The 56911-nt window shown below is 65.9% G+C and carries 53 protein-coding genes and 2 pseudogenes (2 of these 55 running past the window's edge); 28 read left to right on the forward strand and 27 right to left on the reverse strand.

Going from position 1 to position 56911, the window contains the following annotated elements:
• Positions 1–854: the 5' portion of a glycoside hydrolase family 26 protein gene (locus ACX80J_RS06995; RefSeq protein ID WP_459347264.1), read on the reverse strand. It extends 322 nt beyond the left edge of the window; only the first 854 of its 1176 coding nucleotides appear in the window; its start codon is at positions 852–854; its stop codon lies beyond the left edge, outside the window.
• A 394-nt stretch (positions 855–1248) separates the two neighbouring features.
• Between ACX80J_RS06995 and ACX80J_RS07000 the strand changes: the two genes are divergently transcribed.
• The 5 genes from ACX80J_RS07000 (at position 1249) to ACX80J_RS07020 (ending at position 10365) form a co-directional block, all read left to right on the forward strand.
• Complete coding sequence (locus tag ACX80J_RS07000; RefSeq protein ID WP_459347265.1) at positions 1249–1944, forward strand: hypothetical protein; 696 nt, start codon at positions 1249–1251, stop codon at positions 1942–1944.
• 1663 nt (positions 1945–3607) lie between these two features.
• Positions 3608–4054, forward strand: a complete 447-nt coding sequence (locus tag ACX80J_RS07005; protein ID WP_459347266.1) for a hypothetical protein — start codon at positions 3608–3610, stop codon at positions 4052–4054.
• Positions 4055–4086: 32 nt separating this feature from the next.
• On the forward strand, positions 4087–7680 hold the full coding sequence (locus ACX80J_RS07010; RefSeq protein ID WP_459347267.1) for an RHS repeat domain-containing protein: 3594 nt from the start codon (positions 4087–4089) through the stop codon (positions 7678–7680).
• The gene (locus tag ACX80J_RS07015; RefSeq protein ID WP_459347268.1) at positions 7589–8539 is read left to right on the forward strand and encodes an RHS repeat-associated core domain-containing protein; all 951 of its coding nucleotides are present in this window, start codon (positions 7589–7591) and stop codon (positions 8537–8539) included. The genes ACX80J_RS07010 and ACX80J_RS07015 overlap by 92 nt, the downstream gene beginning before the upstream one ends.
• Before the next feature lie 989 nt (positions 8540–9528).
• Entirely contained in the window at positions 9529–10365 is an 837-nt protein-coding gene (locus ACX80J_RS07020; protein ID WP_459347269.1) for an AraC family transcriptional regulator, read from the forward strand.
• An 85-nt stretch (positions 10366–10450) separates the two neighbouring features.
• On the opposite strand, the gene ACX80J_RS07025 is transcribed toward ACX80J_RS07020, so the two are convergent.
• Positions 10451–10864, reverse strand: coding sequence for a VOC family protein (locus tag ACX80J_RS07025; RefSeq protein ID WP_459347270.1), 414 nt, complete (start codon positions 10862–10864; stop codon positions 10451–10453).
• A 125-nt stretch (positions 10865–10989) separates the two neighbouring features.
• Positions 10990–11199 carry a DUF4177 domain-containing protein gene (locus ACX80J_RS07030; protein ID WP_459347271.1) on the reverse strand — a complete coding sequence of 70 codons (210 nt, stop codon included), beginning with the start codon at positions 11197–11199 and terminating at the stop codon, positions 10990–10992.
• Positions 11200–11585: 386 nt separating this feature from the next.
• Between ACX80J_RS07030 and ACX80J_RS07035 the strand changes: the two genes are divergently transcribed.
• Positions 11586–12053, forward strand: a complete 468-nt coding sequence (locus ACX80J_RS07035; protein WP_459347272.1) for a hypothetical protein — start codon at positions 11586–11588, stop codon at positions 12051–12053.
• A 368-nt stretch (positions 12054–12421) separates the two neighbouring features.
• Here the strand turns inward: ACX80J_RS07035 and ACX80J_RS07040 are convergent, their stop codons facing one another.
• Positions 12422–12760 carry a hypothetical protein gene (locus tag ACX80J_RS07040; RefSeq protein WP_459347273.1) on the reverse strand — a complete coding sequence of 113 codons (339 nt, stop codon included), beginning with the start codon at positions 12758–12760 and terminating at the stop codon, positions 12422–12424.
• Positions 12761–13100: 340 nt separating this feature from the next.
• Positions 13101–13529, reverse strand: coding sequence for a rhodanese-like domain-containing protein (locus ACX80J_RS07045; RefSeq protein ID WP_459347274.1), 429 nt, complete (start codon positions 13527–13529; stop codon positions 13101–13103).
• A gap of 93 nt (positions 13530–13622) precedes the next feature.
• On the opposite strand from ACX80J_RS07045, the gene ACX80J_RS07050 reads away from it, so the two are divergent.
• The 3 genes from ACX80J_RS07050 (at position 13623) to ACX80J_RS07060 (ending at position 15766) form a co-directional block, all read left to right on the forward strand.
• A complete protein-coding gene (locus ACX80J_RS07050; protein ID WP_459347275.1) occupies positions 13623–14081 on the forward strand; it encodes an Lrp/AsnC family transcriptional regulator in 459 nt (152 codons plus the stop codon).
• Positions 14082–14267: 186 nt separating this feature from the next.
• Positions 14268–14888 carry a dihydrofolate reductase family protein gene (locus tag ACX80J_RS07055; protein ID WP_459347276.1) on the forward strand — a complete coding sequence of 207 codons (621 nt, stop codon included), beginning with the start codon at positions 14268–14270 and terminating at the stop codon, positions 14886–14888.
• Positions 14889–15055: 167 nt separating this feature from the next.
• Complete coding sequence (locus ACX80J_RS07060) at positions 15056–15766, forward strand: EAL domain-containing protein (RefSeq protein WP_459347277.1); 711 nt, start codon at positions 15056–15058, stop codon at positions 15764–15766.
• On the opposite strand, the gene ACX80J_RS07065 is transcribed toward ACX80J_RS07060, so the two are convergent.
• A complete protein-coding gene (locus ACX80J_RS07065; protein WP_459347278.1) occupies positions 15733–16335 on the reverse strand; it encodes a TetR/AcrR family transcriptional regulator in 603 nt (200 codons plus the stop codon). The two genes, ACX80J_RS07060 and ACX80J_RS07065, sit on opposite strands and share 34 nt — an antisense overlap.
• 220 nt (positions 16336–16555) lie before the next feature.
• On the opposite strand from ACX80J_RS07065, the gene ACX80J_RS07070 reads away from it, so the two are divergent.
• The 4 genes from ACX80J_RS07070 (at position 16556) to ACX80J_RS07085 (ending at position 19502) form a co-directional block, all read left to right on the forward strand.
• Positions 16556–16954, forward strand: a complete 399-nt coding sequence (locus ACX80J_RS07070) for a DUF7793 family protein (RefSeq protein ID WP_459346085.1) — start codon at positions 16556–16558, stop codon at positions 16952–16954.
• Positions 16955–17092: 138 nt separating this feature from the next.
• Positions 17093–17965, forward strand: coding sequence for a GAF domain-containing protein (locus ACX80J_RS07075; RefSeq protein WP_459346086.1), 873 nt, complete (start codon positions 17093–17095; stop codon positions 17963–17965).
• A gap of 218 nt (positions 17966–18183) precedes the next feature.
• On the forward strand, positions 18184–18906 hold the full coding sequence (locus ACX80J_RS07080; protein ID WP_459347279.1) for a dienelactone hydrolase family protein: 723 nt from the start codon (positions 18184–18186) through the stop codon (positions 18904–18906).
• 113 nt (positions 18907–19019) lie between these two features.
• Positions 19020–19502, forward strand: coding sequence for a peptidase (locus tag ACX80J_RS07085; protein WP_459346088.1), 483 nt, complete (start codon positions 19020–19022; stop codon positions 19500–19502).
• Between the two features lie 45 nt (positions 19503–19547).
• Here the strand turns inward: ACX80J_RS07085 and ACX80J_RS07090 are convergent, their stop codons facing one another.
• Genes ACX80J_RS07090 through ACX80J_RS07100 form a run of 3 tightly spaced genes read right to left on the reverse strand, consistent with a single transcriptional unit; the run spans position 19548 to position 21583 of the window.
• Positions 19548–20315: an SCO1664 family protein gene (locus ACX80J_RS07090; RefSeq protein ID WP_459346089.1), complete on the reverse strand. Its 768-nt coding sequence runs from the start codon at positions 20313–20315 to the stop codon at positions 19548–19550.
• Positions 20315–20866, reverse strand: coding sequence for a DUF3090 domain-containing protein (locus tag ACX80J_RS07095; protein WP_459346090.1), 552 nt, complete (start codon positions 20864–20866; stop codon positions 20315–20317). Before ACX80J_RS07095 ends, ACX80J_RS07090 begins: the two co-directional genes overlap by 1 nt.
• A gap of 9 nt (positions 20867–20875) precedes the next feature.
• Positions 20876–21583 carry a histidine phosphatase family protein gene (locus ACX80J_RS07100; RefSeq protein WP_459347280.1) on the reverse strand — a complete coding sequence of 236 codons (708 nt, stop codon included), beginning with the start codon at positions 21581–21583 and terminating at the stop codon, positions 20876–20878.
• Between the two features lie 289 nt (positions 21584–21872).
• Here ACX80J_RS07100 and ACX80J_RS07105 point away from each other — a divergent pair, with 289 nt between their 5' ends.
• On the forward strand, positions 21873–22946 hold the full coding sequence (locus ACX80J_RS07105; protein ID WP_459347281.1) for a TerC family protein: 1074 nt from the start codon (positions 21873–21875) through the stop codon (positions 22944–22946).
• A gap of 64 nt (positions 22947–23010) precedes the next feature.
• Here the strand turns inward: ACX80J_RS07105 and ACX80J_RS07110 are convergent, their stop codons facing one another.
• The 6 genes from ACX80J_RS07110 to ACX80J_RS07135 all read right to left on the reverse strand — a co-directional run bounded on the left by ACX80J_RS07110 (position 23011) and on the right by ACX80J_RS07135 (position 29255).
• Positions 23011–23985: a class I mannose-6-phosphate isomerase gene (locus ACX80J_RS07110; protein ID WP_459346093.1), complete on the reverse strand. Its 975-nt coding sequence runs from the start codon at positions 23983–23985 to the stop codon at positions 23011–23013.
• Positions 23982–25211 (reverse strand): ADP-dependent glucokinase/phosphofructokinase, encoded by a 1230-nt coding sequence (locus ACX80J_RS07115; protein WP_459346094.1) that lies wholly within the window; start codon positions 25209–25211, stop codon positions 23982–23984. Before ACX80J_RS07115 ends, ACX80J_RS07110 begins: the two co-directional genes overlap by 4 nt.
• A 6-nt stretch (positions 25212–25217) precedes the next feature.
• On the reverse strand, positions 25218–26081 hold the full coding sequence (locus tag ACX80J_RS07120) for a ketose-bisphosphate aldolase (protein WP_459346095.1): 864 nt from the start codon (positions 26079–26081) through the stop codon (positions 25218–25220).
• Between the two features lie 54 nt (positions 26082–26135).
• On the reverse strand, positions 26136–26981 hold the full coding sequence (locus tag ACX80J_RS07125; RefSeq protein WP_459346096.1) for a carbohydrate ABC transporter permease: 846 nt from the start codon (positions 26979–26981) through the stop codon (positions 26136–26138).
• A gap of 1 nt (position 26982) precedes the next feature.
• Positions 26983–27906, reverse strand: coding sequence for a carbohydrate ABC transporter permease (locus ACX80J_RS07130; protein WP_459347282.1), 924 nt, complete (start codon positions 27904–27906; stop codon positions 26983–26985).
• 71 nt (positions 27907–27977) lie between these two features.
• Positions 27978–29255, reverse strand: a complete 1278-nt coding sequence (locus ACX80J_RS07135; protein ID WP_459347283.1) for an ABC transporter substrate-binding protein — start codon at positions 29253–29255, stop codon at positions 27978–27980.
• A 239-nt stretch (positions 29256–29494) separates the two neighbouring features.
• On the opposite strand from ACX80J_RS07135, the gene ACX80J_RS07140 reads away from it, so the two are divergent.
• Complete coding sequence (locus ACX80J_RS07140) at positions 29495–30310, forward strand: DeoR/GlpR family DNA-binding transcription regulator (protein ID WP_459346099.1); 816 nt, start codon at positions 29495–29497, stop codon at positions 30308–30310.
• On the opposite strand, the gene ACX80J_RS07145 is transcribed toward ACX80J_RS07140, so the two are convergent.
• A complete protein-coding gene (locus ACX80J_RS07145; protein ID WP_459346100.1) occupies positions 30307–31338 on the reverse strand; it encodes a LacI family DNA-binding transcriptional regulator in 1032 nt (343 codons plus the stop codon). The genes ACX80J_RS07140 and ACX80J_RS07145 overlap by 4 nt on opposite strands.
• A 278-nt stretch (positions 31339–31616) precedes the next feature.
• Here ACX80J_RS07145 and ACX80J_RS07150 point away from each other — a divergent pair, with 278 nt between their 5' ends.
• From ACX80J_RS07150 to ACX80J_RS07180, 7 genes are read left to right on the forward strand one after another with little or no spacing between them, the layout of a single operon-like run.
• A complete protein-coding gene (locus ACX80J_RS07150; protein WP_459347284.1) occupies positions 31617–32936 on the forward strand; it encodes an extracellular solute-binding protein in 1320 nt (439 codons plus the stop codon).
• Positions 32937–32962: 26 nt separating this feature from the next.
• Positions 32963–33850 carry a carbohydrate ABC transporter permease gene (locus ACX80J_RS07155; RefSeq protein ID WP_459346168.1) on the forward strand — a complete coding sequence of 296 codons (888 nt, stop codon included), beginning with the start codon at positions 32963–32965 and terminating at the stop codon, positions 33848–33850.
• Positions 33851–33852: 2 nt separating this feature from the next.
• A complete protein-coding gene (locus tag ACX80J_RS07160; RefSeq protein WP_459347285.1) occupies positions 33853–34743 on the forward strand; it encodes a carbohydrate ABC transporter permease in 891 nt (296 codons plus the stop codon).
• 22 nt (positions 34744–34765) lie between these two features.
• Positions 34766–35947: a Gfo/Idh/MocA family protein gene (locus ACX80J_RS07165; RefSeq protein WP_459347286.1), complete on the forward strand. Its 1182-nt coding sequence runs from the start codon at positions 34766–34768 to the stop codon at positions 35945–35947.
• Positions 35940–36995, forward strand: a complete 1056-nt coding sequence (locus tag ACX80J_RS07170; protein WP_459347287.1) for a sugar phosphate isomerase/epimerase family protein — start codon at positions 35940–35942, stop codon at positions 36993–36995. The genes ACX80J_RS07165 and ACX80J_RS07170 overlap by 8 nt, the downstream gene beginning before the upstream one ends.
• Positions 36992–37687, forward strand: coding sequence for a ThuA domain-containing protein (locus ACX80J_RS07175; protein ID WP_459347288.1), 696 nt, complete (start codon positions 36992–36994; stop codon positions 37685–37687). The genes ACX80J_RS07170 and ACX80J_RS07175 overlap by 4 nt, the downstream gene beginning before the upstream one ends.
• Complete coding sequence (locus tag ACX80J_RS07180; RefSeq protein WP_459347289.1) at positions 37672–38802, forward strand: Gfo/Idh/MocA family protein; 1131 nt, start codon at positions 37672–37674, stop codon at positions 38800–38802. The genes ACX80J_RS07175 and ACX80J_RS07180 overlap by 16 nt, the downstream gene beginning before the upstream one ends.
• A gap of 82 nt (positions 38803–38884) precedes the next feature.
• Here the strand turns inward: ACX80J_RS07180 and ACX80J_RS07185 are convergent, their stop codons facing one another.
• From ACX80J_RS07185 to ACX80J_RS07230, 10 genes are all read right to left on the reverse strand, one after another.
• Positions 38885–40444, reverse strand: a complete 1560-nt coding sequence (locus tag ACX80J_RS07185) for an aldehyde dehydrogenase family protein (RefSeq protein ID WP_459347290.1) — start codon at positions 40442–40444, stop codon at positions 38885–38887.
• A 48-nt stretch (positions 40445–40492) separates the two neighbouring features.
• On the reverse strand, positions 40493–41608 hold the full coding sequence (locus ACX80J_RS07190) for a LacI family DNA-binding transcriptional regulator (RefSeq protein ID WP_459347291.1): 1116 nt from the start codon (positions 41606–41608) through the stop codon (positions 40493–40495).
• On the reverse strand, positions 41605–42825 hold the full coding sequence (locus ACX80J_RS07195) for a fumarylacetoacetate hydrolase family protein (protein WP_459347292.1): 1221 nt from the start codon (positions 42823–42825) through the stop codon (positions 41605–41607). The genes ACX80J_RS07190 and ACX80J_RS07195 overlap by 4 nt, the downstream gene beginning before the upstream one ends.
• Before the next feature lie 56 nt (positions 42826–42881).
• Entirely contained in the window at positions 42882–43673 is a 792-nt protein-coding gene (locus tag ACX80J_RS07200) for an enoyl-CoA hydratase/isomerase family protein (RefSeq protein ID WP_459347293.1), read from the reverse strand.
• A gap of 2 nt (positions 43674–43675) precedes the next feature.
• A complete protein-coding gene (locus tag ACX80J_RS07205; RefSeq protein ID WP_459347294.1) occupies positions 43676–44824 on the reverse strand; it encodes an extracellular solute-binding protein in 1149 nt (382 codons plus the stop codon).
• Positions 44821–46071: a CaiB/BaiF CoA transferase family protein gene (locus ACX80J_RS07210; RefSeq protein ID WP_459347295.1), complete on the reverse strand. Its 1251-nt coding sequence runs from the start codon at positions 46069–46071 to the stop codon at positions 44821–44823. The genes ACX80J_RS07205 and ACX80J_RS07210 overlap by 4 nt, the downstream gene beginning before the upstream one ends.
• Positions 46072–46158: 87 nt before the next feature.
• Positions 46159–47280: an aldose 1-epimerase family protein gene (locus ACX80J_RS07215; protein WP_459347296.1), complete on the reverse strand. Its 1122-nt coding sequence runs from the start codon at positions 47278–47280 to the stop codon at positions 46159–46161.
• A gap of 10 nt (positions 47281–47290) precedes the next feature.
• Complete coding sequence (locus ACX80J_RS07220) at positions 47291–48052, reverse strand: SDR family NAD(P)-dependent oxidoreductase (RefSeq protein ID WP_459347297.1); 762 nt, start codon at positions 48050–48052, stop codon at positions 47291–47293.
• Positions 48053–48054: 2 nt separating this feature from the next.
• A complete protein-coding gene (locus ACX80J_RS07225) occupies positions 48055–48969 on the reverse strand; it encodes a sugar phosphate isomerase/epimerase family protein (RefSeq protein ID WP_459347298.1) in 915 nt (304 codons plus the stop codon).
• Between the two features lie 144 nt (positions 48970–49113).
• Positions 49114–50220, reverse strand: coding sequence for a Gfo/Idh/MocA family protein (locus ACX80J_RS07230; RefSeq protein ID WP_459347299.1), 1107 nt, complete (start codon positions 50218–50220; stop codon positions 49114–49116).
• A gap of 225 nt (positions 50221–50445) precedes the next feature.
• Between ACX80J_RS07230 and ACX80J_RS07235 the strand changes: the two genes are divergently transcribed.
• From ACX80J_RS07235 to ACX80J_RS07255, 5 genes and pseudogenes are all read left to right on the forward strand, one after another.
• The gene (locus ACX80J_RS07235) at positions 50446–51525 is read left to right on the forward strand and encodes an ABC transporter substrate-binding protein (protein WP_459347300.1); all 1080 of its coding nucleotides are present in this window, start codon (positions 50446–50448) and stop codon (positions 51523–51525) included.
• 57 nt (positions 51526–51582) lie between these two features.
• Positions 51583–52098, forward strand: a pseudogene (locus ACX80J_RS07240) (ATP-binding cassette domain-containing protein); the annotation flags it as partial.
• Between the two features lie 324 nt (positions 52099–52422).
• A pseudogene (locus ACX80J_RS07245) lies at positions 52423–53100 on the forward strand (ATP-binding cassette domain-containing protein); the annotation flags it as partial.
• Positions 53097–54092 (forward strand): ABC transporter permease, encoded by a 996-nt coding sequence (locus ACX80J_RS07250; protein WP_459347301.1) that lies wholly within the window; start codon positions 53097–53099, stop codon positions 54090–54092. The pseudogene ACX80J_RS07245 and the gene ACX80J_RS07250, both read left to right, overlap by 4 nt.
• Positions 54089–55108 carry an ABC transporter permease gene (locus tag ACX80J_RS07255; RefSeq protein ID WP_459347302.1) on the forward strand — a complete coding sequence of 340 codons (1020 nt, stop codon included), beginning with the start codon at positions 54089–54091 and terminating at the stop codon, positions 55106–55108. Before ACX80J_RS07250 ends, ACX80J_RS07255 begins: the two co-directional genes overlap by 4 nt.
• Positions 55109–55146: 38 nt before the next feature.
• Here the strand turns inward: ACX80J_RS07255 and ACX80J_RS07260 are convergent, their stop codons facing one another.
• Positions 55147–56610, reverse strand: coding sequence for a protein adenylyltransferase SelO (locus ACX80J_RS07260; protein ID WP_459347303.1), 1464 nt, complete (start codon positions 56608–56610; stop codon positions 55147–55149).
• A 161-nt stretch (positions 56611–56771) separates the two neighbouring features.
• On the opposite strand from ACX80J_RS07260, the gene ACX80J_RS07265 reads away from it, so the two are divergent.
• Positions 56772–56911, forward strand: the start of a protein-coding gene (locus ACX80J_RS07265) for an HAD family hydrolase (RefSeq protein WP_459347304.1). 499 nt of this gene lie beyond the right edge of the window; only the first 140 of its 639 coding nucleotides appear in the window; it begins with the start codon at positions 56772–56774; its stop codon lies off the right edge, out of view.

The following is a 56911-nucleotide window of genomic DNA, read 5'->3' on the forward strand; positions in this document are numbered from 1 at the left end:
ACCGCGTACTCGGTGTAGAAGTCCGGGAGCATGGAGTCATCGCCGTTCTTCCCGTCGTAGGTGCCGGTGAGCTGGTCGGCGAACTTGCCCTCCTCGGGCATCTCGCTCTCACCCCAGGGGTAGGTGTTACCCCAGTGGTAGAGGGACATGCCCACCCAGTCGACGGCGTCGTCGCCGGGGTAGTAGGGGGCGTACGGGTCATCGAACGACGTCAGGGCCCCATCCCCGGTCGTGTCCAGGACAGGGAAGCCCGGCGTGCCGGGCAGGGATTCGTACTCACCGCCGGCGAAGGGGTACCCACCGGCGTAGTTGGGCGCCCACATCATCGCGGACCCCGGTGCATCCCGGTGCACGGCGTCGGCCACGCGTTGGAAGGCGGCAATGTACTCGGCGGGCTGCTGGCCCCACGGGTACCAGGATCCGTTCATCTCGTGGGCGAAGCGGACGATGACCGGCACGCCGTTGGCATTGAAGCGCGCGAGCATGCCAGCCAGCTCTACGGCGTGGTCCTCGGTGACCGCCTCGAGCCCGTCTATCGGCTCGAGCGTGAGCAGCAGGATCCCGCCGTTCTGGCGTACCTGCTCGGCGGCCGACGCGAGCAGGTCCGGGTCCTCCTCGTTGAACGGGAAGTCCGCGAAGGTCACAGCGACAGCGGGTCGTTCACCGAGCTTGTCCGAGTACTCGGCGAGGGTTTCCCGGCCCCACTCCAGGTTCACGCCCATCAGCGTCCCGTCCTCGGGTGCGAGGTTCCGGCCGTCGACGGGATCACAGGGAACAGCCCTGGGATTGATATTGCACGCAGTGAGGGACAGAAGCAGCAGCGCGGTGAGAATTCGCGCAAGGTTTGAGACCATACCCCCAATCTACGGGCGACCTCTTGTCCCCAGGACGAGGCCGAGCCGAACCTCACCCGCTCCTGCGCCCACCCTGACCAGGCACGAGCACCGCCGGCATCGGCTGACGCTGATTACTGGTGAGCGGGTCAAGTGTCCGACGACATCGTGGGAAAGGAAGCCGAGAAGGCAACCCGAACTCGGCAACACTCAGCTGGAAACTGAGCCCCTGACCACGGACACTGCCTGACCGGGAGTCGGCATACGAACTGTCTCGTCAACCGGCTTGTCCCTGGCACTTGCGAGACTCAAGGCCACATTTCAGCCAGGCGCCGTAGAGCCTTGCAGCTTCCTCTAGTCAATCGGATGAACGGGGTTCATCATGTCTCTCATCCCCTATGGTAGGAGCCCCAAAATGACAGTAGAAGCCGAGTACGAAACACTGGACCTGTCTTCCGTGACGCTGAACGCGGCCATCGATTTCTTAGACCGCCCACCACATGCGCCATGGTTGGAGACAGGTTCGAACGACCTGCCTGGCGTGAATCTCGTCAGCTACACCATCCACGACATCCGTGAACCTTTCTTTCAGACTGAGGCAGAGCCTTACCTGTTCGGCGTAGCAGTGGATAGCACGTTGAAGCCGGTACCTATCCCATGGGGTTTAGCTGATTTCGATCCGAACAAGTTTCAGCTGAAGAAAGTAGGACAGGGAGCGAAAGTTACATTCGGTGACAGTACGGGCGCGCCTCTGTACCTTCCGCCGGTTAAGGATTTCCTGGCGATCGTCTTAATGATCGCAGACAGCGACAACGCACAGGGAAGCATCGAAGTACTGAAAGGTGCTGCAGCGATTGCCAAAAACGACAAGGTGATTGGTGCCATCGGGGCGGCCAACCCGGCAGCAGGGGCGGCGCTCGTGGCGGCCGGTCTGACCTTGGATGCTGCTGCAGCAGGCCTCAAAGCCAATAGGGACGACATCATCGCGGATTTCCGAACCATGTACTTCACTTCTGCGACCCTGGTGCCCGGCCGCCGTCATAAATTGGTCGTTGAAGGAGCTGAGATGACACTTCGGGTAGGCGAAGACCCTAACCTTCAATCTCGATAGACAACCATCCAGCGAGCCTCCGAAGACGATAGAGCGCCCTGACCGCTGAGATGGTTGGGTACGCCTGCCGGGGGACGACAACAGGACACTGCCCCCGAAATTTGAGCCAACGACAACCCGCGAGATGAACTGTAAGCTCCGCCCTATGCAGTCTGATGCGCAGATTCCACTGTTAGTCGCACTGGTTGGCGTCATGAGCGCGCTTCTGGCTGCTCTCCTGACAGCCTTGCTCTCCCGGCGTCACCAACGGGAGCAGCAACAGCGTGAGCTGATGATGAAGCCATCCGAAGAATTCGCGCGTAAGACGCTGGAAGCGCTAGCGGCTCTGCGCTACGTGACTCCTCCGCCGTTACGCTTTCCTCCTCGACTGCCCCATCGGAACGAGCTTCTGCTTGCCGATGTCGAAGGAAGGTCAGCCAGACTTACCCGCTGTGCAACAGCTATCGACGCCGTGCGTCCGACGCGCGCGCACCTGCGACTCGTGTACCACCCTCAGTCGGCCGTTTCGGACTCTGCGCAGCGCGTATTGGCAGGATTGCGAGCCTGTGAATCTGCAGCGTCCGAGTATTACAAACGCGCTGATTTAGCTGGGAATTCACAACCTGAATGGCGGGAAGGAGAAGGGAAGGCGCTCCGAGAGGCCTACAAAGTACTTCGTGCTGAGCTTTACAGGGACCTGGACTTATTCTTCGAAGATGTTACGGCTCGGTTGCAGTTCCCACTGCGGAAATACTCACGGTTCGATCGACCTCAAAAGCCTTTGAGCGCAAATATCACGCAACAATTGTTAGAAAACGCTCATTAAGCCGCCAGAATATCGAGTGGTTCGTCCAACCGGGAGGATGACATTCAATGCCAGATCAAGCCGCGGCCTTGGTCTACCATCGTGCGCCGTAGTCTTCACCTCATACTGCCACCCGCGCACGCCAGCATCATGCGCGTGCGACTTCAATCAGGTCACGGTCGCCTTACCTATCGACTTCGGTCTAGAACCCATCGCGGCCCTCGGTCGGAGATCAGATCAGTAGACACGTCCCGCTCCTGCACGCCCGCCGCAACTAGTGCATTAAGTGACAACGGCGCGTCCTGACGCGACGCGCTGGCGCTGGTGTATCCGAGATAGCTCACACCCCGGCCCAATGACTCAAAAACCTCGATCATGAGCACTTTTGAGACGAGAAGCGTCGAGACGGATTGTTGAGACAGGTAGCGGCTCGTTATCCCGGAGAGGTGGTTGCGCTGTGTTCGACCTGGTTAAGGCGTCTTTTAAATCTTTAGTTTTACGAGACAATCCAAAACGTAGCCCTGGTCCGTTCCGGAGTTACGTATGTCGGACGTTCACCGGGGATTGAGTAGGACGGGTTCAACGAGAATGAGGGTTGCCCGACCCGAAAGGGCGAGACAACCAACTTGCGGTCGGTCATGGCCGTTCCAGTAGGAGACCGATGACAGGGCCGTAATCCGGGTTTGACTCTTGCAGAACATCGCGGGTGGGAGGAGCATTTGCCTAGTTGGTTCCCGTGTAGGGATGAAGACTTTTGGGGCAGTACCTGATGATACGGCTCAATCCGAAGGCTTCGTCTTTTGTGCGATCCATCAGACCTGATCACCATGCTCGGGTCAGGGATCCACAGTTCACGCACGACGGCGGAACGGCGGAACCATGCGTATTCTCTGGGACACGGCAGGGGGCGACTCAGCCGAGGCCGTTAAGCCAGCTACTGCACGAGGTACCACGCCTTATCTTGCCGCGTTGAAGCCTGCGGATGACTGGACTGATCTGGGGTCGCAGAAGGAGTCGCAGCGACTTGCCGGTCAGGTCGGCAGCAGTAACTTCACCTTCACCGCACCGGCCGCGCACTACCCCGGTCGCGGGGACCTCTCATTGCATCTCGATCTAGTCTTCAACTCCCGGGTATGGCAGCGCGTGGGATCAGCGACTTCCCCCAAAATGGTGTTCGATATTGACGACAACTGGCCGGCACCGGGCTGGTCGCTGCACATGGGGCAATTGGTCGGCTTGGGCGTGGGCGCTGCGATGATCGTGGAGCCCGACGGCACTCGACGTCCCTTCCGAATAGACGGTACGAATGACACCGGTCTTGAATAGACGGTACGAATGACACCGGTCTTGACTTGTATATGAGTGCGCACACGACCGATGGCAGCCACATCGAGTACCAGGCTCATTGGCGCTTTCAGGGTGTTGGACACAGGTCGCCGCGCCTTCAGTCGGGCTGGCTTGTCCGGTCGAATGGCACCAGGGTCGACTTCGACTTTAGGACTGGAGGCACGGTCCATGCCACTCGGCTCACCGACCGCAATGGCAACGTCATCGATGTGGGATATGACGCCACAATCCAGCGACTCAGCAAGATCATCGATACTTGCGGCCAGGTGATCTCGTTTGTCTACCGGGAGAACAAGTTTGGGGAGATGGTTCTGGCCAGAGTCCTGGGTCCGGCGCCTAACGCGGATTGGAGCGCTCCCGCAACGGACACCGACTTAGTCCGCCTCAATATGAGCAGCCGTGAATTGAGAACATCGTTTCAAGATCCGGTTCACGAGCCAGCTTCACGCGTGCCCATCATCAGCGGCATCTATTACCCGGCCACGGGAACCGGCTATTGGCTGCCGCCGTCGAGCTACTCCTCCTACGGAATGCTCAAGCTCGTACAGGCCTGCCGCGGGATGTCACTCGGCCCTACCACTAGCAATACGGACGGCCCCCCTATTGTGGCCGGACCGGTCACCTGGCAGCGGGAATACAACTACCCGGACTCCCCCGGGCTGGAGCAGAAGGACGCGCCCACCTACACAACGATGTCCGAAAGCTGGGACGGGGGTAGCGCGGTCACCACTGAATTTCTCGTGCAACGCACCGTAACGGGGGCGCGGACCGAAATAACGTGGCCGGACAACGCCAAAACGGTCCATGAAGTCGATTCGGCCGGGTTGCTTAAGGAATTGAGGGTCATGGACCCTTGGGGCCAGGTGTTGCAACGCACCCAGATGGACCATTGGCAGATCGCCCCGGACGGAACTCCGCAGATACTGGCCGTCGATGTCACCGACGACGCCGGTCACGTCGCGAAAACCACTTTCTTCTACGGCGGACCCTCGACCGAACCTACGATTGTGGATCAGTGGAACCATGCGCCCCACCGGGACGCGGCTGTCCGAGTGCTGCGCCGCACGGAAATCGATTACGTCACTGATGAGCGTTACCTCAGGCGCAACTTACGCAACCTACTCAAGGCGGTGCGGGTCTTCGGGCAGTTCGACCCCTACCTCACCAACGCCCGCCCGCTTGCTTCCCGGATCGAGTACGAGTACGACCAGACTCCTCTCGTTCCTGCACCCGGCATCGTCGGGTTCGACGCGAAGTTCGATCCCGCCAGTCCCGGCTACGCGCCCGAAACAACCTGGCGGGGCAATCCCACCACCACCCGGAGGTACACCAACGCCGCGACCGGATCATTTCCCGTCGCCGAGACAAGAACTTACGACCTTGCCGGCAACCTGTTCAGGAGCGAGATTGGGCCAGGCCGCGTTGAGTACAAGTACACGCCGGCTTTCCGATTCCTGATCCCCGCAACAATCCGGCTTACCGGCACGCAGGCTTCGGCGCCCACGATGGAATTGACGAACACTGTAACGGCGACGTGGGGTGGTTCTCCGGTCTACGTCACCGACGCCAACGGCCAGGCAACCATCCACGGGTACGACGCCGCGGGCCGGCTCACTTCCACAACCTCGGTGGCCACGGGGTCTGGAACGCAGGTGGTGATCGACGACACCGCTCGCACCCGAGCGACTACAACGACGAGTGGCGGGCCGGGAGGCCCACGTCTCGAGTACGCGACGACTGCCACGCTTAACGGGCGCGGGCGCACTACATCGACCCGCACTCAAGATGTCCAAGGCGACGTCACCGTCTCCTACCAGTACGACTTCCGAGAGCGTCTCCGGCTCGTCACTGCCCCTCACCGAGATGGTGACCCATACAAATTCTCGTCCGTCGACCTGGACCAGCTCGACCGACCCCTGGAACTTATCGATCTCAACCGAGGTGTTACTCGCTGGTATTACAACGAGAACGCTCGGCCCGACAATCGAGTGAGCAGCGACCAAGAACTTTTCGCGACTGTCCGTGTCGTCGGTGCGAACGGCACCGAGCAATGGAAGTCTTTCGACGCGCTGAACCGGCTCCGCGAGGCCGTCGACCCGGCGCCCGACGGGCCCGGCACCATCCTCCCCACAGGCGCCCTCTGCACCAGCTACTCCTATGACGGCTTAGACAACATCACCGCAATTGACCTCCACACCGCCGGTATGCCCGTACAACACCGCCGATTTCGACACGACTCCCTGGGCAGACTCGTACGCCAATACCTACCCGAACGGGGCACCGGGATCAGCGAAACAGTGGACGGTGCGACCCAGTACTGGAGTGATTCATTCACATACGACGAACGGTCAAACCTCATTCAGAAGGAAGACTCACGCGGCATCCTCACCAACTTCGAGTACGCCAATGACCCTTTCAACCGGCTCCAACAGGTATTTGGCAACCCCGGCCCCTTCCGGGACCACGGCCATCCAGTCCATGTGACCGGCCCTGTCTACTACGAGTATGAGACGAACGGTGACCTCCGGCGCGTCCATATTGAGAACTGTTCAGGCGTCTCCCAGCGAACCTACGATCACGACCCTGTCGTCGGTCTCACCTCCGTGACCACCACGATGAGCCTCGCCCCTGACCGCCCCTTCACGATCGACTACGACCATGACCGACTGGCTCGAGTCCGTGCCACCACCTTCCCCGCCCGATACGGCGACGACGCCGGAGCCGGCAACCAGCGACCCGTCCTGGAAGTTACGCGTCAATTCGGGGGCCTCGTCGACGAGCTCTCCGTCAACGGCGACACCCTCGTCCACGGCACCGCCTACACCGCAGCCGGCCAGATCTCCCACCTGCTGATCGGTCCTAACGACATCGATGAGTCCTACAAACGCGATCTGCCCAATCCACTCCTCCTCTCTGGGCAAAGCCTCAGCCACGCTAACGCGGCATTCTCGAATGTCGACTACAACTACCACCCAGCCGCCACCGCATCCAGGCAGCCGCCCCAGCTGCACGTCACCGAAGATCTGCTCGACCCCTCCAAAACCCGGGTAGCTACGTACGATCGGCTGGGCCGCCTCGACGATTACGATGGTGGCCCGCAACCGACGGGTATATGGGGCGAGAAGTACAGGTACGACCTACACGGAAATAGGCTTTCCGCCACTCCCCGCGGTGAGATAGTCCCGGGCACGCCGGCACCGTCGGATGGACTTCAAGAGCTGGCCTACGAGGACTCCACCAACCGCGTCCTCACCGCAGGGTTCAATAACGATGCGGCGGGAAATCTCACCTCGGCGCGCATCAACGGGATCGACTACAAGTATCAATATGACCTCGCTGGCCGACTGGCGTGGGTACACAACGGAGCCACGCAAGAAGTCACCGGGTACCTGTTCGGCGCCTGCAACCGCCGACGCGCCACAATACGGCTAGGCGCTACCACCTGGCCACCTACCCACCACCCTGGAGGCGTACCACCAACGGAGATCAAATCGGCCACGTTCTACATCTGGGATGAAGACACCGTCATCGCCACCTACGAAGCAAACGGGCCAGACATTCAAAACACTCTCGCCTGGAAAAGAACTATCCTTCAACCTCGGTGACCGGCTGCTCTCCACATGGGAGAGAGTCGACAGCACCCTCAAGCGTGTCCGCTACCACCATCCCGGCCTTACCGGCACGCGGTACGTCACCGAACCCGAAGCAGGCCCACTCTTAGGCGTCGCCCACGAAGCCCTTCCGTACGGTGGCGCACTCGTACACGACGCAGGAATCTCTAGTCCATTCACTAGCTATGACCGCGACACCAGCACAGGGCTCGACTACGCGGTCAACCGCTTCTACCACCCGGAACTCGGACGATTCCTCCAACCAGACCCGCTTGGCGCTGAAGGATTTACCTCAGACTCCTCCAGCATGAATCTCTATGCTTACTGCAACGATGACCCAATCAATCGTACGGATCCCCTTGGGCTGCTCTGGAGAGTTTCCTGCGTGCAGGCAGGGGACGGCCCAATGATCTGTACCGGTACTTGGACCCCAGACCGGGGCCCCATCCTCCCTGGCGGCCGGACCATCGGCGGCGGCGGGGCCGGTGAAGGCGGAGGCGAGCGTGGCAGTGGTGGTGGTGGCGGTGGCGGCGGCGAGAAGAGCGCACCGAAGTCGGAGCCAGATCAGGACGCACGCATTGAAGCTTTCTGGAAATGCGCAGAACCCAAGCTCGAAACCATGGGGATCATCGCTACGGTCGGCGGAGCCGCAATAGGTGCACTCGGAGGCGGGATCGTCGGTGGCATTGCTGGTGCTTCCCTCGGAACGCTTGCAGCTCCGGGGCCAGGGACGGTCGGAGGCGCCATCGTAGGCGTCGGAAAAGGCGTTTTTGAGGGAGCGGCAGCGGGGCTCGGGGTTGGAGCCCTGACTGGAGGGGCCTATGCCCTTACATCGTGCCCGTCGCCATTCTAAAGGTCGGTGACCGGGGCTGCCTGTGGCAAGTCATCGGAGAACTGGATGAGTGGCCGGCGACACTCTCATGGCTCGAACGCGGCAAGACTCGCAATAACGCCCTCCTGATCTGGTGTCGGACCTGGCTCCACAAACACAGCCCAACCCCCTCTGGTGCCAATTCCCTGAGGAATGAACTGGTCGCCTTACCCTCCGTGCTCAGCGACTGAAGGTTATAGGAGCGTCAGGTGGACGGCTTGAGCTTTACCCGCCCACCGGTGGATGACCAACTTGGCAGGCACTGCCGGCCCCGGTTTACTATCGCCCGCGCCACTATTAGTTCGATTGGTCCCATGAGGACTAGCTCATGTTGTGCGTCATCACGCCGATGAGGAGGCTGTGCACACCCACCGCTCGTTCGAGGTGAGCTATCTCGTGTCGGTGACGTGGTGGGTTTGTGCAGGTGGGCCCTCTGGTTCCTGCTGTCCAGGTGTGTGCGGGACAAGCAGCGGAGCGTGGAGAGCTTGTGCCGTGCACATATGGGCAGGAGGCGCGCCGGTCCATGAGCGTCAATCTGTCAGTTCCGACCGTATTAACAGCCAGTTCTTCTGCTGTCGTTTCTCGCAGTCGTCTGCACAGCGGGCCGCGCTGTTCCGGGCTTGTGCAGGCGAGTGTGAGCATCCGGCCTCTCGGACTCCTCCGCACAAACCTGCAGGTCTCCGGGATAGATGGCGGACGTGTAAGTGTCCGTATGTCTGGAGTGCCCGCAAGCCGATCCGCTCCCATGCAGGCGACTTTGTGTATTTGTGCAGGCGACCATGGGAACTGACAGTTAAGCCGATCAGCACCGGCCCTGTCACTGGCGTCACAGTGAGGGGCCGGCTTGCGGGCAGTACGTCACGGTGAGGTGATCGAATCGGGCCGCGATAGTGGGGTGCCGATCACGGGGATCCGGAAGGCTGGATGGTGAAGGGAGAGCCGTGATCACTGAACTGAACAAACTCGTTGAAATGGTTGAGGACAGTCTGACTGACGACCTGGACGTGTCCGTTGTTGCGATGGAACTCGGGACGACGGAGTACCACCTTCGGCGGATGTTCTCGTCGCTGGCCGGTATGCCGTTGTCGGAGTACGTTCGGCGCCGCCGCATGACACTTGCTGCAGCAGACATACTCGGTGACGGTGACCTGCTCAGCATCGCGGTGCGCTACGGCTACGGGTCGACCGAAGCCTTCGGTCGAGCTTTCCGCTCAGTCCACGGCGCAAGGCCAGGCGACGTACGCCGGGACGGCGGACCCCTTCGCACTCAACCGCAGCTCAGGTTCCGCCTGACCGTAGAAGGGAAAACCACCATGGACACCCGCATCACAGAACGCCCGGCCTTCCGCCTCGTCGGCCACGCAGCCCGGGTACCGCTCATCCACCAGGGCATCAATCCGCACATCCAGGCGCACATCGTGTCCCTACCAACCGACGAGCACGCCCGACTCAAGAGCCTGGGTAACACCGAGCCGGCCGGCCTGCTGCAGGTCAGCAATAACGTCGACCCCGACTACGCAGAAGGCAGCGAACTGACCTACCTGCACGGAGTTGCGATCACCGAGCCAACTCGCGCACCCGAGGATCTCGACACCATCGAGGTACCCGCCGGGACATGGGCAGTTTTTCGGACCGAGGGCCAGTACCCGGCTACCCTGCAGTCCGTCTGGGCGGCTACCGCCACGGACTGGTTCCCCTCCAACCCGTGGCGCCTGCGCCCGGGCCCATCGATCGTCGCGGTCCTCGACCGCGCGGACGACTTCAGCACAGCCACCTGCGAACTGTGGCTTCCTATAGAACACGCCTAATCGGACAGCCCGCCGGCAGTCTACAGCCAGCGGGCCCAGTCCCGCTGAGGGATCCCCGAGTGGACGAGCGGACGTCATGCTCGCTTCAGGCTACGAAGATGCAGAACGGATGACCGGCCGGATCGGCGTGGACGTATAACGGCTCGTTGGGGTCGTCCGTACGATCGACGCGGAGTTCTGCCCCCAATGCCAGCGCCTGGGAATGGTGATGCTCGAGTGTTTCCCGGTCGCGAACGGTCAGATCGAGGTGCATCTGCATCGGCACATCAGGCAGGGGCCATGTGGTCCGCTTCAGTTGATCGACCTGCTGAAAAGCGAGTTTACGATTGCCCTGTCCATCAGTGAGAACGAGCCAATCGGCATCATCCGGCGTGCCTTCCGCCGCGGGCTCGTCTCCTGGTCGGTACTGGAGGCCGAGCAGTTGGCGGTAGAACTCCGCCAGTCCTCGCACATCAGTAGTATCGAGCACCGTGTGGAGTATCTGAGGGTATCCGGTCATGGGCTGAGACTAACGATCATCGAGGTTCCCTAGCCAGCGTCTGCCGCACGGCCATGAGGCTAGCCGGAGTCATCGATAAATGATCCCTCAGCGGGGTTTCCCGCTGAGGGATCAGCTACAGCGCTCTATGCAAGGCTCTCGAACACCATCGTTGTTTGGATGCGGTCGCCGCCACCGATTCCTTTGCTCCCGCTGCTCGAGGTGGTGATGGTATGGAGTCGGTAGCCCTTCGCGGCTTGATCATTAATGGACTTCTCCAACGAGGTCAGGTTGCCCGAACCAGTTCCCAGCAGTTTTTCTTTGAGGATCACCTGTAAGACGACGTAGTGCGGCATTGAATAAAATCCTCCCGTTGCTGACCAATTGTGGCCATGCTACTCGGTACGGAGGCGCTTTCCTTGGCCGCAGTGATAACGCCACGAGAATTCAATCCGCCCGGAAGCCATTCCATCACCCCTCGGTTTACTCGGAAAGCCCAGCGCAGGCCGGCGCCGCTCCAGCCAACACACGTTGACTCGCGCAACAGACATGGGCGAAGAAGTGCCTCACGCGTGCGTCCCTACGCCAACGCGCGGGTTCGATATGAAATTTCTAAAACGAACGTTTCTGCTACATCTTCGTTCGGTTCTGTTCAACCGCTGCTTTCGGGTGGATTTCTGTAGCAATACTCAGTGCCTGAATCTATGTGCCACTCGCAGGCTCAAGCCTTGAGTTCCGCCACATGAAGGGCGCGGGACACATCCTGGGGTGCGCACGGGTGTCAACGGCTGGTCAGAGCATCGGGCGGGGGATACAGGACGACCTCGACCGAATCGCCGCGATAGTGGAACCGGAGGATGCTCCCATCCGGGAGGCCCTCCATGTAGTCGTTCCCCAGAAGGGGCCACGCGCCGATGTCTGCAAGAAGATCGACTTCGGGTGGTACGCAATTCGCGCCGTCGACCGAGGGGCCCGAGCGGTCGACGATCATCAAGCACTGCAGGCCCTGCTTGTTCACGGCGAACCACGGCTCGAATCCGCGATACCGTTCATACCCCCGAAGGCTGGAGCGGTCGACGTCGGCTCCCAGGACGTACAGCAACGAGAACACGACCTCGTCTGCTTCGCCGGGGAGTGGGTGGAGTGTGGCATCCGGACGCGGTCCGACGAACCATTCGATGCTGTAGCTGAGGGCGAGAAATACCACTAGCGCGCCGGTCACGGAGGAATTCCGGCGGGCACGCGTAGCGGTGACTCGATCCCACAGGTGGTGCCAACGCGAGCGCAGCGGGCCCTCGTTGTGCGCCACTACGGGTGCGGGTCCAGGAGCAGGGTCCTGCTCGTCAGCTCCGGGGTCAGTCTGCGCGGAATCGGCCGGTGGCGCACCAGTTCCGGCTGCACCAGACTCGAGCGCGGTATCGGCGCGCCCGGGTGCGGGTGCGCTGCGTGCCGCTTCCAGTCCCGTCAGCCGTGCCAGCGCAGCGGGATCAGTCTGGATATCGGGGTGCGGGCCGTATGCCCTCCTGCGCAGCGCATCCAGTTCGCGCTCTGCATCCGGTGGGAGCGGCGATGCGTTCATCAGTCAGCCCCTGGCACGAGGTGGACGTAGGCATCCACCTCGTCGTCACGAAGCAAGAAGCGAATGATGCCATCACCGGCGAGCCCGGGGAATCCTTCGAATCCGACACCGGACGACGAGACGTCCATGATCAGGTCCGCAGGAGGAGGAGCGCAGCGAGCTTCCGAGAGGTCGCCGCTTGCTCTGTGCACCGCTACCAGACAGGGCGAGTCGAACGCGTTCACTGCGGACCAGATTTCGAGGTTGGCATAGGACCCGTAGGCACGGAGGGTCGACGTGTCGATCTCGAACAGGGGCGCGTTCAGGGCCACCAGTCTGCGGAGCTGGTCGTCGGCCACAGCCCCAGTGGGACGTAGGGTGGCCTCGGGGCCCGGCTCTGATACGAGGAGGGCGGTCGCGGTGATCCCACCCGCGACGGCCAGTGCGCCCACCGTCCACGCGCGGCGACTCCACCGCACCGCCCGTTGCGCGGACGACCGCGATGAGCCCGTCCCGTTCACTGGCTGCGACGGCGCGACGGACCCGCTCGGAGGCGGTGCCACGGACTCACGGTCAGCGTCCGAAGGATGCGCGAAGCCCTCCACAGCTGAAAGGTACACCTCGCGCCGAGCCGGGTCCACGGCGCCCCCGCGTGCGCAGGTATCGGCCGCAACTGCCCATGTAGCCGGCCGGTCGCTCTCATGCCGCAGCAGGGGCAGGCGCAGTGAGAGGGTCCGGCGCGCGGCGTCCGCGACCGCCGTCGCTCACGGTTGCGAAGCCCTCGCGCGTCCAGTACTCGAAACCGCCGATGAGTTCGCGCACGTTCGTGTAGCCCAGCAACGCGAGAATCAGAGCGCCGCGGGTGCTGCCGTTGCAGCCCGGTCCCCAGCAGTAGACGACGATCTCGGCATCCATCCCAGGTGCGACGTCCGCTATGCGTGCTCCGAGGTCCGTGTTGGGGATGTGGGCGGCGCCGGGGATGCGGCCCTGGCTCCACGAGGCGGCCGAACGGGTGTCGATGATGATGGGGGCGCGACCGGAAGCCCGGTCTGCGGCCAGGTCTGCAGGGTCGGTTTCGTAGGCGAGCTTGGCAGCGAAGAAGTCAGCGGCGGAGAGGGAAGTAAGCATGTAGCAATCGAACCGGTTCCCATGTCCTGGTGGAATGCCCGATCAACGGTATGAGGGCGTGCTCGAACCCGTTCCCCCGGTAGATTCTTCAATATGCCCTCGAACCCACGGCTGGATCTGGACACCACCGATCACGCGATCATCGAGCATCTGCAACAGGACGGCCGGACGAGCGTCGCCCAGCTCGCGCGCGCCATCAACCTCTCGCCCAGCGCGACCGGTGATCGCGTGCGGCGGCTCACCGACGGCGGGGTCATCACGGGCTACTCCATCACCGTGGATCCCGAAGCCCTCGGGTACAACGTCACGGCATTCGTGCGGCTGGCCTACCCCACGGGCAACTACAAGCCCTTCCACGATCTGGTCGGCTCGCTGCCCGAAATCATCGAAGCACACCACGTCACAGGCGCCGACTGCTTCATCATCAAGGTCCTCGCCCGCTCCATGCGTGACCTCGAGCGGATCACCGGAAAACTTGCCACCCTGGGCGGCATCACCACCAGCGTCGTCTACTCGAGCCCCGTTCCCGCCCGGCACATCGTCCCGGCCTGACGAAGAACCTCTCCAGAGTGTCCTGGCGTCAGTCGTGTCGCGATGCTGGGGAGGCGTCCGGCGTCTCGGGGACTCGTGGTCCTTCCGGGGCGGCTCGGCTCTTCGGCGGTGTCTCGTCCGGATGCTCTTGAATGCCCGGTCTGCGGGGCATACCCTGCTGACGTCGATCAGATCGAGGTGGCGGCGATGGATGAGCAATCTGCAGGGACGTCATCAGCAGACCTGATGGTCGACCTGATCATCTCCCTGGACGGGTATGCCTCGGCCGAGGGGTGGCCCGGCTGGTGGGGGCTGGAGGGGCCGGAGTACCTGGCGTGGCTCGAACAGGAGGGGGAAGCGGGCTACACCTTCCTCATGGGGGCGAGGACGTATCGGCTGATGTCCGGCATGTCGGCGGCGGCGGCCGAAGGGTCGGGATTCTCCGAGGATGAAGGGGCCAGCCTGACAGGCCTCGCTGCCGTGCCCAAGGTCATCTTCTCTTCCACCCTTCAGGCGCCCCTGGCCTGGCCGAATTCGGAACTGGTCGCAGGAGACGCCGTGGAAGCCGTGACGGAGATGAAACGGACCGCGACCGGGCCCCTGAGCACGCTGGGCAGCCTCAGCCTGTGCCGATCATTGCTGACGGCGGGCCTCGTAGATCGCTTCCGGCTGGTTGTCTTCCCTGTGATCACGGGACGCACCGGGAAGGAGCGGATCTATGACGGCTACCCGGACGTCTCGCTCGAGATGGTGGACAGTAGGACTTTCGACGGCCGGCTCCAGTTGCTCGAGTACATCCCCACCGTGCTCCACCAGCCTCCGGGGTGATACTCGGAGCCGGAACTGCCTGGCGTGAAGGGGAGCACTTCTCTTCGCCCGGATCCATCAAGGCGGTGCGCCGCATGTGTGACTTAGGGTGGACGTAACCAGTGAGGGGGCTCCACATGGCATGCAACGGCTGCACGACGTCTTCGGAACTCGACTTCGATTTCAGCATGGCCTTCCAGCCGATCTATGACGCGGTGGACGATCGCGTGTGGGGGTATGAAGCGCTGGTAAGAGGCATGTCGGGCGAGGGCGCCCACGAGGTACTGTCCAAAATCTCGCCGCAGCAGAAGTACCGCTTCGACCAGGACTGTCGCGTCAAGGCGATCGAGTTGGCCGCGCACCTGTTTCCTGCGGGCGAGCATTTGAGATTGTCGATAAATTTCATGCCGAACGCGGTCTACGAACCGGCTGCCTGCCTTCGCGCGACGTTGCTCGCGGCCCGACGGTGCGACTTCCCGACGTCGTCGATCATGTTCGAGTTCACGGAGAATGAGGAGGTCACCGACACCGCCCACTTGACGAACATCATCACGGAGTACCGCAAGCACGGGTTCACCACCGCCATCGATGATTTCGGTGCCGGTCATGCGGGACTGGGGCTTCTGGTCGACTTCCAGCCCGATCTGATCAAGATCGACATGAAACTCGTCCGGGGAGTCGACACCAGCCCGGCTCGCCGGGCCGTCGTCGCCGGCATCGTGGGCATCGCCGAGGAACTCGGCATCACGGTGCTTGCAGAAGGCATCGAGACCGAGCCGGAGTTCCTGGTCCTAAAGGCGGCAGGAATCCGCCTGTTCCAGGGGTACTGGTTCGCGAAGCCGGCCTTCGAGGAACTTCCGCCGGTTCAGCTGACCGATCGGGCATCGGCAGGTGTGTGAAGGCCGATGAGGTGCTCGCCCAGCTTCTTGATTCTTGAACTGCTGCCCGGGTCGATGCCGACACCGGAGACGATGGCGCCCTGCATGAGGATCAGCCAACAGTAGGAGAAGTCCTCCGGGTTGGTCAGTCCCAGTGCCGTGGCGGCTTTCTCGACGCTCGAGCGGATGTCGTCCAGGTAGAGGAGAGCGGCAGCTCCGATGGTATGGCGCGGTCCGGTCTCCAGCAGGGCGCGGATGTAGGGGCAGCCTGCGAAGTCCGGCGCGTGGAACCATTCATCGAAGATGTCGAAGATGGCCAGCAACTGCCCCCGGGGAGTATCGGCCCGGCGCTCGCATTCAGCGGAGAGATAGCCGACAGTGAAGAGCTGCTGGCGGCGTTCGAAGAACGCCAGAACCAGATCGTCCTTCGACGGGAAGTGGTGATAGAAGGTCGCTTTGGCGACGCCGGCCGTGGCGATGATCTCGTTCACGCCGACGGCCCGGACGCCCTGCTGCAGGAAGAGGTCGTAGGACGTCGCGAGGATCCGCTCCCGTGCATCCGTGGGTGGCCGTACCGCTCCTGTAACCATGGCTTCCTCCGCTGCTGTCCTCTTCCCAATCCTAGGGGTAGACAGACTGGTCTGTCCTGCCGGTATGCTGGAACATCCCGCTGTTCCCCCAGCAGTCGGGGTTGGAGAGGCGTAATACCCGATCCCCGGTGCCGGTGGTTCAGAAATGTGCCGTCGGCACCGGCACCCCTCGAACGGGACACCTGAGTTGAATTCCGGACTGGTAAGTGAGGCACGGTTCATGGCTGCATCACGGATTGCCACTGCGAAGTTTCAGTTCGAGCGCACCGAGGAGAGCGTGCTGACGCTGCGATGGACGGAATGTGCTCGCGTAACCGTCGAGGACGTCTGGGCGCTGGTGGACTCCATGCAACTACTGGGCGCTCGTGATTGCTCTTTGCTGCTGGTCGATCTCAACAGCATGGTCACCCTGACCCGGCAGGCTCTTACCCTGCTCGCCGGGCTGAGGGACGTACCGGTCGTCGCAGCAGTTGGTCGTTCCCCAGTCGAGAGGGTGCTGATCACGCACTTCCAGGCAGTCCATTGCCCCTCATATCCCATCGAGTACTTCGAGGACCGAGCTGAGGCGCTCGCATGGTTGCACCGACAATCGACAACGCACCTGGCACTTCAAGCATGAAGACGCTACTGCCGGATGCGTCACGGATGAAAAGCCCTCCGGTCCGATACCCGGCAGCAACGGACACCATGCCGGCAACTCTCCGGCACCCGGGGAAATACCCAGGACAACACGGAAGAAGTCGGCGGAGGACGAGACGTGCTAGATGAACACGTGCAGCAGTGGACCGCGATCCAGACGATACGGGCGGCCCGTTTGAACCTCGAAGATGTCTTCATGACGTTCTTCGCTCTTGCTGGGAATGCTGACGAATTGGAGGTCGAGGGGTATCTTTCCGGCATCATGATGCTCCCGGCGCCGCAGCGCGACCTGATGGCGCAGGCCATCAATGAACTGCTCGACGGCACCGGATCCACTGCCGACGGTGCACATTACAGCGACCAGTACGCGGCGTCCCTTTCCGGGTACGGCGATTACCTTCGCCCCCTGAATCTCTCCCCGGACCATTACGACTTCAGCGCCCCACCCGCTGGGGACCATAGCACCGGCTCCGGAGCCGCTGCTTTTTGTGCCGCCCATGCCACGGATCCATCAGGGTGCGATCCTCTTCTGGATGATGTCGAGTTCTGGCGCCTGCACGCGTTGTACGAGTCGCGGTTGCTCGAGTCCGGGACGGAAGAGCGCTTCGACCGGATCACCCGGCACGCCCGGGAGCATTTCGGGGTCAGCTCGGCGTCGATCACATTGATCACGGAGGATCTGCAGGTCATCAAATCCGTCGTCGGACCCCTGGGCCAGGACCTTCCCCGGAGCCTCTCCCTGTGCGCGAGGACCATCGAGCAGGACCGTACCCTCGTCATCGCTGATGCCGGCACCGACCCTGAGTGGCGGGATCATCCCCTCGTCTCCGGTGGGCCCAGAGTCCGCTTCTACGCCGGGCACCCTGTCTGCACCGCGGAGGGCTGGCGCATCGGCACCCTCTGCCTCATGGATGATCGACCGCGGACCTTCACCGAGCATGACGCGCAGGCACTCCGGCGTTTGGCCTCGCTGGTGCAGATGCAGATGTAGGTTCACCGCGAGTCGGCACGACCAGCCACCGGATTGGACGTCCGAGATCTACCCGGGCCCAGCGCCGGGATTACTGCTACTCTCTCCGCAGGCTGTGCGAGAGAACGAGGAGGTGGTACCCGTGAACGATGGACCATGGGTGCTCCTCTCCGGGGTCACGGTCGGGCGGTAGGACGTCCGGGAGCGCCGTTCAGGAAGCACTCCCGAAAGGCACGACCATGCACTTCACTTCTGAGAACAGACTCGACGACGGCGTCCTCGAACGCGAGTTCACCCTCGGTGAGATTCCCGGCATCCTGTGGACGCCTGCATCCCCACCCGCCCCATTGATCCTGGTCGGCCACCCCGGCGGACTCCGCAGGATGTACCCACGGCTGGTGGCGCGAGCCCGGCGCTCCACGGTGGACGGCTTTGCCGCCGCCACCATCGAACTCCCCTGGAGCGGTGACCGGACTCCATCGGCTGACGCCGAGCAGGCTCGCGCCGATCTGCGCCGGGCATTGGCGGCAGGCGAACCGGTGGATGACATCGTCGACCGTCTGGTTCTCCCGCTGGTCGACGAAGCGGTCCCGGAGTGGCAGACGACCCTGGACGCACTCCTTTCCCTGCCCGAGATCAGCGGCCCGGTCGGGTACTCGGGCGGAGTGGTGGCCATCGGTATACGGCTGGCGCTGGTGGAGCCGCGCATCGCGGCCGCCGGTCTCTTCGCCGGGAGTTTCGTTCCCCGTGCCATGTTCGACGAGGCCCGTCGGATCACCATCCCGCTGCACGTCCTGCTGCAGTGGGATGACGAAGGAAACGATCGGCAGCACGCTCTGGATCTGTTCGACGCCTTCGGTTCCCAGGAGAAGACACTGCAGGCCAATCTGGGCGGGCACACCGGCGTCCCCCAGTTCGCGGGGGATGACGCGGCCAGGTTCTTCGCCCGGCATCTGGGATGATGCCGCGCCCTCTGACCAGCATGAGCGGACGGGGCTGTCCCCGATCCAGCCGCAAGGGGTGCCTAGACTGAGGCGACGAGGCAGCCAACGAGAACGGGTGGGAATGAATCACTGTGGACAGCATCTCTGCCGGGGAAGACATGCTGGCACGGATTCCCGGTCACGGAAGCTTCTTCGTGACGAGCGAGGCGGCTGCGATGGTCAGCATATTCGGCGGCCTGTTGCACTGTTACCAGGGAAACGGTGGCTGCCGGAAACAGGGCCTGTACTTCTCGCGCACGGAACCCAAGAAGGCCCTGCGCTGCATTCTCAGTGGCCCGGGCGAGGGAGGATCGCGTCGGGAGCGGCGGCCCCGCGGGCAGGATGATCTCGTGGGGGATGAAGGGATCGTCATCAGCGTCAGCCACGAATTGGCTGCGAAACTCGACGGGGCCACGCTGGACTTCGGCAGCTACAACAAGATGGAGCGCTTTGTCTGGTCGGCCCTGCCGACGGTCAAGGGACCCGCCTGCACCTGCCTCCGGTCCATCGGCCCTCCAGCGGGGAAACGATCGCCCTGCCTCGATGACCAGGGCCTCGGGCTGCGCGATCTCTGAACGCATGACATGCCGCTCCGGTCCAGTGCGTGGCGTTGCGCGTCCCTAGAACAGCGGCCAGGGCACCGCCGACATCTCACCGCTCGGAGCGGGAAACCGGCCGGCCGAGCGCAACCGGGCGCAGCGTGCGGCGAGCGCAGCGATCTCGTCCGCGGTGAGCAGGTCCGCCAGGGTTCGTCCCAGCTCACCGTTCAATTCGTCGCTGACACGATCGACGCCGTCGAGTTCCTCGGCGGTCAGCGGATCTCCCAGCCACCCCCACAGCACCGTACGCAGCTTGTGGTCACTGTGGAACGTGAGCCCATGGTCCACGCCGTGCCGGTGTCCGTCACCCATGGCAAGGATGTGGTCGCCCTTGCGGTCGGCGTTGTTGACGACGACGTCGAACACGGCCATGCGCCTCAGTGCGGGGGAGTCCTCGTGAATGAGGGCGATCATCCGTCCCGTGTCGTCCCGGCCCTCGAGGACCTGTTTCCAGCCGGTCTCCGGCACGTCATCGGTCGCGACCAGATCCACCGCGGTCTGGTCGGGGTCCGTCTCCTGCCAGAGCTGCACCATTCCCTCGCCGAACGGACCATCGCGCAACCAGGTCTGCGGCACGATGTTCCAGCCGAAGACCTCCGAGACGAGGTAGGCGGCCACTTCCCGTTCGGCGAGAGTGCCATCGGGGAAGTCCCACAGCGGTTTCTCGCCTGCTATCGGCTTGTAGACGACGGCCGCGCCGCCGATGCTGCCCAGGAACGTGGCGTTCGATGCCGTCGTGATGCGGCCGGTGAGCGTCAGCTCGGCGGTGACCAGGTCGGGCGCCGGCATCAGACCTCGGGAAGGGTGCAGATGTGCCCGTCGGCGTCGATGGGGTAGCCGCAGAGCGGGCAGATCGGACGCCCGGCGCCCACGACCTCGCGGGCGCGCTTGGCGAAGGCGCGGGCGGTGCCGACCGGCATGCGCACCCGCAGCATTTCGGCCGCGTCGGCGTCGTCGTGCAGCAATTCGTCGTCGTCTTCCTCATCGACCTCGGTGATCGGGTAGGCCTCGATGACGATCTGCGCCGTCGTCGGGTCCCACCCCAGGCTCATGACGCCGGTCCGGAACTGCTCCTGGACGGCCTCGAGCTGGTCGTTGTCGACGAGTTCGATGGGGGTGGTCCTGGGAACGCTGAAGGGGTTGCCGTCGAGGGTGATGAGCTGGTCCAGGATCTCGTCGATCTTCTCGGCGAGCTGGGCCGACTGCTGCTTCTCCATCGCGATACTCACGATCTGTTTCCCTGTGCGTACCTGCAGGTAGAACGTGCGCGCGCCCGGAACGCCGATGGTGCCGACGACGACCCGGTCAGGCCAGGCGAACTCGTGAACAGTTGTAGGCATGGGACTACTTTAGGCTCCCGAGGTCCCGCGCGCCTCGTGTCCTGCGCCACCGCCCACCGGGGCATCGTTCGAGGCGGCGCTGTTCGACAACCACGAGAGATCCCCCGCGTCGGTGTTGGTCGCGTAGACACTCGGCCGGCTCGTGCCGTAGCGCACGATCGATACGGAGGCCGGGCCCACGGTGATGCGCTGGAACAGGTCGAGGTGCATGCCGAGTGCGTCGGCGAGGATGGACTTGATGATGTCGCCGTGACTCACCGCCACCCACACAGCCCCTGGCCCGTGCTCGGCTTCGAAGGCAGCATCGTGGCGCCGGATCGCTGCCACCGACCGGGCCTGCATCCCGGCCATGGATTCACCACCGGGAAAAATGACGGCGGACGGTTGCGACTGCACCACCGGCCACAGATCCTCCGTTGCGAGCTCACTGAGCATGCGGCCCTGCCACTGGCCGTAATCGCACTCGGTGAGATCGGGATCGAGCGGCGCATACGGGGTACCGGCCTGGCGGTCGAGGATGAACCGGGCGGTCTGCCGACAGCGCTCGAGGGGGCTCGACACCACGCCGACGACGGGCACGGCCGCGAGCCGGTCACCGGTCGCGGCAGCCTGGTCGCGCCCGATCTCGTCGAGGCTGACGCCGTCGGCCCGTCCGGCCAGCAGTCCGGAGGCATTCGCTGTGGTGCGGCCGTGCCGCACGAGGATTACTGTCGCCATCCGCCCAGCCTAGTCATCCGCCCGACGGCGCATCCACCTCGGAGGCGGGCCAAAGCTCAGAGTCGGCCGATGCGTATGACGGCGCCGGCCACGTCGGGTCGAGCTGCATCACGGGAATCGATCCGGGCGCCCGTGCGTTAGGCTCTGTGTATCAAGGGGAGTACTCCCGTCTGTGATCGGCCCGTCAATACGGATGCACTGAAGCATTCCGGGCCATCGGTTCCGGTTCCGACCGGGCGGAGGAGACCTTGGCGTATCTGTCCGACGCCTACCCTTGGGAGCACCCCTCATGCAGGTCACACCTCTGATCTGGTTGATCACCATCGCCGTGACGATCCTCTTCTTCGTCTACGAGTTCTTCGCGCACGTGCGCACACCCCACGAACCGACCATCGCCGAATCGGCCCGCTGGTCCGCCTTCTACATCGGCCTCGCCCTGCTGTTCGGCGTCGGCATCGGAGTGATGTCGGGCTGGACGTTCGGCGGCGAGTACTTCGCCGGCTACCTCACCGAGAAGGCCCTGTCGATCGACAACCTCTTCGTGTTCCTCATCGTGATGACGGGCTTCGCCGTCCCCAAGAAGTACCAGCAGAAGGTGCTGATGATCGGCATCATCATCGCCCTGATCCTCCGCGGCGGATTCATCGCCATCGGAGCCGGCCTGATCGAGAACTTCTCCTGGGTCTTCTACATCTTCGGCGCCCTGCTGCTCGTCCTGGCCTACAAGCAGGCATTCGGCAGCCACGACGCCAACCCCGCTGACGGCCGATTCATGCAGCTCGTCCGCCGCGTCCTTCCCGTCACGGACGAGTACCACCGGGACAGGCTCACGGTGACCAAGGGCGGCAAGCGCTTCGTCACGCCGATGCTGCTCACCATCATCGCGATCGGCTTCGTGGACCTCATCTTCGCCGTCGACTCCATCCCGGCGATCTACGGCCTGACCAGTGAGGCGTACATCGTCTTCACGGCCAACGCGTTCGCGCTGATGGGCCTGCGCCAGCTGTTCTTCCTCATCGGCGGACTGCTCGAGCGCCTGGTGTACCTGGCCCAGGGGCTCGCCGTCATCCTCGCGTTCATCGGCGTGAAGCTCGTCTTCCACGCCCTGCACGTCAACGAGCTGTCCTTCATCAACGGCGGCGAGCCCCTGCTCTGGGTGCCCGAGATCCCCATCTGGTTCTCGCTGCTCTTCATCGCCGCGACGGTCGCCGTCGCCACCGTCGCAAGCCTGCTCAAGACCAGGGGCGACGACGACGACCGCGACCAGGTGCACGGCAGGCCGGTCGAGGTGGGCTCCAAGGACCGGACCGAGGATCCCCGGCTCGACGAGACCACTAGCTCGACGGCAGGGACCGCCGAGTAGCTGCCGCACCGACAACGGCTCCCGGTCACCGGCTCCTGGTGGCCGGGAGCCGGTCCGTTCCGGCTCAGGCGGCGGGAGGCCGTGCCACCAGGACTTCACCGCCGCCGTCGAGGACGATCGCACCGACGCCCGCGGGGATCAGCCAGGTACTGCCGCGGGGAGCGGACTGGCCGGCGAGGTGGATCGAGCCCTCGCTGACAACCAGTACCGCGAAGCCGGGCTCGAGGGACACGTGCCCCTCGACGGGTACGCGCTCGAGGCGGAAGAATGCGTCGGCGTCGGGCGGAAACACCGATCCGGTGGGCGGCGCCGTCCGCACGAGGTCCGGAAGCGCTTCGCGGGATACCGCCGTCCGCTGGACCGCTGTCAGGGCCACGTCGAAGCCGAGGCCCAGATGGCCGTCAGCAATGCCGTCGAGCGCGAAGTCCCGCCACTCGAGCAGGATCGAGAGGTCCTCGGGCTGCTGCAGTTCCAGCAGCAGCACGCCGGCGCCGATCGCGTGCAGCATGCCCGGCGGCACCCACACCACGTCGCCCGGTGAGACATCGACCTCGTGCAGCAGTCCGAGCAGCTCGTCGACGTCCTGCGCCTCGACGAGGGATGCCAGCTCGGCGTCACTCACGTCCCGTGTGAGGCCGAGGTGGACGGTGCCGCCCTGCAGGATGTACCAGGCCTCGGCCTTGCCGTGGCTGTGCCCGAGATGCCGGGCGGCGAAGGTGTCGTCGGGGTGGGCATGCACGGGAAGGCGCTGGCCGGCGTCGAGCAGTTTCACCAGCAGCCGGACGTCGCTGCCCCAGCGGGCCACATGCTCCGCGCCGAGCCAGTAACCGGGGTCCCGGGCCACGGCGTCGCGCAGGAGTGCGCCGTCCGCCAGCCGGGTGAGGCCGAGCTGCTCCTCATCGAAGATCGTGGTCGTCGAGCCGATCCAGTCCTCCGGCTCGAATTCGGCCGCGGCCGGCTCGTTGCGGAAGGCGGAGATGCGCGCCCCGCCACGGTAGAAGCGCTCCGGCGGCCGGTTCGAGGGCAGCCGTTCGATCATGGCTGCGGCTGCCGAATCGGCGCGTAGACAGCCAGGAAGCCGCCCACGAAGCTGTCGCCGAGCCCGATGGTGGTCGGCGACGCCGTCTCGATGCGAAAGGCCGGAACGCCCACCGCTCCCGGGATCAGCCGCTCGACGCCGTTGACCACGGCCTCGCCGCCCGTGTTGCGCGGCAGGTCCCGGGTGGCCTCGAAGTCCGCCGCCGTGAAGCCGTCACCGAGCCGGAAGCGGGTCGCTGCCATCTGCACGGCACTCTTCAGTGCCTCCCGGTGCCGCTCCGCCCCGGTCCCGAGCATGACGGCCCAGTGCTGCGTGTGCACGAGGAGCGCCGGCACCGGGATGAGCCGGTGGACCTCCCGGAGCGCGGCGGCGACGTCGGCGGGATCCAGCAGATCGACGGGCCGCGCCACGTACTCCTGCAGCTCGTCCTCATTCATGCCGTACACGTGGATGCGCGGCAGCAGGTGCGCCCAGATCCGCTCAGCGAACCTCCGCACGTAAAAGCCCGCATCCTCGTAGTACACGAGCGCGGCGGACGGGAGGTGGTCCATCGCCGCTTCGAGCTCGGTGAGGCGCCGCTCCAGGAGGCCCTCGTCCTGCATGGTGTTGAAGCCCGAGATCAGCAGTGCCGCGGCGTCGTCGAGCGCGTCACCCAGTTCCGGCGCGATCGCCATGCTGCGGTTCGGCGGATCGTTCGCGAAGATCAGTCGGTTCGACGACGGCGACACGATCTCGCCGTCGTCGAGCCGGATGGTCGTCCCGGCCGGGTACTGCACGATCAGGTGCGGATCGAGGGTGTCCTCGGTCGCAGAACTGACGTAGGACATCGATGCCGGCAGAAGCCGGCGCACGTTGTCGTCGATGCTCACGAGGTGCTGGACGCTCGGGATGCCGAGCCGGTCCAGGGCGATCCCCGCCCGCACGCCGGTCCCACCGAGGGTGATCCGAGTGGTGAAGCGGTCCGCGAACTGCTTGACCACCTCCGAGGACTCGACAAAGCGCTCGCCGCCGGCGCCGTCCCTGACGAAGTCGAGGATGGTCACCACCAGCGAGCGCTCGTCGACGATCGGTGTCCTGGTGGTGAGTTCCGCCCGCCGGATGCCGAACCGCAAGGCCAGCGATTCGACGACCGACGCGTCCCAGTGCACCTCGTAGTCGACGGTCCCGCCGAGCCCGAGCACGAGCGTGGTTCCCATGGCACCGATTCCCTTTCCCTCAGCCGTCACGTGTTCTCAGTACAGTTTGGCCTTCCCGTCCGCGCCGAACAGCTCGATCTTCTCCGCAGCAGTGACCTTCAGGGCGGCGATGGCCCCGGGCTGGATGGCGTTCGGCTCGCGCAGGCGTTCGTCGGTCCCGAGGATCTTCCGCATGGCGTTGTGGTAGGAGACCTTGATGTCACTCGAGATGTTGATCTTGTTGATGCCCAGGCTCACCGCGCGTGCCAGCTCGCTGTCGGGGTTCGCCGAGCCGCCGTGCAGCACGAGGGGGATGCGGACGGCGGCCTTGATCTCCTCGAGGAGGTCGTGGCGCAGCTCCGGGTTCTTCTCCGCCGGGTACAGGCCGTGCGAGGTGCCGATGGCGATCGCCAGGCTGTCCACGCCGGTCTCCTTGACGAAGCGGACGGCGTCGTCGGTGTTGGTGTAGATGATCTCCGCGGCACCGGACTCCCCGTAGCTGTCATTGGCGCCGATGGTGCCGAGCTCACCCTCCACCTGGATGCCGACGGCGTGCGCCGCCTCGACGACCTTGCGGGTCAGCGCGACGTTCTCGTCGAAGGGCAGCAGGGACGCGTCGATCATGACCGACGTGAAGCCGGCCTGGATGGCGGTGATCATCTGCTCGAACGTCCCACCGTGGTCCCAGTGGATGGCGACGGGGACGCTCGAGCGGTGGGCGCGGCTGCGCATCGCGGCGACCAGGTCGGTGGTGATGTGGGAGACCTCGTCCGGGTGGATGGCGATGATGACCGGAGCCTCCTTCTCCTCGCTGATGTCCATGACGCCGTTGAACATCGCCCAGTCGCTGATGTTGAAGGCGGGAATGGCGAAGTTGTGTTCGTTGGCGACGTCGAGGATGGACTTACCGGTGTACAGCACTGTGATTCTCCTTGATAGATGACGTACGAGAGGTGGATCGAGGGGGAGCGAGGGTCAGTTCTTGACGGAGCCGGCGGTGAGGCCGCTGATGAAGAAGCGCTGGAGGACCAGGAAGAGGATCAGCACGGGGATGGACCCGAGGATGCTCATCGCCATGATCTGGTTCCACTCGTACGAGTGCTGCCCCATGAGGAGCTGGATGCCGATCGGCACCGTGCGCATCTCGGTGGTCCTCGTCAGGGTCAAAGCGAAGAGGTACTCGTTCCAGGCGATCATGAAGGTGTAGATGCCCACGGACACGATGCCGGGGACCGAGATGGGCACGAGCACACGCCACAGCGCGGTGAGCGACCCGGCGCCGTCCACCCGCACGGCCTCGTCCAGTTCGCGGGGCAGGGTGTTCATGTAGCCGGTCATCATGATGATTGCGTAGGGCAGCGTGAAGACCATGTACGTGAGGATGAGCCCCGGGTAGGTGTTGTAGAGGCCGAGGCCTACCACCAGACCGAAGTACGGTATGAGCAGGGTGATGGGCGGGACAGCCTGGACGCTGATGATGACGACGTTCAGGACCCGCTTGCCGCGGAACTGGAACCGGCTGAACGCGTAGGCGGCGTGGATCGCGACCAGCAACGTCAGGATGGTGACCGCGCCTGCCACGAGGTAGCTGTTGAAGAAGAACCGCAGCGTCTCGGAGTTCGTCAGGATCGCGGCATAGGCGTCGAACGAGAACGAGTTCGTGATGAGCCTGGGCGGCAGTTCGAAGATCTCGGTGTTGGACTTGAACGAGCTGGACAGCATCCAGAGAACGGGTCCTGCGGCGAACACGGCCCCCAGGACCAGGCCCGCCAGGACGCCGGACTTCGCCAGGAGGGTGCGGCGTTGCGTGGTCATCGCCATGTCAATCCCTTGCTTTCTGGTGGCGGACGTAGAGGACAGCCAGCACCAGCGACATCAGCAGGATCAGTACCGCGGCGGTCGCGGCAAGGGAGAAGTCGTAGTTGGCGAAGGCGAGCTTGTAGGTGTAGGTGCTGAGCATCTCGGTGACGTCGATCGGCCCGCCGCCCGTGGTCAGCCAGATCAGCGCGAACTGCTGGGAGGTCCAGATGAGGTCGAGCAGCAGGAGGCTGATGATGATGGGTCGGAGTTGGGGGATGGTCACGTTCCAGAAGCGCTGCACCTGGCTGGCGCCGTCGATGCTCGCAGCCTCGTGGAGGTCCTGCGGGATACCCTGGAGGCCCGCCAGGAGGCTGACCATGAAGAACGGGTAGCCGGCCCAGATGTTGATGAAGGTCACCGTGCCGAGCGCGAGCTGCGGATCGGCGAGCCACTCCACGTCCGTGCTCAGCAGGAAGTTCACGATCCCGTTGGGTGAGAGGAGCATGCGCCACAGCACGGCGATGACGGCCGCGGTGAACAGCCATGGCAGGACGTACAGGGCGCGGAACACGGCCCGGGACGTCACGCTGATCAGCGGGCTGTTCAGCAGCATCGCGAAGGTGAGGCCGAGGACCAGGTGGACGGCGACGCTGACGGTGGAGAAGAAGACCGTGTTGCCGGTCGCCTTCCAGAACGCCGGATCCGTCAGCACGGTGACGTAGTTGGCCGTCCCGGTGAACTCGGAGGACTTCTTCAGGATCACGTTGTCCTGGAAGGAGTAGCCGATCACCATCACGATCGGCACGATCATGAGGACGAACAACAGGATCAGGGTGGGGGCGAGGAATCCGTAGGACTCGCCGGCGCGGCGCAGCTGGCGGCGCTTCCGGGGCGGTGCCCCCTGGAGGGTCTCGGGGTCGGGCGGGGTGAACGTGCGGAGGCTCATGGGGGTGACCTTTGTGGGGGATCGGGCACCGCGGGGGGACAGCGGTGCCCGATCCGGTGCGGGGGGAGGACCTAGAACTCGCCTTCCCACTCCGTCTGCGCCTTCTGGAGCGCTTCGGAGAGGGACTGCTGGCCGTCGAAGGCGGACTGCAGCTGGGCACCGAGCTGGCGCATCAGTTCCTCTGCGACGGGAAGGCCGACGAACTCGTTGGCCGGGTAGCCCGCCTGGTAGATGTCGAAGGCCTCCTTGAACAGGTCGTCGTCCTCGACGAAGGCGGGGACGGACTCGGTGTTACCGGGGAAGGCGTTGGCCATGGTCGAGAGCTCGGAGTTCGTCTCCTCACTCATCAGGAAGGAGACCAGCTTGGCGGCGGCGTCCTTGTTCTCGGAGTTCTCGGCGACGCCGATTCCCCAGGAGGCGTAGGGGATGCCGCGCTCGCCGGTGTAGCCATCCTCAGCGGGGACCGCGGAGATGGAGAACTTGAGGTCCGGGTTGGTCTCGCGGATCAGGTTGATGTGCGCGAGGGAGTCGATCATCATGCCGACGCGGCCGTTGGTGAACTCCTCCACCTTGTCCTGTTCCTTCATGGTGAAGCTGCCCGGGGCGATCACACCGTCATCCCACATGCCGCCGATGAACTCGACGGCGGAGGTGACGTCCTCGTTCGTGAGGTCCGGCTTGCCGTCCTTGAGCATGGTGCCGCCCGAGGCCCAGGCCCAGGACATGACATCGTTCTGCACACCGTTCGGCGCCTCGAGGGAGAGGGGGAGGACCCAGCCGGAGGCGTCGCCGTCGAGGTCGGAGACCTTCTTGGCGGCATCGGCGAACTCGCTGCGGGTCTCCGGGGGAGCGGTCACGCCGGCCTGCGACAGCAGGTCGTCATTCGTGAACATGGGATAGACGAAGTTCACGACCGGGACCATGTAGGTCTTGTCCTCGACCTTGACCTGGCTGACGAGCTGGCTGTCGTCGAAGCCGGCGCCCTCCAGCAGCGGACCGAGGTCGGCGATGACGCCCTGCTCGGCGAAGTCGCTCACCCAGGCGCCGTCGAGGCCAACGACGTCCGGCATGGTGCCCGACGCCGCACCGGCGAACAGCTGCTCCTTGGTGGAGGCGTAGGGCCCGCTGACGAGGTCCACGGTGATCCCGGGGTTCTCCTCTTCGAATGTATCGATCAGTGCGCGGAACTCGCCGTCGGGAAGTTCGGGCTCCCACCACTGTGCGAACTCGATGGTGACATCACCGCTGGCCTCCTCCGTACCAGACCCGCCCGAACCGCAGCCGGTGAGAGCGACGATCGAGACTGCGGTGGTTGCGATGCCGGTGAGCAGGGTTGCGCGGGAACGCATGCGCCGATGGGACATCAGGTCTCCTCGTTGAGATGGTGCGATATTTCGCTTGATTATGCGTTTTCTTGCTGCTTTCACCACGAGTGTGCGCCCTATCACGGCGTTGCGTCAAGGGTTTCCGGGGCAAAACCGCGTAAAGCGGCAACAGCATAGGTCAAAAGCGAGGCTAGACCGCAAGATTTTGCAGTTTCCTGCCGTTTCTGCGGCCCGCGCGAAGTCTGTGTGTTACAGATGAGGGCATGACATCGCAAGAACTGCAGCACGTCCGCCAGCTCCCCGCCGGGCGGAAGGCCGACCTTGCCGCCTATGTGGACGAGGTGGGGCGCGTGACGGTGGCCGACCTCGCCGCACACTTCAAGGTGTCGATCGACACGATCCGCCGCGACCTCGATCAGCTGGATCGCGAGAACATCCTCATCCGGACGCACGGGGGTGCAGTCAGCACCAGTGAGCGAGCCGGCCGGGACCGCGAGATCGACGTCCGGCTCAGCATGCAGACGGCGGAGAAGGAGGCGATCGCCCAACTCGCCGTGGGCCTGGTGACCGACGGCTCCGTCCTCATGATCAACGCGGGGACCACCAGCCTTGCCGTCGCGCGGGCGCTGCGGAACCACCGCAACCTGACGATCGCCACCAACAACCTCCGCATCCCGGCGGAGATCTCGCCGGTGGTGTTCCGTGACCTCTACATGTTCGGCGGGGCCGTGCGCACCCTCACCCAGGCGACGACGGGCCCCGTGACGCTCGGGATGAGCGGGAGCACACCCGAGGTGGACATTCGCTGCGACATGGCGCTCATCGCCGTCGGTGCCGTGGACGCATCAGGCTGTTCGACGTCGAACCTGGGCGATGCCGCCATGATGGCGGAAATGATCAGCCGGGCCGAGCGCACCGCCATCCTCGCCGACTCCACGAAGCTCGACCGGCGGCTGTTCGCGCAGATCGTTCCGCTGGAGGGCGCTGACTACCTGGTTACCGACAGGGCGCCGTCGACGGAGCTGGCCGCGGCGCTCGACGCCGCCGGAGTCACCGTGCTGGTACCCGAGGGGAACTAGGGAGCCGCCGGCGCCGTCGATGAGCGGACCACCAGCTGCGTGGCCAGTTCGACACGGGTGCCGTCCGGCTTCTCGCCGTCCATCTCGCGGAGCAGCGCCCGGACGGCCGTCCGGCCCATCTCCCGCAGGGGCTGCGCAACGGTGGTGAGCTGCGGTGAGGTCTGTTCACTGATGTAGGTCCCGTCGAAGCCCACCACGCTCAATTCCCCGGGCACCGAGATGCCCAGTGCGTGCGCCTCGGCGAGCACGCCCACGGCGATGCTGTCGGAGGCCGCGAAGATGGCCTGCGGCGGGTGGTCCAGGGTGAGGAGCTGGACCAGGCTGCGCCGCCCCGTCTCCGAGTCGAAGTTGCCCGCCAGGACGTAGTCCTCCGAGATCAGGATGCCGCGTTCGAGGAGGGCGGCGACATAGCCGTGCTCACGGTCCTGGCTGCATTCTGCGCTGGCAGGTCCACCGATGAATGCGATGCGGGTATGGCCGAGGCCCAGCAGATGCTCCGTCGCGGCTTTCCCTCCGGCCCAGTTCGTCGCACCCACGCTCGCCACACCCGGCCCGGGAGGATTGATGGGGTCGATGAGCACCACGGCGATGCCTCGCTTCTTCACTTCCTTGATCTCGCGTGGAGACCACCGGGACGTGACGAGGAGCAGGCCACGGCGGCCTGACGCCTGCATCTTCTCGGCCCGCTCACCGGCAGGAAGATGCGTGAGACCCGTCTTGGACAGGACGACCTCGGCGCCGTGCAACTCCGCGCACTCGAGGATCCCGTCCATCACCTCCGAGTAGTACGCGGTCGCCACGCTGTCCACGGCGACGTCGATCAGCGTGGACGCCGGAGGCGCAAGGGCGAGGCGCTGACCGGGCGGCTGATACTCGGACGTCCGGAGTGCTTCCAGGACACGCTTCCTGGTGGCCGGGGCAACATCCTCCCGACCGTTGATCACCTTCGACACCGTCGGAGTGGACACTCCGGCAAGAGCTGCGACGGACGCCAGCGTGGCCCTCGTTCGAACTTCAGTTTCCGACAATGTTTCGAAATCCTCTCCGGGATGGGCCTGCCCCCATCCTGCCCGAGCCCGGCGGAAGAGTCGAGGGGTGCGGAAGCAGGTCCGCGGAATTGCTGCCGGAGAGGGCATTGACCGATCGGTGTGACGCAGGTAACTTTACGCTTGTTAGTTTGTTGTTATCGAAAACATTTCGAATCTCTTCCGCAGCGTGGCGGTCAGCGACCGCATACCCGCGGAGTTGACCTGCCCATCTCAGCCGGCACTGGTGCCTCGAGCTGAGTCGACTTACGGAAGAACTGATGAAGATGCGAACAACCACCTCCCTGATCTCGGCGGCCTCCGCCATCACCCTGGCCCTCAGCCTCTCCGCCTGCGGCTCCAGCGGCCCCCAGGACCCTGCTGCAGACTCCGCGTCCCCGACGATGTGGGCACTGACCGGCAGCAGCGAGAAGATCTTTCGCTCGTCCGTCGAGACGTGGAACGAGGAGCACGCGGACGACAAGATCAACCAGGAATTCTTCGCGAACGATGCCTACAAGACCAAGGTCCGCACCGCCGTCGGAGCCGGTGAGGGACCCACGTTCATCTACGGCTGGGGCGGCGGCGTGCTGAAGTCCTACGTCGACGCCGGCCACGTCAGCGAACTGGACGAGTTCCTGGCCGAGAACCCCGAGGTGAAGGACCGCTACATCCCCTCGGTGCTCGAGAACGGTGTGATCGACGGCAAGACCTACGCCCTGCCCAACAACAACATGCAGCCGATCGTCCTGTACTACAACAAGGAGGTCTTCGAGAAGATCGGCGCCGAGCCTCCCAAGACGTGGGACGACCTGATGGCACTGGTCCCCAAGTTCAACGACGCGGGAATCGCACCCTTCTCCCTGGCCGGTCAGTCCAAGTGGCCGAACCTGATGTGGCTGGAATACCTCGTGGACCGCGTCGGCGGCCCCGAGGTCTTCCAGGCTATCCTGGACGGCAAGGAGAACGCCTGGTCCGACCCCGCCGTGATCGAGGCCCTCACGATGATCCAGGACCTGGTCGACGCCGGCGGATTCGTCAACGGCTTCTCCTCCATTGCCGCTGACGCCGGAGCGGACAGCGCCCTCCTGTACACCGACAAGGCAGCGATGATGCTCCACGGCGGCTGGGTCTACCAGAACCTGAAGAACGACGCCCCGGAGTTCGTCGAGTCGGGAGAGGTCGGCTTCACCACCTTCCCCTCGGTCGAAGGCGGGGAGGGCGATCCCGCCAACATCGTGGGCAACCCGGCGAACATGTGGTCCCTCTCCTCGACGGCGTCGGACGAGCAGAAGGAGTCCGCCCTGAACTACCTCAAGGACGGGCTGTTCAGCGAGGAGTACACGCAGGCCATGATCGATTCCGGCGCGGTCCCCGCGGTCAACGGCATCGAGGACCAGCTCGCAGCCTCCGATGACAAGGACTTCGTCCAGTTCGTCTACGGGCTGGCGCAGGATGCCCCCAGCTTCCAGCTCTCCTGGGACCAGGCACTGAGCCCCGCCCAGGGCGACGCCATGCTCGCGAACCTCGATCAGATCTTCATCGGCGAGATCACGCCGGAAGAGTTCGCCGAGAATATGAACGCAACCCTGGGCAAATGAGCACCCTGCTGAAGCCGAAACCCGCGATGAAGGTGCGGGGTGCGCGGGCCGAAGGGCCCTCGGCGTGGATGGTCGTCCCGGCGCTGGTCTTCTTCGTGACCTTCGCCGTCGTGCCCCTGCTCGGCGTGCTGTTCCTCAGCTTCACCCACTGGAACGGGCTGGGCGCGATCACCTGGGCTGGCCTGGAGAGCTGGCGCACCGCCCTCACGGACTCGGTGACGCTGAACGCCCTGATCGTCACGCTGAAGATCATGGTCTACTCGCTCGTGGTGCAGGTCCCGATCAGCCTCCTCCTGGGGGTGTTCACGGCGGGCAACCAGCGCTACCGGGCAGTGCTCGCCGTCCTGTACTTCGTCCCGCTCCTGCTCTCATCGGCGGCCGTGGCGATCGCGTTCAAGGCGCTGCTGGACCCCAACTTCGGGATGGGGCCGGGCCTGCACATCCCGGTCCTCGCCCAGAACTGGCTCGGCAGCGCCGACCTGGTGCTGTTCGTGGTCATCTTCGTCATCGCCTGGCAGTTCGTCCCCTTCCACACGCTCATCTACCAGGGCGGCGTGCGCCAGATCCCGGCCTCCTTCTACGAAGCGGCCCAGATCGACGGGGCCGGACGGATCCAGCAGTTCTTCCACATCACGCTGCCCCAGCTGAAATACACCATCATCACCTCGTCCACCCTCATGGTCCTGGGATCGCTGGCGTACTTCGACCTGATCTTCGTCCTCACGGCCGGCGGCCCGGGGTATGCGACCCGGCTCCTCCCGCTGCACATGTACCTCACGGGGTTCCGGGCCAATGACATGGGAGCAGCGAGCGCCCTCGGCGTGATCCTCGTGGTCATCGGCCTGGGTCTCGCCCTGGTGCTGCAGCGGCTCGGCGGCAACAGCCGCAGCGCAAGCCAACTGGAAGGAGCGTAGCCATGGCACTGGCAACCGACGCGGCGCGGGGCAATGAAACGCGAGTGAAGCAGCGCTCCCAGGGGAAGCGGTTGGGCAGGAGTACGCCCAACGTCCTGGGCGGGCTCGGCGGGTGGGTGTGGCTTGCCCTGATCATCCTGCCCGTCTACTACGTGGTCATCACGAGCCTGAAGAACCAGGCGGGGTTCTTCGGGTCGAACCCGCTGGCGCCGTCCACCTCACCCACCCTGGTCAACTACCGGACGGTCCTCGAGGCGAATTTCGTCCGCTACTTCCTGAACAGCGTGATCGTGACGCTGGGAAGCGTCATTCCCGCCGTCGTCGTGTCCTTCATGGCCGCGTATGCGGTGGTGAGGGGGAGCGGGCGCATCATCGGCTCCGCGCACACGCTGTTCCTGATGGGACTCGCCATCCCGCTGCAGGCGACGATCATCCCCATCTACTTCATGATCACGAAAGCGCACCTCTACGACACCCTGCTGGCGCTGATCCTGCCGTCGATCGCCTTCGCCATCCCCATCTCGGTGCTGATCCTGTCGAACTTCCTCCGGGACGTTCCGCGGGAGCTCTTCGAATCCATGAGGCTCGACGGCTGCTCGGAGTTCACGATGATGTGGCGCCTGGCCCTGCCGCTGGTCCGTCCTGCGGTCGTCACCATCGCCATCTACAACGCACTCCACGTCTGGAACGGCTTCCTCTTCCCGCTGATCCTGACCCAGAGCCCCGACAAGCGGGTCCTGCCCCTCTCGCTCTGGGCCTTCCAGGACGAGTTCACCGTGAACATCCCGGCGGTCCTCGCCGCCGTCGTGCTCTCCACACTCCCGCTGGTCGTCCTCTACGTGCTGGCCCGCCGCCAGCTCGTGAGCGGACTGACCGCCGGATTCAACAAGTAGACCGAAAGGAACCTGCAGCCTGATGACTTCCACGCAGCAGAACGCGCTGAGGGTCGGCATGGTCGGCTACGCCTTCATGGGCGCGATGCACTCCCACGCCTGGCGCACCGCGCCACGCTTCTTCGACCTCCCGCTCCAGCCCGAACTCGCGGTCCTCGCCGGCCGCGACCAGGCGGCCGTGAAGGCCGCGGCCGGAAAGCTGGGCTGGCGGGACACCGAGACGGACTGGCGGGCTCTGGTGGAGCGCGACGACGTCGACCTGATCGACATCTGCACCCCCGGGGACACGCACGCCGACATCGCCATCGCAGCCCTCGAAGCCGGCAAGCACGTGCTCTGCGAGAAACCGCTCGCCAATTCGGTCGAGGAGGCGGAACGCATGACGGCGGCCGCCCGGGCCGCCGAGGCGAACGGGGTCTTCGCGATGTGCGGGTTCTCCTACCGCCGCACGCCCGCCCTGACCCTCGCCCGCCGGCTCGTCGAGCAGGGGAGGCTGGGCACGATCCGGCACATCCGGGCGCAGTACCTCCAGGACTGGCTGACGGACGAGAACGCCCCGATGACCTGGCGCCTGGACAAGAGCAAGTCGGGATCGGGCGCCCTCGGGGACATCGGAGCGCACAGCATCGACGCAGCGCAGTACGTGACCGGGCTGCCGATCCAGGGAGTCTCCGGTCTCCTCACCACCTTCGTGCACGAACGTCCCCTCGGGGGAACCCGGGTGGGCCTCGGCGGCTCGGGCGCCAGCGACGGCGGGACCGGCACGGTCACGGTCGACGACGCCGCGATCTTCAGTGCGCGCTTCGAGGGAGGAGCGATCGGCGTCTTCGAAGCCACCCGCTTCGCGACCGGCAGGAAGAACAACATGCGCCTGGAGGTCAACGGCAGCCTCGGCTCGCTCGCCTTCGACTTCGAGAACATGAACTCCCTGGAGTTCTACGACGCCACGCAGCCTCCCGAGACCGCGGGATTCAGCACCATCAACGTCACCGATTCCGTGCACCCCTACACCGGCAATTGGTGGCCGGCCGGGCACGGCCTCGGGTACGAGCACGGCTTCACGCACCAGGTCGTCGACCTGGTCCAGGCGATCGCGGACGGCACCACGCCGTCGCCGTCCTTCGACGAGGCGCTGTGGGTCCAGAAGGTCCTGCACGCCATCGAGGAGTCCGCAGCGAGCGGATCGGGGTGGCAGCATGTCTGAGCCTTCAGCAGCCGGAGGTCCCACACCGCGGCCGGTGACCCTGTTCACCGGGCAGTGGGCCGATCTGCCGTTCGAGGACGTGGCGAGGATGGCCGGCGAGTGGGGCTTCGATGGCCTCGAGATCGCCTGCTGGGGAGACCACCTGGACCCGGTCCGGGCAGCGAACGACGACGACTACGTCCAGGACCGGCTCCGGATCCTCAAGGAGAACAACCTCTCCGTCTCTGCCATCGCGATCCACCTCACCGGACAGGCAGTGTGCGACGACCCGATCGACGAACGCCACCAGGACATCCTCACCCCCGAGGTCTGGGGGGACGGTGATCCCGAGGGAGTCCGCCGGCGGGCCGCCGACGTCGTCAAGGACACCGCCCGGGCAGCAGCCCGGCTCGGAGCGTCGGTCGTCACGGGATTCACCGGTTCGTCCGTCTGGAAGTACGTCGCGATGTTCCCTCCGGCGTCCGAGCAGATGATCACCCGCGGCTACGAGGACTTCGCGGCCCGGTGGAATCCCATCATGGACGTGTTCGACGCCGAGGGGGTCCGCTTCGCGCTCGAGGTGCATCCCTCCGAGGTCGCCTACGACTACTGGACCACGCAGCGCACCCTGGAGGTCATGAGGGACCGCCCCGGCTTCGGGATCAACTTCGACCCCTCGCACTTCATTTGGCAGGACCTGGATCCGGTGATGTTCCTGCAGGATTTCGCACCGCACATCTTCCACGTCCACGTGAAGGAATCCGTCCGGCAGCTGAACGGCCGCAACGGCCGTCTCGGGTCGCACCTGCCGTGGGGCGACCCGCGGCGGGGCTGGGACTTCGTCACGGCCGGCCACGGGGATGTCCCGTGGAAGCCGATCTTCCGCATGCTCAATTCGATCGGCTACCAGGGGCCCACCAGCATCGAATGGGAGGACGCCGGGATGGACCGGCTCGTCGGCGCCCCGCAGGCCCTGGCCCTCGTACGGGACCTGGCCACCATCGCGCCGTCCGCGGCGTCCTTCGACGCCGCCTTCTCCCGCCAATCCACCACGAAAGAGACATCATGACCAGCAAGGAAGCACTCGTCGTCCGCGGCGGATGGGACGGTCACCAGCCCGTCGAGGCCACGGACCGCTTCATCCCGTTCCTCCGGGACAACGGGTACAGCGTGCGGATCGAGGAGTCACCGAAGATCTATGCGGACGCCGACTATATGTCGACCGTCAACCTGATCGTCCAGTGCAACACGATGAACACCATCGAGAAGGACGAATTCGCCGGTCTCCGTGCAGCGATCGAGGCAGGGACCGGGTTGGCAGGCTGGCACGGCGGGATCGCCGACTCGTACCGCAACGAATCCGATTACCTCCACCTCATCGGCGGGCAGTTCGCATGCCATCCGGGCAAGCACCCGGACGAGAGGATCGGGGAACAGTCCGACAACTACGTGCCGTACCGGGTGAACATGCTCCCGGCTGCGGCGGATCACCCGATCACCCGCGGCATCGGGGACTTCGACCTCGTGACCGAACAGTACTGGGTGCTCGCGGACGACTACATCGACGTGCTCGCGACGACCACCCAGGCCGTCCGCGCCTGGGACCCGTGGAACCGTCCGGTGACGTCCCCCGCCATCTGGACCCGGCAGTGGGGCAAGGGCCGCATCTTCGTGGCGACCCCCGGCCACCACGTCGAGATCCTCGACGACCCGAATGTCAGAACCATCATCGAAAGGGGTTTGCTGTGGGCGAGCCGTTGAACGTCGGAATCATCGGCTGCGGAGCGATCGTAGCCCAGTACCTGAAAACCCTGCCGTCGCTGCCGTCCGTCAACCTCCGGGCGGTCGCCGACCTCGACTTCAGCCGCGCCGAGGCCGTCGCGGCATCCCAGGAGGGCGTGCGGGCCCTGACCGTCGATGAACTCCTGGCCGACCCCGAGATCGACACCGTCCTGAACCTCACCATCCCTGCTGCACACGCCGACGTGGCCACCCGTGCGATCGCCGCCGGGAAGCATGTCTACGGAGAGAAGCCCCTGGCCGCGAACACGAGCCAGGCCCGGAAGGTCCTCGCGCTCGCGGACGAAGCCGGAGTCCGCGTCGGGTGTGCCCCCGACACGGTGCTCGGCACCGGGATCCAAACGGCGCGCCACGCCATCGACAGCGGGATGATCGGCCGGCCCATCTCGGCCACCGCCACGATGGTCACGCCAGGGCATGAACGCTGGCACCCCAACCCGGACTTCTACTACGTGCCCGGCGGCGGACCCCTCCTGGACATGGGCCCGTACTACGTGACGGCGCTGGTCACCCTGCTGGGCCCCGTCACCTCCGTCATCGGTGCCGCGAGCCACACCCGGAAGGAGCGCACCATCGGCGGAGGCCCGAGGGCCGGCGAGACGATTCCCGTCTCCATCGACACCCACGTCACGGGCGTGCTCGTCCACGAATCAGGCGCGCTCTCCACACTGGTGATGAGCTTCGACGCCGTGCAGACCCGTTCCTTCAACATCGAGATCCACGGTGAGCAGGCGAGCCTCACGGTCCCCGACCCGAACTACTTCGACGGCGAGGTGTCGATCTGCACCCTGGCGAACAGGGAGAACGATAGGGAGGTCGGGTGGGAGGTCATCCCCACCAGCGCAGGCTACATCGGGGCGGGCAGGGGCTACGGGCTGGCGGACATGGCGCTCACCCCCGCCGGCGATCAGCACCGCGCCAGCGGGCAGCTCGCCTACCATGTGCTCGATGTCATGGAGTCGCTCCTGCGGTCAGCAGCGGACGGCAGCTCGGTACCGGTGCTCAGCACGGCGGAACGGCCGGCGGCAGTCGCCCTCACGTCGCTGTCGGAGCCGGTGTCGTCCCTCGCCACCTAGGCACCCGCGACTTCACCGACCGGCCGCGCCTCTGCGCGGCCGGTCGGCGCTCACGCAGCCCAGCCCTGAGCTTCCGCGGTGGTCAGCCTCCGACCTGCTGTACTACCGGCTGAGGAAGCACGAGCACGCCGTCGATGCGGCGCGGGATGGCTTCGTACCCGTCATGGAGTTCCGCGGGCAGCGCGGACTGCGGCGCATTCTGCCAGGCCAGGGGTCGAAGGAACCTTCGCACGGCCGTAACACCTACGGAGGTGTGCTGGGAGTTGGTGGAGGGCCACGGGCCGCCATGGTGCTGCGCCCAGGTCACCCGGACGCCTGTCGGGTACCCGTTGAAGACGATCCGGCCGGCACTCGCCTCCAGCGTCGGCGTGAGCTGGGCGATGATGGCCTCCTCGTCGTCCTCGGCGTGCAGGGTCGCGGTCAGGGACCTGGGGATCCGGCCGAATGCTTCGCGGACCTCGTCGAGGCCGGAATAGCGGGCGACGACGATCAGTGGGCCGAAGCACTCCTCGGTCAGCTGCTCCGTCAGGGCTGACGCCGTGGTCTCGAGGAGGGCGGGAGCGACGGCGAACCCCTGGGCCGGGAGCTCACCGGACGCGTCCTCGCCGTGCTCGGGCCCGGACCCGCCGGCGATCCGGACCGCACCGGCTTCGATCAGGCGCTCCGAGATCGAGTCGAAGGAGCTGCGAATGCGGTTGTTCAACAGCACCTGCGAGCCGGCTTTCGCGGTGAGCTCCTGAAGGGAGTCCACCAGCACCTGACCGGCCGCGCTGTCGGGGAGAAAGGCGATACCGGGCTTGGTGCAGAGCTGGCCGGCGGAGCCCGTGAACGAGCCGAAAAGACCGGAGGCGATGTCCGTCCCGCGGGCGCTCGCCGCTCCTTCGGTCACGATGAGGGGATTGACGCTCGAGAGCTCCCCGAAGAACGGGATGGGATCCGGTCTCGTGTTGATGGCGCGCTGCAGGGCCTCCGCGGCGAAGAGCGAACCCGTGAAACTGGCCGCCTTGATGTCCGGGTGGACGACCAGCCCGAGCCCCGCCTCCTGGCCGAAAACGGCATTGAACGTCCCGTCGGGGGCATCGACGGCGCGCGCGGCCTCCTGCAGCACCTCGAGTGAGAGCTGCGAGGTCAGCAGGTGGGACCCGTGCGCCTTGATCACCACGGCGGAACCGGCGGCGATGGCCGACGCGGTGTCTCCGCCCAGGACCGAGAACGCGAACGGGAAGTTGCTCGAGCCGAACACGGCGACCGGCCCTATCGACACGAGCATGCGCCGCACGTCCGGGGCCGGGCCCAGGGGCGTCTCGGCGGCGGAGTCGATCATCGCCTCGAGGTAGCTGCCCTCCCGTACGGCCTCGGCGAACAGCCGGAACTGGAACGCGGAACGGCTGACCTCGCCGTTGAGGCGGACGGCCCCGAGGCCGGTTTCGGAGTCGGCGACGGCGACGAGGCGCTCACGGGCGTTCTCCACGGAGACAGCCATCGCCTCGAGCAGGGTCGCCCGGAACTCGCGGCCGCGGAGCTGCAGCTCTGCCGCCGCTGCTGCGGCTCGGCGTGCCGCACCATCGACTCCTCCGGCCGGCGTCGGTTCGAGTGCGGTGGCAGCGCTGGCACCGGTGCAGGGGTTGGTGGTCATCAACATGGCAGGGTCCTTCGGGTCGGAAACGGCGCGGGAGTGGGCAGGCCGGCGTCAGGCGCTGTCGCGCGCGACGACCGAGAAACCGAGATCGATCCTCGAGGTGGCGACGGCCTGGTCCGTCATCCGGGCGAGCAGCAGTCTGCCCGCCGTGGTGCCGATCTCGCGGTTGGGCACGGAAACGGTCGTGAGGGTGGGCAGGAGGTGCCGGGCGATCTCGAAGTCCCCGAACCCCGTGACGGCGATGTCCCCGGGAACGTCGATGCCCCGCCGGGCACATTCGAGGAGCGCCCCGGCAGCGAAGACATCGCTCGCGAACATCAGCACGTCGGTCTCGGGGTGCGTCGACAGCGTCTCGTCGAGCAGCCGGCGTCCCGTGTCGAAGTCGACTTTCCCCGTGCCCGAATCGACGACCCGCACCGGCTCCCCCGGGTACAGGTCCCGCACCGCATCCTCGAAGCTCGCGCGCCGGGCGACGGCGCGGAAGTCACCGCTCTGGAACGATCCCGCGAAGGTGGGGTGCGAATAGCCCCGCTCGGCGGCGAACTCGACGACGGCCCGGAGGGCGTCGCTGTTCGAGAAACCGACGAGTCCGTCGATGGGATCGTCGGTGAGGTCCCACGCCTCGACGACGGGGACCTGCGCTTCGCGGAGGAGGGTCTCGGTCAGCTTCGAGTGATGGGTTCCGACGATGAAGATCCCGTCGGGACGGCGGCCCAGGAAGGCTCGAACGAGTTCCTCCTCATGGGCGGGCCGGTAATCGGTGGAGCCGATGAACAACTGGTAGCCGGCAGGGGCGAGGATCTCGTCGAGGCCGTGCAGCGCGTCCGCGAACACGGAGGCCGAGATGGCCGGGATGATGGCCGCGACGGTCATGCTCCGGTTGGACGCCAGGTTGCTCGCCGCGAGGTTGGGTACGTACCCCGTGGCCTCGATGGACCGCCGGACCCGCTCAAGCGTGAACTTCGACACCAGCTCCGGTGAGCGGATCGAGCGTGACACGGTCTGCGGCGACACCCCGGCGTGCTGCGCGACATCCGTCAGCGTCACCGTGTTGGTCGAGCGCCGCGTCTGCCGGGAACCAAGCAGCCCGGCGGTTCCGCCGTCGGCCTCGTCCTCCGCTGCGTCTGTCCGCGGTCCGACCGGGAGGGCGGCGCCCCCGCGGCTCACAGCAGGTTCCGGCTCGCGAGGTTCCGCATCAGGGAGCCGATCCCGAACTCCCACGGTTCGCACCTCTCGCTCTCCTCGACGTAATTGACAAGACTACCCAGCTCGCGGGAGGAGATCCTAACAACGTCGCCCCGCTTGTGCGTGAACCCGCGGTCCTCGACGTCGCGGTCCACGATCGGCGCGAACATCGTGCCGAGCATCAGGACGGCACCGTCGGGATACTGGTGCTGGGGCCCCGTGAGCTGCGTGACGAGATCGACCGGATCGCGGCTGATCTGGGCCATGTCGGAGGCCGCCTCGAGGTGAAAGCCGTCACGGCCGTCGATCGCCAGGCCCACCCGCATCCGCCGGACGACGTCCAGGTCGAAGGTGTCGTCGAACAACCGGATGAAGGGACCCAGCGCGCAGGATGCGTTGTTGTCCTTCGCCTTGGGCAGGAGGAGCGCCGAGCGTCCCTCCACATCCCGGAGATTGACGTCGTTGCCGAGCGTGGCACCCACGATGCGCCCCGTCGAGTCGACGATCAGTGCCACCTCGGGTTCCGGATTGTTCCACTGGGAGGTGGAGAGCACTCCGACCTGCGCTGTCGTGCCCACGGCCGACAGGGTGGGGCCTTTGGTGAAGATCTCCGCGTCGGGCCCGATGCCGACCTCGAGGTACTGGCTCCAGAGACCTTCGTCCACGAGGTAGCTCTTGAGGGCGAGCGCCTCGGGAGAGCCGGGGCGGACGTCGCGCAGGTCGGTGCCGATCTCGGCCAGGATGCTCTCGCGCATCCTGGCCGCCGCTTCGATGTCCCCGCGAACGCGCTCCTCGATGACGCGTTCGATCATCGACACAGCGAAGGTGACACCGGCCGCGCGAAGGGTCTGCAGGTCGACGGGGGCGAGGAGCCGGGGGACCAGGGGATCCTGCATGCCCGGGAGGGTGTTGCTGTAGATGTCGGGAAAGGCCCCGATCCGTGCTCCTGCGCAGGCCCGGGCGGCGGCTGCCGGGTCGGGGGCCTCGCAGAGTTCGCTCACGGTCGGGAACGCTGCGCTCAGGTCGAAGACCCCGTCCTCGAGGAGGAGGACGGGGGAGGGCCCGCCGGCCGAGGGGTCCCAGACGCGACCGATGAGCGTCCCTGCGTAGCCGTCGGCCGGGAGCGCCTGGGCGCCGTCGCCGAACAGGTCCGTGGCGGGTGCCGGTGTGGGTATGGAGGCGGTGTCAGAAAGGCTCATGCGATGTCCGTTGTTCGATGCCGGAGTTGTGCAGGTGGGGGAGGGCAGGCAGCGGCTCACCGCCGCCGGAAGACGCCCTGCCGTTTCTCGCCGAAGGCCGCCCGGCCCTCGGCCGCGTCCTCGGTGGCGAAGGCGACTGTCTGGAGGTCCCGTTCGTAGGCCATCGCCTGGTCCTGCGGCAGGTTGAACGCCGCCCGGAGGGTCGCTTTGGCCATCTCCGCGGCGATCGGGGGGCGTGAGGCGATGATGGCGGCGAGTTCGGCCGCCCGGGGGAGCAGCGCATCGGGTTCGACCACCTCGGACACGAGTCCCCAGGCGAGCGCCTGCTGCGCGCTGATCGCATCGCCCGTCATGAGCATCAGAGCCGTATTGCTCGCGCCGATCGAGTGGGCCAGCAGGCTGCTCACTCCTCCGCCGCCGATCCAGCCGAGCTTGATCTCCGGGGCGGCGAAGGACGCCGTGGTCGAGGCGATGCGGATGTCGCAGGCCAGGGCCGTCTCCAGCCCGCCGCCGAACGCGTAGCCATTCACCGCTGCGATGACAGGTTTCCGCAGGAGGCGAAGTGCGTCGCAGTAATCGGAGCGGTTACGGAAATCCCACGGCGTGGCGTACTTGTCGAGTTGTCGGATGTCCGACCCGGTGCAGAAGGAGCGCTCGCCGGATCCCGTGAGCACGACGGCACGGACCTCGTCGCTGTCGTTGGCCCATTCGGCGGCCAGCACGAGCGCGTCGGACATGCCCTGTGTGACGGAGTTCAGCTTCCGGGGTCGGTTCAGGGTGATGGTGGCGACGGACCCGGAGTGGTCGACGACGATCTCCTCGGTCTCCAGTTCGATGGGGGACAGCATGGTCAGACCCTTTCCGTTGTCAGGGGGCGAGCGCGGGCGAATTCCGCGCGCAGGTGGGTGAGGCCGTTCCTTGCCGTTACGTCTCCGGCGACGACGGCGCGCACGATGGCCGAGGCGCTCGACTGGAAGGCGATGTAACCCGGGAACCGCGGCCGCACCCAGGCCTCCTCGATGGTCGCGAGGGTCGACCGGTAGAAGCCACCCGACGCCTGGTCGACCTCGTCGTCCAGCCAGGCGACCCTGGCGGACGGCTGGCCGTCGCGCAGCGGGATGAAACGCCGCTGCGTCTCCGGCGACATCAGCCAGTCGATGTGGTCGAGGAGCGCGGGACTGATCTCCGCGCGGGCGCTGATCGCCAGTCCCGTCCCCCCGAGCGTGGATCCGCGGCGCCCGCCGGGCACGGCGGACGGTGCGTCCGTGAACCGGAGGGTGGGCGAGGAGTAGTTGACGTACCCGTACACGAGCGGACAGTAGGCGATCTCGTCGGTGTCCGTCATGCGCTGGAGCAGGGCGATGGGGTTCAGGCCGGTGGTGCCGGACGGCGCCCGCGAACCGATTGCCCGCATCCGCTCGAGGACGCCGGCGCCGACGGCATCGGGGACGAATTCGCGAAGGCCGGGTTCCCCGCCGTCGGGCCCGCCCACGGGGGCGCCGTAGGCGGCGCAGAGGGATGCGAAGGTGAGGAAGGCGTGCGGGCCGGCGAGCGACAGCGCGACGGGGACACGCCCCGAGAGGATCTCGACGTCGTCCCAGGTGCTCGGCGGCGCGGCCACGAGCGCGGGCTTGTGCACGGCTACCTGGGTGGCTGCATCCAACGGGAGGGCCCACTGGTGCCCGTCGAGGGAATACGACGCGAAGCACGGCCCGACCGACTGGGCGGACCACCGGTCGATGCGTTCGGGGCCCAGCACCGCGTCGAGGGGGATGAGCGCGTCGTGCTCGAGCGCTTCACCGAGGTGGGGGTGGTCGAGGACGATCAGGTCGTAGTTCCGGGCGAGATCGTCGACGGGGTGGGATTCGAAATGCTCGAGGGAGTGCGCGGACCAGGTCAGGTCGAGTCCTGCAGCGCTCTCCTGGGCCGCGCGGGCGGCGGCCAGGAGCGCGTTCTTCCCTCGCGGGTGGTCCCAGGTGATGCCCCGGTAGGAGTTCACGCCGACGTCCGTTCCGGCGCTGCACTGATGGGTGCCTCGTCGGCCACGATGCCGGCGTCGAGCAGTTCCGCCGCCCGCACCGCCGTGATGCCGAGTTCGGTGAGGATCTCGCGGGTGTGCTCGCCCGCCAGGGGCGCGCCCCGATGGATCCGCGGGGGAGTGGCGGACAGGCGGTACGGGAAGCCGGGCGTCTTCACCAACCCCTCGGTCGGGTGGTCGTATTCGATGAACGTGCCGTTGTGGGCGATCTGCTCGTCGTCGACGAGGTCCTGGTAGTCGTAGACCGGGCCGGCCCAGATGCCGGCGGCGCTGAGGGATTCGAGCCACTCCGCGCTGGTGCGGGTCGCGAGGCGGGTGGCGGTCTTCCGGAAGATCTCGTCACGGTGGGTCCAGCTGTCGGTCTCGGAGTTCATGCCGAGGAAGGACGGCTCGCCGATGACGTCGCCGAGGACGTGGAGATCGGGCATGGCCAGGGCGATGAAGCCGTCGGCGGTCGAGAAGGTGCCGTACGGCGCTCGGATATAGACGTGGGCGTGGGGCTCCGTGCCCCGTGTCTGCGGGACCTTCCCGACGGTGAACACCGACAGCTCCTGCATCTGCAGGGTGGTGATGGCGTCGAGCATGTTGACCGAGACGAGCTGACCCTCACCGGTGCGCTCGCGGTGGAATAGGGCGGCGAGGACTCCCTCGAAGGCGGTGGACGCCGTCACGGCGTCGACGAGGTACTGGCCTGCTGCTGCCGGGGGCTCCCCCTGGATGCCCGATGAGAGCATCGCTCCGCTCATCGCCTGGAGCAGCAGATCCTGTCCGGGTCGGTTGCGGTACGGCCCGTCCTCCCCATAGCCGGAGATGGAGACGTAGATGATCCCCGGGTTGATGGCCCTGATCGTCTCGTAGTCGACGCCCAGCCTGGCGGCGACGCCTGGCCGGTAGTTCTGGAGGAACACGTCGGCGGACTTCACCAGGTCGTAGGTGATTCCCCTGCCCTCCTCGGATTTCAGGTCGACGGCGATGGAGCGCTTGTTCCTGTTGAGCGACAGGAAGGACACATTGATGCGGTTGCCGGTCGCTCCGCCGGCCGCGGCATGGCGCTGCCACTCCCCCGTGGTCGGCTCGACCTTGATCACGTCGGCTCCGAGGTCGCCCAGGCGCTGTGCGGCGAACGGCCCCGCCATCGCTATCGAGCAATCGAGCACCCGGATGCCCGAGAGCACTTCCGGGGCATCGTTGGCGGTTGGGTCACTCATGGTGGGTTCCTCGTTCTCCTCGGCTCGGCATCCGTCGGTGACGGGACGTGGTGTATGTGGGTGGGGTGGGCGCTGCGGATCCGGGCCCTACTCGGGCTGGTCCCCGGCCGCCCGGATGGAACGGCGCACCGTCTCGGTGGCATCGGTGCCGTCGAGGACGCGGATGGTGGTGCGGTACTCGCGCGAATCGCCGTGCTCGAGCCAGATCATGGAGCCGTCGTCCCGGGCTGCGGCGTCCCCGGTCACGTGGTGCGTGGATGGCTCGAGGCCGATGGCGTATTGCCCGCTCCGCAGGTTCTGCCATTCGAAGAAGTGCGGCATTCCTGCCGCCTCCCATGACACCTCGACGCCGAACCTGCTGTCGGCGGTCAGCAGGGCGACCCGGTGGCGGCCTTCCGCGTCGGGCACGAGCTCGTGCTCGAAGACCTGCTCGATGAAGCCCTTCTGCGGCTGCGGCAGCTTCCGGTAGGAGACACCCTGGGCGGCGACGGAGTCGGACGCCCACAGCGTGGAACCGATCGAGGCGAGGAACTCGGTGCCCTCGTCCACCAGCGGCCAGCCGAAGTTCAGGTGGTAGAGGAACATGTGCGGCGTCCGCTCGAAGCCGAGGTTGTCCACCACGTCGTGCAGGCGGATCTCCCGGCCGTCGAAGTCCAGCTCGATGCTGCGCGTCAGGCGCAGGTGCTCGCCGAACGAGGTGGCCTGCACGACTTCCCCCACGACCCTGAGGATCGAGGACCCGTCCCCGCCGACGATCTCGCGCGCCTCGAGCAGGCGGGCCGGGATGGCGGTGAGCCGCCCGTGCAGGCCGTGGGACACCGTCTGCTTGGGCGGATAGGCGTAGCCCGTCGCATCGACCTCCCCTCCGAAGAGGGTGTGGTCGAGGCCCCCGCTCACCAGCAGCCCGTCGAGTGCCCGGAGCCAGGAGAGGCCCCCTTCGTCGTGATGCTCGTGGAGGCCCGGATGCCGGAAGCCGTTACCGGAGCGCCAGCCGAGGGGCATCCCGCGGTACCGTGCCGAGCCCAGGTCGAAGGCGCGGTCCACCAGTACCTCGACCTCCAGGCCCGCTGCGGTGCGCAGGTCGATGGCCCGCACCCCGCGTTCAAGCCCGTTGTCGAGCACCACCTGGCGGATGCCGGCCACGGCCGAGAGGTCACCGGTGCGCTGCAGGAGCTCTGCCCGGGTCAGGTCCGAACCGAAGATGTTCATCGGGGCGTCCTCATTCCATGATCCATCCGCCGTCGACATTGAGAGTCTGCCCCGTGACGAACGACGAGTCGGGGCCGACCAGGAAGGAGATCACCGCTGCGAGTTCCGCGTCGGTACCGCGGCGCTTGAGCGCCTGGTGTGCAAGGACGTGCGCCCCGTATTCCGCCGCGTCGCCCTGGATCTCCTCCGCCTTGGTGGGGAAGGCGCCCGGCGAGACCGCGTTCACCCGGACGCCGGACGGGCCCAGTTCACGAGCCAGGGCGCGTGTCAGCGCCACGGCGGCGCCTTTTGTGGACACGTAACTGGCGAGGTTGGACCAGCCTCCGTGCCAGGTGATGGATCCGACGTTGACGATGGCGCCCGAGCGTCGCTCTACCATCGCCCGCGCGGCGACCTGCGCCGCATAGAAATAGGCGCGCTGGTTGACCGCCACGACGTCGTCGTATTCCGACAGCGGGATGTCGAGGAACGGCGTGCTGGGATAGATCGCGGCGTTGTTCACGAGGGCTTCGACCGGCCCGAACTCCTCGTTCGTCGAGGTGATGGCGATCTCGATCGCGTCGGCCTCGCGGAGGTCCACTTCGAGGATGCGCGTCGGTATCGACAGCGCTTCGAGCTGGGCGGCGGTCTCCTCCAGCTCGGTGCTCTTGCGTCCCACTACCCCGAGGGCGAAGCCGTCCGCACCCAGCCGGAGGGCCGTGGCACGTCCCAGGGCCCCTCCGGCTCCTGTGACCACCGCGACGCGTCGATGCAGCACGCCGTTTCCCGTCATGGTCAGATCCCGTATTTCTTCAGGGTCTCCACGATGAACTGCTTCGCACGGGGAACGTCGGACTCGTCCAGGTGTTCGATGATGAGCGGGGCGTTCGGGTTGCGCTCGGCGAGACGCTGCAGGTAGAGGTCGTAGTTGAGGGAGCCCAGGCCGGCCGCGGGTAGTTCGATGTCTCCCACGCCGCGGAAGGTGTGCGAGGCGAGTGCGTTCTCGTCGCCGATGTCCGCGTGCTTCTCGCTCTTGTCCTCGCCCGCACGCTTGACGTCCTTCGCGTGGGCCACCCGCACCCGGTCGCCGAGGGTGTCGAACACCTCGTTGAGCACCGCGTCCATGTCGTCGATGTTGTTCCCGTCGAAGTAGTTCGTCGGGTCCATCAGGAGCTCGAGGCCGGGTGTGCGGATGTCGTTGAAGACGCGCACGGTCTCCCGGACGGAACCGATGACGTTGTTCACGTAGGTCTCCAGGAGGAAAGTGGCGCCGTGGTCGTAGGCCGTCTGCGCGAGTTCTGTCAGCACGCTTCGCACCTGCTCGTACCCGTCCTCGGTGCGGTTGTGCGGATGGTGGTCCCACTCGCTGTCCGGGTTGAAGGTGCCGGATTCACTGATGACGTAGGGGGTGCCGAACGAGCGTGCGTTCCGGAGGATCTCCTTGAGGTACTCGACGTTCGCCTTCCGGCGCTCGGGGTCGGGGTGGACGATGTTCGTGTAGCCGGAGATGGCGCAGATCGGCAGGTCGTGGTCCCGGAAGGTGTCGCTGACCCTCTTCGCCTTCTCCTTGGTGATCTGGCCGGCGGAGAGGTCGAGGTCCTTGAAGTGCAGGTCGAGCTGCACGGTGTTGAAGCCCAGGTCGCGGATGGTCTTCGCGGTCGTCTCGAGCTCGTAGGGGAAGTACCCGCTGAAAATGCCTACCTGGATCATGGCGTCATTGCTCCTTGCGATCGAAATGGGAGTGGAACCGGAAATGCGGACTGGAAATATGAACTGAAAGGTGAACTGAAGGGGAACCCGGATCGAAGCCGGCGGTGGGAATGCGGTCGGAAGAAAGGCATCCCTGTCGGGGAGTCAGAGATCGAACTCGCTGAGAAGCACGGGCCGGTGCTCGGCGATGGACCGATAGCCCGCTTCGATGAGGGCCATCGTCCGGACGTTGTCGGCGACCGAGAGCTCGGGTGGGGTGGCCGTGTCCACGGCGTACTGCACCTGCTCCATGACGCCGATGAAGGCGTGGGGGAACCAGTGGGTGTCCCAGGTCGGCGTCACCCACTGTCCACCGGTGGTGAGGGCGGAGGCGTAGGTGAGTGTGGAGGGCTTCCCTGTCGGCCAGCCGATGGTGCCCTGGGCGACGCCGCGGGTCCCCTCGACCCGCCATTTGATGTAGATGTCGGAGTCGAAGCCCTCTTCCCGGGGTCCGCTCCAGACATCCTCCATCGACACGGCGAGTACATTGTTCGGGAATCGCAGCGTGGACACCACGATGCCGTCCTCGTGGTCGAAGGTGGTGCGGGGATCCTCGCGGGCGACCGTCATGATCTCGGTGGGCTCCCCCAAGAGGAAGCGCAGCGCGTCCAGGTGGTGCACGCTCATGTTCGCGAGGGTCAGGCGATCGTAACCCTCGAGGAAGCCCTGCCAGTGCGGGATGGCCCGCATCTCGATGGTGGCGAGAACCGGAGCGCCGAGGTCGCCCCGGTCAAGGAGCTGGCGGAGTACCCGGATGGACTGGTCGTACCGCATGTTCTGGTTGACTGAGAGGATTTTCCCGGCAGCGGCGGCCTCGTCGCGGAGGGCGATCGCCTCGCCGAGCTCGAGTGCCAGGGGTTTCTGGGCGAGGATCGCCCGGATGTGCGGGGCCCCGAGGGCCCGGCGGATGAGGGCGGGCTGCAGGTCGGGTGGGTACGCGATGTCGAGGATCTGCACTGATTCGTCGTCGATGAGGTCCTCAGGAGTGGGGTGGACCGTCGCGATGCCGTAACGCTCGGCGACCTCCCGTGCCTTCGTCTCGGTGCGCGAGGCGAGAGCGACGACGGGAAAGCCGGCCTGGCGGTAGGCCTCGAGGTGCACGTCCGCCATGATCATGCCGGCCCCGATGCAGCCGATCCGGTAGTCGCGGCATCGTATCCCGACATCGGGGGATAGCTCGGATTGTTCTGCCGCCGTGGTTGTGCTGGTCACGTGAACTCCAATCGCGTCGTTGCGAATGACTTGTCTCCGGCTTGGGGGAGGGGGAGAAGCCCGATTTCCTCACCCTACCAAAAATTTATGATAGCGCTACTGGCAGCGCTATCATTCGTACGGTAGTGTCCCTGACTACATCCGTCAACCAGCATCCCGGCACGCATCCTCTGCACTGGGAAAGGGTGTTGGCACTGTGAACGGCCGGATTTCAAAGGAGAAATCATGAGTAGATTCCAGCGTCCCTCTCTGCCGAAGGCAGTTGTCGTGAGCGCGACAGCCTCCGTCGTCGTCCTGCTCGCAGGGTGCGCGAGCGCACCCGCCACTTCCGGCGATGCCCCTGCCGGGGGTGAGGACGAGAAATTCACGATCGGCTTCGAACAGCCCCTGGGCGGGCAGGCCTGGCGGGAGATGGGACTGGCTTCGCTCCAGGCTCTCGCCAACTCGCCCGAGTACAAGGACAAGGTCGAGCTCAAGATCGTCCGCACCAACGACAACGACGCCGCGCAGCAGAACGCCGCCATGCAGAACCTCATCGCCGACGGCGTGGACCTGATCCTCTTCGACCCGGCGTCCTCGAGTGGCGCGGACGCGGCCATCACCCAGGCATCGACCCAGGGCATCCCGGTGATCGCCAACGGTGGCCCCTACGACAGCGAGGACGTGTACGTCGTCTCCACGGACTGGGCCAACGCCGGGACCACCGGAGCGGAGTGGCTGCTGAAGAACCTCGGGGAGAACAAGAACGTCGCAGTGCTCGAGGGCCTTGCGGGCGTTCCCCTCAACGAGGGCTCGATGCCCGGCGTCACCGAAGCGCTGGAGAAGGGTGGTGCCACCATCGTCGCCCAGGACACCAACGGCTGGAACGAGGCGACCGCGCAGGAGGCCATGTCGAACATCCTCCGCTCCAACCCGGATGTCGGCGGCGTCTACTCCTTCCTGACCGGAGGCCAGGGCGTGCCTGAGGCGTTCGCCTCGGCCGGCCTGCCGTTCGTCCCGGTCGTCGGCGGATCCGGTTACAACGGGGAGGCCTGTGCGCTGGTCAAGTACGACGGCGAAGGCCTCACCGGAGACATGGTCTTCGGACAGCCCGCCATCTACGCGAAAGGCCTCGAGCAGGCCGTGAAGCTCCTCGAAGGCGAGGAGATCGAGAAGCAGCAGTATTTCCCGCCTCTGGAGATCACCAACAACAACGCCAAGGATTACTGCCTCGATGACAAGCCGAGCAATTTCCAGCTCGGCTACGACTTCCCGGGCCTCGACCTCCCGCTCGAGGACGTCATGAAGTACTACTCGGGATCCTAGGAGATGACTGATGCACGAGTGGGCGCCGCTGCTCCAGCGGCGCCCGGACATCCTGACATGCCGGACGGCCCCAGGTCGCCGGTGGAGGCGCTCCTCGTCGCGACCGACCTCATCAAGAGCTACGGGCCGGTGCAGGCGGTGCAGGGCGTGAGCTTCCAGTGCAACCGCGGTGAGGTGCTGGCGCTAGTCGGCGAGAACGGTGCCGGCAAGAGCACCGTGGCGAAGATGCTCGCCGGTGCCGTGACTCCGACCTCGGGCAGCATCGCCGTCGGTGGCCAGCCCCTTGCATCCGGCAGCGTCCGGCAATCCAGGCAGTCCGGGGTGCGCTGTGCCTTCCAGGAACTCGCCCTGGTGCCCGACTGGACCGTTGCCGAGAATCTCAGCCTTCCCGACGGCGCTCCCTATCGCGGGTTCTCGCAGAAGAAGTCGGTCATCGCGGCCGCTGAACTACTGGAGGCCTTCGACCTGCCGCACATCGACCCGCGGGCGACGGTGGGAACCCTGGCGCTGGCGGACCGGCAGCTGGTGGAGATCGCCCGGGCACTGGCGGGTCGGCCGAAACTGCTGATCCTCGACGAGGCGTCATCCGCCCTGACCCCGCCGGGAGTCGCCTGGCTCTTCCAGCGCATTCGGGAGCTCACGGCCGAGGGCGGCAGCGTCATCTATGTCTCGCACCGCCTGGGTGAGATCGCCGAGATCGCCGACCGTGGAGCAGTCCTCCGTGACGGGAAGGTTGCCGGGGAGTTCATCCGGGGCAGCTGGACGGACAATCAGCTCATCTCACTGATGGCAGGACGCGAGGCCGCACGGTTCTTCCCCGACCCGCCGGCACGCACGACGGACGCGACCGCGCTGTCGGTGACCAACCTACGGTCCGAGGGGGTGCACGGCATTGACCTCTCCCTGGGAGCCGGCGAGATCCTCGGGATCGGCGGCCTGCAGGGCCACGGGCAGGCAGAATTGCTGCGGGCCCTGTTCGGAGCCACCCCGGCCTCCGCCGGCTCCTGGACGGTCGCCGGTCGCACTGTTTCGGGCACGACGCCGGTGCGGTCGGTGCGGCACGGCGTCGGCTACGTCCCGGAGGACCGGAAGCGCGAGGGCCTGGCACTGGAGATGAGCGTCGGGGAGAACCTCCTGGTTCCCTGGTTCAAGGCCTACCAGCTCGGCGGGCGCCCACGGCTCAGCCGGGAGCGGGGATGGATCGATGGCATCCTCGGCGCACTGTCGGTCCATACCCGCGGCCCGAATGAGCTCTCCGGCGCCCTGTCGGGCGGCAACCAGCAGAAGCTCGTCTTCGGCCGATGGATGAACCGGTCCCGGACCGTCATCCTGCTGCACGATCCGACCCGCGGGATCGATGTGCGGGCGAAGCAGGAACTGTACGAGGCGATCGTGGACCTGGCGAAGCAGGGCGTGGGCATCTTATGGTTCTCGACCGAAGTGGAGGAACTCGTGCACGTATGCCATCGGGTCGTCGTGCTGTACCAGGGCACCGTCATCGATGAACTGACGGGCGCGCGCCTGACCGGGGACGCCGTCGTCGGAGCCTCCATGGGGCTGAGGGCAGCCGCATGAGTGTCGCCGCGCCCGCACGGCTGCCGCGGTCCGCCGGTATCACTCGGCTCCGCCGCGAGGGGGCGATCGCACCGATCACCGCATTCGCCGTGTTCTTCCTCGTCTACGTCATCATTAACCCGGAGCTCCTCACCCGGTTCCAGCTGCAGACCGCCTCGAACCTCGTGGTGCCCCTGGCGCTGGTCGCCCTGGGACAGCTCCTCGTCGTGCTCGTCGGCGGCATCGACATCTCCATCGGCGCCATCATGAGCCTCTGCAATGTCGTGTTCGCGACGCAGCTCGAGAACGTTCCGGTACCTCTGGCCATCGCCCTGGCGATCGGTGTCGGGCTGGCCTGCGGGCTGTTCAACGGGCTTCTGGTCGCCTACGGGGGCCTGCCGGCCATCGCCGTGACGCTGGCGAGCGCATTCATCTTCGGTTCGCTCGCCCGTGAAGTGCTCGACCGGCCAGGGGGAGGAATCACCAAGGCCATCTACCTCGCCACGAGCGGTGAACTGCTGCCCTACCTCCCCGTCTCACTGGTCTGGCTGTCCGTCGTCGCGGTGCTCCTGTGGCTCCTGCTGCAGCGCAGCGCCCTCGGCCGGCACATCTACGGTGTCGGATCCAACATGGAGAGCGTGAGGGCGGCCGGCCTCGACGCGCGGCTCACGAAGCTGCTCGCCTTCGGCCTCGCCGGCATGGTGACGTCCCTCGGAGCCATGATGCTCGCCGCCTCCACGGTCACGGGGGACCCCCGGAGTGGGGACGCATACCTCCTGAGCTCGATCGCCGCCGTCGCGCTCGCCGGTGCCGCCTTCACCGGCGGTCGGGGCAGCATCATCGGCACGGTCCTCGCCGCCTGCACGCTCGGGCTGATCGGCAATCTCCTCTTCTTCGCCGGCGTCAACTCCTACTGGCAGTACGTCATCAGCGCCCTCATCATCTTCACCGTCGTCGGCCTGCCGGTCGTCTGGGGCAAAGTCGCATTCGCCGTGAAGGGACGTCGACCATGACCAGCAGCGCCGTACCCGCCAGCCAGTCACCGGCCGGGGAGCCGCGCGGGAAGCCGCTGGGGTGGTCGTCCGCCCGGCGGGTCGGATCCCGCGTTCCCCGCAGCATCTGGCCCCTGATCGCCTTCCTGGTGCTGTTCGTGATCGGCGGCCTCATCCGGCCGAACCTCATCACGGTCGACTCACTCATCGGGACGGCGACGTTCGCGATCATCCTCTCGATCGCATCGTTCGGGCAGACGATCGCCGTCATCCAGGCCGGTATCGATCTGTCGGTGCCGAACACGATCGCCTTCTCCGCCCTCACGTTCCTCGGGCTCGTCGGCCCGTTCGGAGCCGTCGGCGCGTTCGCGGCGGCACTCGTGACGGGTGCGGTGATCGGTTTCCTCAACGGGGTGGTCATCTCGAAACTCGGGCTCACCCCGATCGTCACGACCATCGCCATGAACGGCTTGCTGTTCGGCGTCATACTCCTGGTGTTCAACTTCTCCGAACTCACCGCGATTCCGGGATTCATCCTCGCCATCACGTCCGCGAAGATCTCGGTGCTCGGCCTGGAGACCGCCGCGGTGCTTCCGCTCGGACTGGTGCTCATGGCGGTTCTGCAACTGGTGTTGAGCTTCACCGGGTGGGGGCGTTCGCTCTTCGTCGTGGGCTCGGCCGCCGAGGCCGCACGGCTCGGGGGGCTTCCCGTGGACCGCATCCGGATCGGAGGCTATGTGCTCAGCGGCGTCCTTGCGGCCTTCACGGGTGTTGTGATCGTGGGCTACTACCAGCAGGCATCCGCCACGATGGGGGCGAGCTACCTGCTCTCCTCGGTCGCGGCCGTCGTCGTCGGCGGCGCGTCCATCTTCGGCGGACGCGGATCGGTGGTCGGAACGGTTGGTGGCGCGCTGGTGCTCGCCCAGGTCTCCACGCTCGTGGCCGTGCTGAACCTGGGGGCCAATATCCAGCAGCTCATCTACGGGGTCATCATCCTGCTCGTCATCTCCCTGTACGGCCGGCGGGCGAACAACTGACCTGCGGGCGCTGGTCGGCCTCCGCGGTTCGGGAGGCCTCAGGTCCCGCAGTACGTCGTGTACGAGCCGAAGTCGTCCGGTGCTCCCGCAGCGTAGCGCTCCAGGCCGGGTCGCTCGTCGAAGGGTGCGCGGACGACGCCGACGAGCCGGTCCAGCGGTTCGAGGTCGCCTGCCGTCGCGGCTGCGAGCGCCTCCTCGACGAGGTGGTTCCTCGGGATGTACACGGGGTTGACGCGGTCCATGGCGTCGGCATCGGGGGCCAGCGGCAGCCAGCGGGCCGCCCAGGCATCGAAGGCGGCGACGTCGAGCACCTTGTCACGAGCCGGCCGCGCGTTCCCGCGGATTACGGAGCTGAGGCCTCGGAAGAAGGACGTGTAGTCGACGTGGTTCTCCTGCAGGAGGGTGAGCACGTCGTCGGCGAGGGGCGACGCCACGTCGTCGGCGGTGTCCTCCGGCAGTCCCAGCTTGGCCTTCATCCCGGTGAGCCACGCGCCGCTGTACCGGGGGCGGAAGGTCTCGAGCACGCCGACGGCGAGTGCGACCGCCTGCTCCTGGTCGTCGTGGAGAAGCGGCAGCAGGGTCTCCGCGAGGCGTGCGAGGTTCCACTCCGCGATGAGTGGCTGGTTGGCATAGGCGTAGCGTCCGCCGTGGTCGATGGAGCTGTAGACGCTGGAGTAGTCGAAGACGTCCATGAAGGCGCAGGGTCCGTAGTCGATGGTCTCGCCCGAGATGGTCATGTTGTCGGTGTTCATCACCCCGTGGATGAACCCCACGAGCATCCATTGCGCCACGAGCGAGGCCTGCGCTGACACGACCGACTCGAACAGGGCGAGGTAGGGGCGCTCGGCGGCCGCGGCCTCGGGGTAGTGCCGGCTGATGGCGTGGTCGGCGAGGCGCCTGAGGAGGTCCTGGTTGCCGGTGGCCGCCGCGTACTGGAAGCTGCCCACGCGCAGGTGGCTGCTCGCGACGCGCGTCAGGACGGCGCCGGGCAGCATCGTCTCGCGGCGCACGGCGCGCCCGGTCGCGACGACGGCGAGGGAGCGCGTCGTCGGTATCCCGAGTGCCTGCATGGCCTCGCTGAGGATGTACTCGCGGAGCATTGGCCCGACGACGGCGAGCCCGTCACCGCCGCGTGCGAAGGGCGTGCGGCCCGAGCCCTTGAGGTGGATGTCGCGCAGGCGCCCCTCGGTGTCGGTGATCTCGCCGAGGAGGAGCGCGCGCCCGTCGCCGAGCCTCGGGTTGAAGCTCCCGAACTGGTGCCCGGAGTAGGCCTGGGCCACCGGCGTCGCACCGTCCGGCACCGAGGTGCCGATGAGCAGGGCGAGGCCCTCAGGGGACCGGAGGAACCCGGGATCGACGCCGAGTTCCGCGGCGAGCTGGTCGTTGAGGGCGAGCAGCTGCGGCTCGGGAGCCTCGTCCGCCTGCCACGCGACCGCCATCTCCGGCAGTTCCCGTGCGAAGCGACCGTCGAAAGTGACCCTGGAATCTGTAGGCACGCTCATCTCTCCACCGTACGCCCGGCGGCTGCGGCATTGGCACGGCCCGGGCCGTGCATGACGCGCTTGCGCAATGCCTGGTTGGCCGACTCGCGGCGGTCACCCTACGATGGCCGACATCAGGCGCCACCTTCCGGCTGGCACGGGTGGTCCAGGGATAAGGGTCAATGGTGAACGGCGATGACGCGGCACGACTGGCGGAGAGGGTGCTGCAGGAGGCGGCAGGTGCGCGCGTCATCTGGGACTTCGACGGCGTCGTCGGGCATACCGAACCGCTGCACGAGGCGAGCTACCGGGACCTGGCGGA

The sequence above is a fragment of the Arthrobacter rhamnosi genome (assembly GCF_054510975.1).

Bases quoted from the DNA above. Each gene is read 5' to 3' on its own strand.
- ACX80J_RS07170 (WP_459347287.1), top strand. From the start codon at position 35,940: ATGTCTGAGCCTTCAGCAGCCGGAGGTCCCACACCGCGGCCGGTGACC.
- ACX80J_RS07025 (WP_459347270.1), bottom strand. From the start codon at position 10,864: ATGACCGGATACCCTCAGATACTCCACACGGTGCTCGATACTACTGAT.
- ACX80J_RS07225 (WP_459347298.1), bottom strand. From the start codon at position 48,969: ATGATCCAGGTAGGCATTTTCAGCGGGTACTTCCCCTACGAGCTCGAG.
- ACX80J_RS07175 (WP_459347288.1), top strand. From the start codon at position 36,992: ATGACCAGCAAGGAAGCACTCGTCGTCCGCGGCGGATGGGACGGTCAC.
- ACX80J_RS07140 (WP_459346099.1), top strand. From the start codon at position 29,495: ATGACATCGCAAGAACTGCAGCACGTCCGCCAGCTCCCCGCCGGGCGG.
- ACX80J_RS07110 (WP_459346093.1), bottom strand. From the start codon at position 23,985: ATGATCGAACGGCTGCCCTCGAACCGGCCGCCGGAGCGCTTCTACCGT.
- ACX80J_RS07130 (WP_459347282.1), bottom strand. From the start codon at position 27,906: ATGAGCCTCCGCACGTTCACCCCGCCCGACCCCGAGACCCTCCAGGGG.
- ACX80J_RS07165 (WP_459347286.1), top strand. From the start codon at position 34,766: ATGACTTCCACGCAGCAGAACGCGCTGAGGGTCGGCATGGTCGGCTAC.
- ACX80J_RS07095 (WP_459346090.1), bottom strand. From the start codon at position 20,866: ATGCCTACAACTGTTCACGAGTTCGCCTGGCCTGACCGGGTCGTCGTC.
- ACX80J_RS07250 (WP_459347301.1), top strand. From the start codon at position 53,097: ATGAGTGTCGCCGCGCCCGCACGGCTGCCGCGGTCCGCCGGTATCACT.
- ACX80J_RS07050 (WP_459347275.1), top strand. From the start codon at position 13,623: ATGCCCTCGAACCCACGGCTGGATCTGGACACCACCGATCACGCGATC.
- ACX80J_RS07065 (WP_459347278.1), bottom strand. From the start codon at position 16,335: ATGGTTACAGGAGCGGTACGGCCACCCACGGATGCACGGGAGCGGATC.
- ACX80J_RS07100 (WP_459347280.1), bottom strand. From the start codon at position 21,583: ATGGCGACAGTAATCCTCGTGCGGCACGGCCGCACCACAGCGAATGCC.
- ACX80J_RS07020 (WP_459347269.1), top strand. From the start codon at position 9,529: ATGGTTGAGGACAGTCTGACTGACGACCTGGACGTGTCCGTTGTTGCG.
- ACX80J_RS07260 (WP_459347303.1), bottom strand. From the start codon at position 56,610: ATGAGCGTGCCTACAGATTCCAGGGTCACTTTCGACGGTCGCTTCGCA.
- ACX80J_RS07220 (WP_459347297.1), bottom strand. From the start codon at position 48,052: ATGACGGGAAACGGCGTGCTGCATCGACGCGTCGCGGTGGTCACAGGA.
- ACX80J_RS07185 (WP_459347290.1), bottom strand. From the start codon at position 40,444: ATGTTGATGACCACCAACCCCTGCACCGGTGCCAGCGCTGCCACCGCA.
- ACX80J_RS07035 (WP_459347272.1), top strand. From the start codon at position 11,586: ATGAAGGGCGCGGGACACATCCTGGGGTGCGCACGGGTGTCAACGGCT.
- ACX80J_RS07005 (WP_459347266.1), top strand. From the start codon at position 3,608: ATGCGTATTCTCTGGGACACGGCAGGGGGCGACTCAGCCGAGGCCGTT.
- ACX80J_RS07030 (WP_459347271.1), bottom strand. From the start codon at position 11,199: ATGCCGCACTACGTCGTCTTACAGGTGATCCTCAAAGAAAAACTGCTG.
- ACX80J_RS07090 (WP_459346089.1), bottom strand. From the start codon at position 20,315: ATGCCGGCGCCCGACCTGGTCACCGCCGAGCTGACGCTCACCGGCCGC.
- ACX80J_RS07215 (WP_459347296.1), bottom strand. From the start codon at position 47,280: ATGAACATCTTCGGTTCGGACCTGACCCGGGCAGAGCTCCTGCAGCGC.
- ACX80J_RS07010 (WP_459347267.1), top strand. From the start codon at position 4,087: ATGAGTGCGCACACGACCGATGGCAGCCACATCGAGTACCAGGCTCAT.
- ACX80J_RS07160 (WP_459347285.1), top strand. From the start codon at position 33,853: ATGGCACTGGCAACCGACGCGGCGCGGGGCAATGAAACGCGAGTGAAG.
- ACX80J_RS07235 (WP_459347300.1), top strand. From the start codon at position 50,446: ATGAGTAGATTCCAGCGTCCCTCTCTGCCGAAGGCAGTTGTCGTGAGC.
- ACX80J_RS07045 (WP_459347274.1), bottom strand. From the start codon at position 13,529: ATGCTTACTTCCCTCTCCGCCGCTGACTTCTTCGCTGCCAAGCTCGCC.
- ACX80J_RS07125 (WP_459346096.1), bottom strand. From the start codon at position 26,981: ATGGCGATGACCACGCAACGCCGCACCCTCCTGGCGAAGTCCGGCGTC.
- ACX80J_RS07080 (WP_459347279.1), top strand. From the start codon at position 18,184: ATGCACTTCACTTCTGAGAACAGACTCGACGACGGCGTCCTCGAACGC.
- ACX80J_RS07150 (WP_459347284.1), top strand. From the start codon at position 31,617: ATGAAGATGCGAACAACCACCTCCCTGATCTCGGCGGCCTCCGCCATC.
- ACX80J_RS07070 (WP_459346085.1), top strand. From the start codon at position 16,556: ATGGCTGCATCACGGATTGCCACTGCGAAGTTTCAGTTCGAGCGCACC.
- ACX80J_RS07015 (WP_459347268.1), top strand. From the start codon at position 7,589: ATGAAGACACCGTCATCGCCACCTACGAAGCAAACGGGCCAGACATTC.
- ACX80J_RS07155 (WP_459346168.1), top strand. From the start codon at position 32,963: ATGAAGGTGCGGGGTGCGCGGGCCGAAGGGCCCTCGGCGTGGATGGTC.
- ACX80J_RS07105 (WP_459347281.1), top strand. From the start codon at position 21,873: ATGCAGGTCACACCTCTGATCTGGTTGATCACCATCGCCGTGACGATC.
- ACX80J_RS07060 (WP_459347277.1), top strand. From the start codon at position 15,056: ATGGCCTTCCAGCCGATCTATGACGCGGTGGACGATCGCGTGTGGGGG.
- ACX80J_RS07135 (WP_459347283.1), bottom strand. From the start codon at position 29,255: ATGCGTTCCCGCGCAACCCTGCTCACCGGCATCGCAACCACCGCAGTC.
- ACX80J_RS07255 (WP_459347302.1), top strand. From the start codon at position 54,089: ATGACCAGCAGCGCCGTACCCGCCAGCCAGTCACCGGCCGGGGAGCCG.
- ACX80J_RS07195 (WP_459347292.1), bottom strand. From the start codon at position 42,825: ATGAGCCTTTCTGACACCGCCTCCATACCCACACCGGCACCCGCCACG.
- ACX80J_RS07055 (WP_459347276.1), top strand. From the start codon at position 14,268: ATGGATGAGCAATCTGCAGGGACGTCATCAGCAGACCTGATGGTCGAC.
- ACX80J_RS07200 (WP_459347293.1), bottom strand. From the start codon at position 43,673: ATGCTGTCCCCCATCGAACTGGAGACCGAGGAGATCGTCGTCGACCAC.
- ACX80J_RS07210 (WP_459347295.1), bottom strand. From the start codon at position 46,071: ATGAGTGACCCAACCGCCAACGATGCCCCGGAAGTGCTCTCGGGCATC.
- ACX80J_RS07000 (WP_459347265.1), top strand. From the start codon at position 1,249: ATGACAGTAGAAGCCGAGTACGAAACACTGGACCTGTCTTCCGTGACG.